The sequence below is a fragment of the Streptomyces sp. DH24 genome, assembly GCF_029813775.1.
In the GTDB taxonomy this organism is placed as follows: domain Bacteria; phylum Actinomycetota; class Actinomycetes; order Streptomycetales; family Streptomycetaceae; genus Streptomyces.
The window spans coordinates 1-55,276 of sequence record NZ_JARVKW010000044.1 but is presented as its reverse complement, the minus strand read 5'-3'; the positions used below and the strand labels follow the sequence as shown (position 1 = coordinate 55,276).

At 72.2% G+C, this 55,276-nt stretch carries 46 protein-coding genes; 35 read left to right on the top strand and 11 right to left on the bottom strand.

The features are described from left to right. The 20 genes from QC282_RS27285 to QC282_RS27190 all read left to right on the top strand — a co-directional run. A partial coding sequence (locus tag QC282_RS27285; RefSeq protein ID WP_279552231.1) for an amino acid adenylation domain-containing protein occupies positions 1 to 2,115 on the top strand: 2,115 nt, incomplete at its 5' end. Positions 2,116 to 2,139: 24 nt separating this feature from the next. Then, positions 2,140 to 3,918: a non-ribosomal peptide synthetase gene (locus tag QC282_RS27280; RefSeq protein ID WP_279552230.1), complete on the top strand. Its 1,779-nt coding sequence runs from the start codon at positions 2,140 to 2,142 to the stop codon at positions 3,916 to 3,918. After that, on the top strand, positions 3,915 to 5,120 hold the full coding sequence (locus QC282_RS27275) for an NAD(P)/FAD-dependent oxidoreductase (RefSeq protein WP_279552229.1): 1,206 nt from the start codon (positions 3,915 to 3,917) through the stop codon (positions 5,118 to 5,120). The genes QC282_RS27280 and QC282_RS27275 overlap by 4 nt, the downstream gene beginning before the upstream one ends. 228 nt (positions 5,121 to 5,348) lie before the next feature. Further along, a complete protein-coding gene (locus tag QC282_RS27270; RefSeq protein WP_279552228.1) occupies positions 5,349 to 6,173 on the top strand; it encodes an alpha/beta hydrolase in 825 nt (274 codons plus the stop codon). Positions 6,174 to 6,189: 16 nt separating this feature from the next. Then, the gene (locus QC282_RS27265) at positions 6,190 to 7,191 is read left to right on the top strand and encodes a thioesterase family protein (RefSeq protein WP_279552227.1); all 1,002 of its coding nucleotides are present in this window, start codon (positions 6,190 to 6,192) and stop codon (positions 7,189 to 7,191) included. A gap of 28 nt (positions 7,192 to 7,219) precedes the next feature. Continuing rightward, on the top strand, positions 7,220 to 7,978 hold the full coding sequence (locus QC282_RS27260) for a 2-hydroxychromene-2-carboxylate isomerase (RefSeq protein WP_279552226.1): 759 nt from the start codon (positions 7,220 to 7,222) through the stop codon (positions 7,976 to 7,978). An 82-nt stretch (positions 7,979 to 8,060) separates the two neighbouring features. After that, positions 8,061 to 9,785 carry an NAD(P)/FAD-dependent oxidoreductase gene (locus tag QC282_RS27255; RefSeq protein ID WP_279552225.1) on the top strand — a complete coding sequence of 575 codons (1,725 nt, stop codon included), beginning with the start codon at positions 8,061 to 8,063 and terminating at the stop codon, positions 9,783 to 9,785. A 147-nt stretch (positions 9,786 to 9,932) separates the two neighbouring features. After that, on the top strand, positions 9,933 to 10,190 hold the full coding sequence (locus QC282_RS27250) for an acyl carrier protein (RefSeq protein WP_279552224.1): 258 nt from the start codon (positions 9,933 to 9,935) through the stop codon (positions 10,188 to 10,190). A 135-nt stretch (positions 10,191 to 10,325) separates the two neighbouring features. Then, entirely contained in the window at positions 10,326 to 11,582 is a 1,257-nt protein-coding gene (locus QC282_RS27245; RefSeq protein WP_279552223.1) for a beta-ketoacyl-[acyl-carrier-protein] synthase family protein, read from the top strand. Then, entirely contained in the window at positions 11,579 to 12,718 is a 1,140-nt protein-coding gene (locus tag QC282_RS27240) for a beta-ketoacyl synthase N-terminal-like domain-containing protein (protein ID WP_279552222.1), read from the top strand. Before QC282_RS27245 ends, QC282_RS27240 begins: the two co-directional genes overlap by 4 nt. Next, a complete protein-coding gene (locus QC282_RS27235; RefSeq protein WP_279552221.1) occupies positions 12,715 to 13,662 on the top strand; it encodes a beta-ketoacyl synthase N-terminal-like domain-containing protein in 948 nt (315 codons plus the stop codon). Before QC282_RS27240 ends, QC282_RS27235 begins: the two co-directional genes overlap by 4 nt. A gap of 55 nt (positions 13,663 to 13,717) precedes the next feature. Further along, positions 13,718 to 14,833 carry a beta-ketoacyl synthase N-terminal-like domain-containing protein gene (locus QC282_RS27230; RefSeq protein ID WP_279552220.1) on the top strand — a complete coding sequence of 372 codons (1,116 nt, stop codon included), beginning with the start codon at positions 13,718 to 13,720 and terminating at the stop codon, positions 14,831 to 14,833. A gap of 39 nt (positions 14,834 to 14,872) precedes the next feature. Then, entirely contained in the window at positions 14,873 to 15,136 is a 264-nt protein-coding gene (locus QC282_RS27225; protein WP_279552219.1) for an acyl carrier protein, read from the top strand. Further along, positions 15,133 to 15,534, top strand: a complete 402-nt coding sequence (locus QC282_RS27220) for a hypothetical protein (RefSeq protein ID WP_279552218.1) — start codon at positions 15,133 to 15,135, stop codon at positions 15,532 to 15,534. Before QC282_RS27225 ends, QC282_RS27220 begins: the two co-directional genes overlap by 4 nt. Next, the gene (locus QC282_RS27215) at positions 15,528 to 16,022 is read left to right on the top strand and encodes a beta-hydroxyacyl-ACP dehydratase (protein WP_279552217.1); all 495 of its coding nucleotides are present in this window, start codon (positions 15,528 to 15,530) and stop codon (positions 16,020 to 16,022) included. The genes QC282_RS27220 and QC282_RS27215 overlap by 7 nt, the downstream gene beginning before the upstream one ends. Positions 16,023 to 16,071: 49 nt before the next feature. Continuing rightward, a complete protein-coding gene (fabG, locus tag QC282_RS27210; RefSeq protein ID WP_279552216.1) occupies positions 16,072 to 16,818 on the top strand; it encodes a 3-oxoacyl-[acyl-carrier-protein] reductase in 747 nt (248 codons plus the stop codon). Positions 16,819 to 16,834: 16 nt separating this feature from the next. After that, positions 16,835 to 17,368 (top strand): YbaK/EbsC family protein, encoded by a 534-nt coding sequence (locus QC282_RS27205; protein WP_279552215.1) that lies wholly within the window; start codon positions 16,835 to 16,837, stop codon positions 17,366 to 17,368. A 183-nt stretch (positions 17,369 to 17,551) separates the two neighbouring features. Further along, the gene (locus tag QC282_RS27200) at positions 17,552 to 18,493 is read left to right on the top strand and encodes an ATP-binding cassette domain-containing protein (RefSeq protein ID WP_279552214.1); all 942 of its coding nucleotides are present in this window, start codon (positions 17,552 to 17,554) and stop codon (positions 18,491 to 18,493) included. A gap of 37 nt (positions 18,494 to 18,530) precedes the next feature. After that, positions 18,531 to 19,382: an ABC transporter permease gene (locus QC282_RS27195; RefSeq protein ID WP_279552213.1), complete on the top strand. Its 852-nt coding sequence runs from the start codon at positions 18,531 to 18,533 to the stop codon at positions 19,380 to 19,382. A gap of 327 nt (positions 19,383 to 19,709) precedes the next feature. Next, entirely contained in the window at positions 19,710 to 20,558 is an 849-nt protein-coding gene (locus QC282_RS27190) for a helix-turn-helix transcriptional regulator (RefSeq protein WP_279552212.1), read from the top strand. A gap of 490 nt (positions 20,559 to 21,048) precedes the next feature. Here QC282_RS27190 and QC282_RS27185 read toward each other — a convergent pair whose 3' ends face one another. Both QC282_RS27185 and QC282_RS27180 read right to left on the bottom strand, forming a co-directional pair. Next, positions 21,049 to 21,222 carry a hypothetical protein gene (locus QC282_RS27185; protein ID WP_279552211.1) on the bottom strand — a complete coding sequence of 58 codons (174 nt, stop codon included), beginning with the start codon at positions 21,220 to 21,222 and terminating at the stop codon, positions 21,049 to 21,051. Between the two features lie 223 nt (positions 21,223 to 21,445). After that, complete coding sequence (locus tag QC282_RS27180) at positions 21,446 to 22,510, bottom strand: polyprenyl synthetase family protein (protein WP_279552210.1); 1,065 nt, start codon at positions 22,508 to 22,510, stop codon at positions 21,446 to 21,448. A gap of 324 nt (positions 22,511 to 22,834) precedes the next feature. Here QC282_RS27180 and QC282_RS27175 point away from each other — a divergent pair, with 324 nt between their 5' ends. Both QC282_RS27175 and QC282_RS27170 read left to right on the top strand, forming a co-directional pair. Then, positions 22,835 to 24,991, top strand: coding sequence for an MMPL family transporter (locus tag QC282_RS27175; protein ID WP_279552209.1), 2,157 nt, complete (start codon positions 22,835 to 22,837; stop codon positions 24,989 to 24,991). A gap of 70 nt (positions 24,992 to 25,061) precedes the next feature. Further along, positions 25,062 to 27,077 carry an AarF/ABC1/UbiB kinase family protein gene (locus QC282_RS27170; RefSeq protein WP_279552208.1) on the top strand — a complete coding sequence of 672 codons (2,016 nt, stop codon included), beginning with the start codon at positions 25,062 to 25,064 and terminating at the stop codon, positions 27,075 to 27,077. A 43-nt stretch (positions 27,078 to 27,120) separates the two neighbouring features. On the opposite strand, the gene QC282_RS27165 is transcribed toward QC282_RS27170, so the two are convergent. From QC282_RS27165 to QC282_RS27150, 4 genes are all read right to left on the bottom strand, one after another. Continuing rightward, the gene (locus QC282_RS27165) at positions 27,121 to 27,900 is read right to left on the bottom strand and encodes an IclR family transcriptional regulator (RefSeq protein WP_279552207.1); all 780 of its coding nucleotides are present in this window, start codon (positions 27,898 to 27,900) and stop codon (positions 27,121 to 27,123) included. A 160-nt stretch (positions 27,901 to 28,060) separates the two neighbouring features. After that, positions 28,061 to 28,984, bottom strand: a complete 924-nt coding sequence (locus QC282_RS27160) for an ACP S-malonyltransferase (RefSeq protein ID WP_279552206.1) — start codon at positions 28,982 to 28,984, stop codon at positions 28,061 to 28,063. Positions 28,985 to 29,191: 207 nt separating this feature from the next. Next, positions 29,192 to 29,932, bottom strand: coding sequence for a LuxR family transcriptional regulator (locus QC282_RS27155; RefSeq protein WP_279552205.1), 741 nt, complete (start codon positions 29,930 to 29,932; stop codon positions 29,192 to 29,194). A gap of 128 nt (positions 29,933 to 30,060) precedes the next feature. After that, positions 30,061 to 30,840, bottom strand: coding sequence for a DNA-binding response regulator (locus QC282_RS27150; protein WP_279552204.1), 780 nt, complete (start codon positions 30,838 to 30,840; stop codon positions 30,061 to 30,063). A 1,174-nt stretch (positions 30,841 to 32,014) separates the two neighbouring features. Here QC282_RS27150 and QC282_RS27145 point away from each other — a divergent pair. Together QC282_RS27145 and QC282_RS27140 are read left to right on the top strand one after the other, a co-directional pair. After that, positions 32,015 to 33,322, top strand: a complete 1,308-nt coding sequence (locus QC282_RS27145) for an aminotransferase class III-fold pyridoxal phosphate-dependent enzyme (protein WP_279552232.1) — start codon at positions 32,015 to 32,017, stop codon at positions 33,320 to 33,322. Between the two features lie 464 nt (positions 33,323 to 33,786). Beyond that, on the top strand, positions 33,787 to 35,769 hold the full coding sequence (locus QC282_RS27140) for an ATP-dependent DNA helicase (protein WP_279552203.1): 1,983 nt from the start codon (positions 33,787 to 33,789) through the stop codon (positions 35,767 to 35,769). A gap of 145 nt (positions 35,770 to 35,914) precedes the next feature. Here the strand turns inward: QC282_RS27140 and lexA are convergent, their stop codons facing one another. Beyond that, positions 35,915 to 36,694, bottom strand: coding sequence for a transcriptional repressor LexA (gene lexA / locus QC282_RS27135; RefSeq protein ID WP_210589133.1), 780 nt, complete (start codon positions 36,692 to 36,694; stop codon positions 35,915 to 35,917). Positions 36,695 to 37,214: 520 nt separating this feature from the next. On the opposite strand from lexA, the gene nrdR reads away from it, so the two are divergent. Beyond that, positions 37,215 to 37,775, top strand: coding sequence for a transcriptional regulator NrdR (gene nrdR, locus QC282_RS27130; RefSeq protein WP_279552202.1), 561 nt, complete (start codon positions 37,215 to 37,217; stop codon positions 37,773 to 37,775). A 165-nt stretch (positions 37,776 to 37,940) separates the two neighbouring features. Next, positions 37,941 to 40,862: a vitamin B12-dependent ribonucleotide reductase gene (locus tag QC282_RS27125; protein ID WP_279552201.1), complete on the top strand. Its 2,922-nt coding sequence runs from the start codon at positions 37,941 to 37,943 to the stop codon at positions 40,860 to 40,862. 82 nt (positions 40,863 to 40,944) lie between these two features. Here the strand turns inward: QC282_RS27125 and QC282_RS27120 are convergent, their stop codons facing one another. After that, a complete protein-coding gene (locus tag QC282_RS27120) occupies positions 40,945 to 41,475 on the bottom strand; it encodes a TerD family protein (RefSeq protein ID WP_279552200.1) in 531 nt (176 codons plus the stop codon). A 158-nt stretch (positions 41,476 to 41,633) separates the two neighbouring features. Here QC282_RS27120 and QC282_RS27115 point away from each other — a divergent pair, with 158 nt between their 5' ends. The 3 genes from QC282_RS27115 (at position 41,634) to QC282_RS27105 (ending at position 43,947) form a co-directional block, all read left to right on the top strand. Then, a complete protein-coding gene (locus QC282_RS27115) occupies positions 41,634 to 42,239 on the top strand; it encodes a YdbC family protein (protein ID WP_279552199.1) in 606 nt (201 codons plus the stop codon). Between the two features lie 118 nt (positions 42,240 to 42,357). After that, entirely contained in the window at positions 42,358 to 43,017 is a 660-nt protein-coding gene (locus tag QC282_RS27110) for a histidine phosphatase family protein (protein ID WP_279552198.1), read from the top strand. A 12-nt stretch (positions 43,018 to 43,029) separates the two neighbouring features. Beyond that, on the top strand, positions 43,030 to 43,947 hold the full coding sequence (locus tag QC282_RS27105; protein ID WP_279552197.1) for an ADP-ribosylglycohydrolase family protein: 918 nt from the start codon (positions 43,030 to 43,032) through the stop codon (positions 43,945 to 43,947). A gap of 136 nt (positions 43,948 to 44,083) precedes the next feature. On the opposite strand, the gene QC282_RS27100 is transcribed toward QC282_RS27105, so the two are convergent. Then, the gene (locus QC282_RS27100) at positions 44,084 to 45,628 is read right to left on the bottom strand and encodes an MFS transporter (RefSeq protein ID WP_279552196.1); all 1,545 of its coding nucleotides are present in this window, start codon (positions 45,626 to 45,628) and stop codon (positions 44,084 to 44,086) included. 180 nt (positions 45,629 to 45,808) lie between these two features. On the opposite strand from QC282_RS27100, the gene QC282_RS27095 reads away from it, so the two are divergent. The 3 genes from QC282_RS27095 (at position 45,809) to QC282_RS27085 (ending at position 47,909) form a co-directional block, all read left to right on the top strand. Beyond that, a complete protein-coding gene (locus QC282_RS27095) occupies positions 45,809 to 46,432 on the top strand; it encodes a TetR/AcrR family transcriptional regulator (RefSeq protein WP_279552195.1) in 624 nt (207 codons plus the stop codon). Positions 46,433 to 46,513: 81 nt separating this feature from the next. Beyond that, the gene (locus QC282_RS27090; protein ID WP_279552194.1) at positions 46,514 to 47,215 is read left to right on the top strand and encodes a ribonuclease HII; all 702 of its coding nucleotides are present in this window, start codon (positions 46,514 to 46,516) and stop codon (positions 47,213 to 47,215) included. A 67-nt stretch (positions 47,216 to 47,282) separates the two neighbouring features. Further along, the gene (locus tag QC282_RS27085) at positions 47,283 to 47,909 is read left to right on the top strand and encodes a hypothetical protein (protein WP_279552193.1); all 627 of its coding nucleotides are present in this window, start codon (positions 47,283 to 47,285) and stop codon (positions 47,907 to 47,909) included. A 206-nt stretch (positions 47,910 to 48,115) separates the two neighbouring features. Here the strand turns inward: QC282_RS27085 and QC282_RS27080 are convergent, their stop codons facing one another. Together QC282_RS27080 and QC282_RS27075 are read right to left on the bottom strand one after the other, a co-directional pair. After that, positions 48,116 to 48,730: a hypothetical protein gene (locus QC282_RS27080; RefSeq protein WP_279552192.1), complete on the bottom strand. Its 615-nt coding sequence runs from the start codon at positions 48,728 to 48,730 to the stop codon at positions 48,116 to 48,118. A gap of 342 nt (positions 48,731 to 49,072) precedes the next feature. Continuing rightward, positions 49,073 to 51,238 (bottom strand): RecQ family ATP-dependent DNA helicase, encoded by a 2,166-nt coding sequence (locus tag QC282_RS27075; protein ID WP_279552191.1) that lies wholly within the window; start codon positions 51,236 to 51,238, stop codon positions 49,073 to 49,075. A 142-nt stretch (positions 51,239 to 51,380) separates the two neighbouring features. On the opposite strand from QC282_RS27075, the gene QC282_RS27070 reads away from it, so the two are divergent. The 3 genes from QC282_RS27070 to QC282_RS27060 form a co-directional block, all read left to right on the top strand. After that, positions 51,381 to 52,847 carry a DUF4192 domain-containing protein gene (locus QC282_RS27070; protein ID WP_279552190.1) on the top strand — a complete coding sequence of 489 codons (1,467 nt, stop codon included), beginning with the start codon at positions 51,381 to 51,383 and terminating at the stop codon, positions 52,845 to 52,847. Between the two features lie 197 nt (positions 52,848 to 53,044). Further along, the gene (locus tag QC282_RS27065; protein WP_279552189.1) at positions 53,045 to 53,803 is read left to right on the top strand and encodes an NUDIX hydrolase; all 759 of its coding nucleotides are present in this window, start codon (positions 53,045 to 53,047) and stop codon (positions 53,801 to 53,803) included. Between the two features lie 192 nt (positions 53,804 to 53,995). Beyond that, positions 53,996 to 55,276: ATP-binding cassette domain-containing protein (locus tag QC282_RS27060; protein WP_279552188.1), on the top strand; the 1,281-nt coding region annotated here is incomplete at its 3' end.

Genomic DNA, 55,276 nt, shown 5'->3' with positions numbered 1-55,276 from the left:
GCCGACCGGGACCCGGCCGCCGGGCTGCCCGGCCCCGTGGACGCCGAGTACCGGCCGTTCCAGCTCCCGCCGTTCCCCGTGACCGTCACCGTGGTCCGCGACACCGCCGGGAACCGGGCACTGCGCTGCGACTTCTCCCCGCGGACGCTGACGCCCGGCATCGCCGACCAGCTCCTGCGGCACGTGTCCCGGGCCCACCGGACGCTGCTGGAGGCGCCGGACACCCTGGTCGCGGACGTACGGCTGTGGGACGAGGCGGAGACCGAACGCCTCGCCGCCCTCGGCCGGCCCGGCCCCGTGCCGTCCGTCCAGCGGCGGCGCATCGACAGCGCGATCACCGCCGTCGCCGCCGAACGGCCCGACGCCGTCGCGGTGTGCTTCGAGGACACCCGCCTGACCTACGGCGAACTCGACCGGCGGGCCGACCGGTTCGCGCACGCCCTGCGCGCCCTGGGCGTGACCGACCGCGACCGGGTCGGGGTGTGCCTGGAGCGCTCCGCCGACCTGATCGTCGCCCTGCTCGCGGTCCTCAAGGCGGGCGCCACCTACGTGCCGATGGACCCGGCCTACCCCGCGGACCGGCTCGCCTACACGACGTCCGACGCCGGACTCACCACCGTGATCACCGAGCTGGCGGACTTCCCCGGCGGCGACACCGCCCGCGTCGTCACCATGGCGGGCCTGGCGGAACTGGCACCCGCCGAGTGCGACGGACCGCCCGCCTCGGCGACCGGCGCCGACGACCCGGCGTACGTCATCTACACCTCCGGCTCCACCGGCCGCCCCAAGGGCTGCGTCATCCCGCACGTCAACGTGCTCAGTCTGATGGCCGCCACCACCGGCGACTTCGGGCTCGGCGCGGACGACACCTGGACGCTGTTCCACTCCAGCGCGTTCGACTTCTCGGTGTGGGAGATCTGGGGCTGCCTGCTCACCGGCGGCCGTCTCGTCGTGGTGCCCTACTGGGTGTCGCGCTCCCCGGAGGACTTCCACGCGCTGCTGCTGCGGGAGCGGGTCTCGGTGCTCAGCCAGACCCCGTCCGCCTTCGCCCACCTCGTGGAGGTCGAACGCGACGGCGCGGACCCCGCCCCCGTCCGGCTGGTGATCTTCGGCGGCGAGGGACTCGAACCGCGCATGCTGCTGCCCTGGTTCGACCGCCACCCGGAGACCGCGTGCCGGGTCGTCAACATGTACGGCATCACCGAGACCACGGTCCACGTCACCGCGCAGACCGTCACCCGCGCCGAGGCGCTCGCCGGGTCCAGGTCCGTCGGCCACGCCCTGCCCGGCTGGTGGGTGCGCGTCTGCGACCCCGGGGGCCGCACCCTGCCGGTCGGCGTCGCGGGCGAGATCTACGTCGGCGGCGCCGGCGTCGCCGCGCACTACCTCAACAAGCCCGAGCTGACCGGGCAGCGGTTCCTCACCGACCCGCGCACCGGCGAGCGCATGTACCGCAGCGGCGACAAGGGACGGCTGCTGCCCGACGGCCGTCTTGAGCACCTCGGCCGCCTCGACAGCCAGGTCAAGCTGCGCGGCTTCCGCATCGAGCTGGACGAGATCCGCGCCGTGCTGCTGGACGACCCGCAGGTCACCGCCGCCGCCGTGGTCCTCAACCGGGCCGACCCGGACGACGCGGCGACCGCCCAGCTCGACGCGTACGTGGTGATGGACGGCGACGACACCGCCTCCGTGCGGCAGCGCGCGACGCGGTTCCTGCCCGAGTACATGGTGCCGTCCACGGTCACCGCGCTGGAGCGGATGCCGCTGACCACCAACGGCAAGCTCGACACCCGCAAGCTGCCGAAGCCCGCCCCGGCGGCGGCCCCGGCCGCCGTCGAGGCCCCCGAGGCGCGGGACACCCCGGCCCGGGAGCCGGGTGCGGCGGACACCGCCGAACCGGCCGGCACCTTCCAGGACTCGCTCCTGGAGGTCTGGCGTGAGGTGCTCGGCGTGCCCGTCGGGCCCGACGACAACTTCTTCGACCTCGGCGGCAATTCGCTGCTGGCCATGCGCGTCGGCGCGGCGCTGCGCCGACGCGGCGGCCCCACGGTGGCCATGCGCGACCTGTACCTGCGTCCGACGATCCGCCAACTCGCCGCGGACCACGCCGGATGACTCCGACAGCAAGAGGAACACACCATGGCTGAACCGTCCCTGCCCGGCCTCTTCCAGGCGCAGGTGGCCCGCACCCCGCACGCCGCCGCCGTCCACCGCGACGGCCGGGAACTGGACTACGCCGAGCTCAACCGCCGGGCCAACCTGCTGGCGCACCACCTCATCGCGCGCGGCGTCGGACCCGAGCAGGTCGTCGGCGTCCGCATCCCCAGGTCCGCCGACCTGGTCGTGGCGCTGCTCGCCGTCCTCAAGGCCGGTGCCGCCTACGTCCCGATCGACAGCGACTGCCCGGCCGAGCGCCTGGACTTCATCGTCGAGGACACCGGCCTGCGGCTGATGCTCGTCCAGGACGCCGGGGACGCCGGGGACGCCGGTGACGGCCCGAGCACCGTCGCGGTCCCCGCCGTGGTCGCCGCCGCCGAAGCGGCCGGCGGCCCCGCGCACGACCCGACCGACGCCGACCGGTCGGCGCCGCTCACCGCGCACAACCTGGCGTACGTCATCTACACCTCCGGCTCCACCGGCCGCCCCAAGGGCGTGACCGTGCAGCACGACACCCTCGTGCGCTACCTGGAGTTCGCCTGCGCCGCCTACCCGGGCCTGGCGCGGGAGGCGCTGCTGCACTCGCCGGTCGCCTTCGACCTCACGGTCACCGCGCTGTACGGGCCGCTCCTGCTGGGCGGCTGCGTCCGGGTGTCCTCCCTGGACGGGGAACCCGCCGAGCAGGGGGGAGCGGCCGGACGGCCGGGCTTCGTCAAGGCCACCCCGTCCCACCTGCCGCTGCTGACCGCGCTGCCCAGCAGCCTGTCCCCGACCGGGGAACTCGTCGTCGGCGGCGAGATGCTGATCGGCGACGTCGTGGAACGCTGGCGCAGCACCCACCCGGGCGCCACGGTCGTCAACGAGTACGGCCCGACCGAGGCGACCGTCGGCTGCTGCGTGTTCCACATCCGGCCCGACGACGCCGTCGAGCCCGGCGCCACCCCCATCGGCCACCCGACGCCCGGCACCGAGCTGTACGTCCTGGACGAGCGGCTCCGGCCCGTCCCGGCGGGCACCGAGGGCGAGTTGTACATCGCGGGCTGCCAGGTCGCCCGCGGCTACCTGGGCCGGCCGGGACTGACCGCCGAGCGGTTCGTGGCCGCCGCCGGCGGCCGGCGGATGTACCGCACCGGCGACATCGCGCGGATGCGGCCCGACGGCGTCCTGGAGTACCTGGGCCGCACCGACGACCAGGTCAAGATCCGCGGCTACCGCATCGAACTCGGCGAGGTCACCTCCGTGGTCGCCGCCCAGCGCGGAGTGCGGCAGGCCGCCGTCGTCGCGCGCGAGGACAGCTCAGGCGACCGGTACCTGGCGGGCTACGTGGTCCCCGAGGACGGCGCCGCCCTTGACCTCACGGAACTGCGCGAGGCCGTCGCGCGGACCCTGCCCTCCTACATGGTGCCCTCGGCGTTCATGACGATCGCCGAACTCCCGCTGACCTCCAACGGCAAGCTCGACACCCGCGCCCTGCCCGAGCCGCCCGCCGAGGACGGCCCCGTGGGCGCCGCGCCCCGCACCGAGGCCGAGACGCGGCTGTGCGCCCTGTTCGCCGAGATCCTCGGCGTGCCCGCCGTCTACCTCGACGACGACTTCTTCGGCCGGGGCGGCGACAGCCTGCGCGCCGCCCGACTGGCCAACAAGGCCCGCAAGTCCGGGTGGACCTTCGGCCTGCGCGACGTGCTGGAGCTGCGCACCCCGCGCGCCCTGGCCGGGCACGCCGGCGGCACCGGCCCGGTGGCCGAGGGAGCGGTGTCGTGACCGGCCGCGGTGTGGTGATCGTCGGCGCCTCGGTCGGCGGCAGCCGCGTGGCGGCGGCGCTGCGGGAGGCCGGCCACCCGGGCCCCGTCACCCTGGTCGACCCCGACCCGGACGCGCCCTACGACCGGCCCCCGCTGTCCAAGCAGATCCTCGCCGGCGACTGGGACGCCGAACGCGCCTCGCTCGGCGACCCCGCGCAGTGGGGAGCCACCCGGCACGTCGCCGCGGCGGCCGGCCTGGACACCGCGGAGCGCGTGCTGCGCCTCGACGACGGCACCCGGCTCGGCTACGACCGGCTGGTCCTGGCCTGCGGCGCGGCGCCCCGCCCGCTGCCCGGCATGCCGCGCGGGGGAGTGCACGTGCTGCGCACCCTCGCCGACTGCCACGGGCTGCGGGCCGACCTCGACCGCATCGGCGACGACGGCCGCCTGGTCGTCGTCGGCGGCGGCTTCGTCGGCGCCGAGGTCGCCTCGACGGCCCGCGCCCGCGGCATCGACGTGACCGTGGTGGAGGCCCTGCCCGCGCCGCTGTCCGGACTGCTCGGCGAGGAGGTCGCGGCCGAACTCGCCCTGCTGCACCGGGACAACGGCGTACGGCTGCTGTGCGGCACCTCCGTCGCCGGGCTCGTCGGCGGTCCGGCGGTCACCGGTGTGAGGCTCGGCGACGGCAGCACCCTGCCCGCCGACGCCGTCGTGGTGGGCATCGGCGTCCGGCCCAACACGGGCTGGCTGGCCGGTTCCGGCATCGCGCTGGACACCGACGGCGGCGTGCTGTGCGACGAGTACGGCGCTGCCGACGCCGACCGCACCGTGTACGCCGTCGGTGACGTCGCCCGCTGCCACGACCCGCTGCTCGGCCGGCACCTGCGCGTCGAGCACTGGACGAACGCCGTGGAACAGGCCGAGGCCGTGGCCCGCACCCTCGCCGGGCCCGAACCGGTCGCGCACCGGCACGAGTTCTTCGTCTGGTCCGACCAGTACGGCGTCAAGATCACCCTGCTGGGCCGGCCGGACCCGGGCGACGAGACCGACGTGGTGCGGGCCGACGGTCCGCGCCGCCGGTTCGCGGTCGCCTACCGGCGCGGCGCGCGCCTGACAGCCGTCCTGACCGTGAACTGGCCGAAGGCCCTCGTCGTGGCCCGGCGTTCGCTGGCCGGGCAGCGCGACGCCGACGAGGTCGTCGGCACCTGGAAAAATTTGTAGTCGCAGCTTGCTGAAACGCCTCTTTCGGCGGGCCGCAATTCCTGGATGATTTGAGTGTGCGGCACGTCAATAGACGTGTCAGTGCGGCGGATTGCATATCGCTGCAAAATCCCCGGTCGACTCTCTGTCGGCCCGGACAAGGTTGCTAGCGTGGCGGAAGTTTGCCGAGCTGAATTCTGGCCCCGGCAATACCCGTTGCTGCCCGCATTTCTTCGAAAGGGATATCCGGTGCTCCAGGAAGCCCATGTCGAGCCGCTTGTGCTCCGGCAGCGGTGCGCGTCCGCCGAGGCGGACACGCGTGCCCTGCTGCTGCACGGCCTCGGCAGCAGCGAGAGCTCCTGGGACGCCTTTGTCGAGCACCGGCCGCCGGGACTCGAACTGTGGAGCGCCGGCCTGCCCTGGCGGGCCGGCGGCACCTTCTCGGTCGCCGAACGCGACGACGCCGCCTGGATCACCGAGGCGATCGCGCGCATTCCCGGCGGCGTGGACGTGGTGATCGCGCATTCCTTCGCGACGCTCCTGCTGCTCACCCTGCTCGCCGACACCGCGGCGGCCGGCCTGGACCCGCGCGAGGAACTCGGCATACGCGCCGCCGTCCTCGTCTCGCCGTTCCACCGGCAGCGGCCCGAGGACTTCAGCTGGGGCGAACTGCCCGAGTTCCTCGACCTGTTGCGGCTCGGCGCCGAGGACGGCATCCAGGCCCGGTCCCGCAAGCCCATCGAACCCGGCCTGCGGGCCGAGATGGCCGAGCGCTCCCTGGACGCGCTCGGCCCGCACTGGGTGGTCCGCCACCTGCACGCCTATCTGCGCACCCCCTTCCTGCCGGTCGGCCTGGTGGACCTGCCCGTCCACGTCGTCGTCGGCGCCGAGGACCCGATCGCGCCACCGGCCGAGGGCACGGGCCTCGCGGCCCTGCTCGGCAACGCCTCGCTCGACCGGATCGACGGCTGCGGTCACACCCCGATGGCCGAGCGCCCGGAGCGGTTCTCGCTCGCTGTCCAGCAATTCCTCACCACCGTGTCGGCGGGTCACCCCCCGACGGCGGTCAACTGAGTACGGGAGTACATCGATGGCCACCCTGTCCGATGTCGAGATCAAGAAGCTGCTGACCGAGCCGAGTTCGGTGACCATGCGTCCCCCCTACGAGGGCGGCAACATCAACACCGCGATCGGCTTCAAGTGCGACAACTACATGCTCGAAGCCGCGGTGCTCGACCACTTCCGGGCCGTCGGCCTCGGCGCCACCGAGCTGTACCTGGTGCACGGCGTCAACTTCGACGTCGTCGGCGTCGACACCCGCCTGCACACCGTGCTCACCCTCGACGACGACGTGCGGATCGAGGTCACCCCGAAGACCAAGGACACCGACCGCGAGATGGTCTTCGCGGTGGCCGCCATCGTCGAGCGCGACGGCGCCCCGAAGAAGGCCGTCACCTCCAAGCTGCGCGTGCTGCTGCGCCGCGACCCGGCCATCCCCGACCCGGCGCCGCTCCCCGCCGAGCTGGAGCGGTTCGTCGTGGACCGGCTCGCCACCGCCGAGCCCACCGAGCTGGCCAGCACCCCGAGCGACGACCTCAACGGCGCCTTCCACCGCGGCGAGGACGCCGACACCGACCCGGTGCTCGCCGAGATCATCGGCGACGACAACGCCGTCGGCTGGAAGTGGCGGGTGCCGTACTACTACTGCCACTTCACCGAGCGCATGCAGATGTCCGGCTACCTGCGCCAGATGGAGGAGGCCAAGCACCTCTTCGTCGCCTCCCGCGGCATCAGCATCAAGCGACTGCTCGACGAGCGCGGCTGGATCCCCGTCGTGACGTCGAACAAGCTGCACTTCACCGACGAGACGATCATGGAAGAGGACCTGTACACGGTCTACACCGTGGAGTCCGTCTTCAAGGACATGCTCTACACCTCCCGCATGGACTTCTACGTCGTGCGGGACGGCAAGCTCGTCAAGACCGCCACCGGCGAGATCACCCACGGCTACTGCCACAAGGAGACCCCCGACTCGGAGTGGCAGATGGCCGTCTTCGACGACGAGGTGCTGCGCGCGATTCGCGGCGAGTGACCACCGACCACACAGCCCGGAGGACCTTATGGCTTCCCGTCGCCGGCCGCGCTGGTACTTCTCCCTGCGCAGCCCGTATTCCTGGCTCGCCTACCGCGACCTGATGGACACCCACCCCGAGGTGCTCGACGCCATCGAGTGGCTGCCGTTCTGGGAGCCCGACGAGGAGACCACGCGCCTCCTCGCCGAAGAGGGCGTCACCCTGCCGATCGTCGCCATGAGCCGGGCGAAGAACTTCTACATCCTGCAGGACACCCGGCGCCTGACCACCGAGCGCGGCCTGACCGACATCACCTGGCCGATCGACCGCGACCCGTGCTGGGAGGTCTCCCACCTGGCGTGGATCGCCGCCGAGGACGAGGGCCGCGGCAAGGACTTCGTGGCCGCCGCCCACCGCGCCCGCTGGCAGGAGGGCAAGAACATCTCCGAGCCCGAGGTCATCGCCGCCATCGCGACCGACCTCGGCCTGGACGCCGAGCGGCTGTCCACGGCGCACCAGGACCCCGAGCTGCGCAAGCGCGGCGCGGCCTACCTCGCCGAGTCCGCCCACGACGGCCTGTTCGGCGTGCCGTTCTTCATCAACGGCCGCGACAAGTACTGGGGCGTCGACCGCGTCGCCGCCTTCGTCAAGGCCTTCCACGCGAGCGAGGAGGCGGACCGGGCCAAGGCGGAGGCCAAGGCCGCCAAGGACCGGGCCGAGGCCGCCGTCGAGGCGCCCGACCCGGCCACCCACGCCGACCTGTTCGCCGCCGGCGGCGACCAGGGCCACGCCGGCGGCTGCGGCTGACAGCCGCGTGACGGACACCACCCCCGGCCCGGACCGCGCGGTCCGGGCACCCCACCCTGCGGCGAACGACGAGGAGACGACTGTGGACAGCGACGCGCGCGGCACCGGGCGCGGCACCGACTGGGATGCCGTCGTGGTCGGCGCCGGTCTCGGCGGGCTGACCGCCGCGGCCTATCTGGCCGCGGCCGGCAAGCGCGTCCTGGTACTGGAGCAGTTCACGATCGTGGGCGGCAACAGCCACGTGTTCCGGCGGCGCCGCGCCTACGAGTTCGACGTGGGCGTCCACTACCTGGGCGACTGCGCGCCCGGGGGAGTCATCCCGAGCATTCTGTCCGGGGTGGGGCTGGCCGACCGGGTCGAGTTCCTGGAGATGGACCAGAGCGGCTTCGACCTGATCAGGGTGCCCGGGGTGGCCGTCGACATGCCCGCCGGATGGGAGCAGTACCGGCGGCGCCTGACGGCGGCGATGCCCGAGGAGGCGGCCGGGCTCGACACGTTCGTCGACGTCTGCTCGGCCCTCGGCGAGGAGCAGCGCGCCGCGCTGTTCGAGGCCCACCAGTGGGCACCGCAGGACATCGCCGCCCGCACCACCACCATCCGGCAGTGGGGCAGGCGCACGCTGGACGACCTGTTCCGGCACTGCGGCCTGTCCCCGCGGGCCCGCACGGTGCTCGCCGCGCAGGCCCCCAACTACGGCCTCACCCCCAAGCAGGCCACCGTGGCGCGGCACACCAGCGTCACGGACCACTACCTGCGCGGGGCGTACTTCCCGGCCGGCGGCGGGCAGGTGCTCTCGGCGGGTCTGGTCGAGGTCATCGAGGCGCACGGCGGAGAGGTCCGCACCCGCAGCCGGGTGCGCCGCATCCTCGTCGACAACGGCAGAGCCACCGGCGTCCACCTGGACAGCGGCGAGATCGTCGCCGCGGACCTGGTGGTGTCCAACGCGGACTACCCCCGGACCGTGCTCGAACTGGTCGGCCGGGAACACTTCCAGAAGTCGCTGGTCACCCGCACCGAGCGGGCCCGGATGGGCATGCCGTGGCTGGTGCTCTACCTCGGCCTCGACACCGACCTGCGGGACCGGCCCAACGCCAACCTGTGGTGGTACGACACCGACGACATCGACGGCTACTTCGACGCCGTGAGCACCGGCGGCACGAGCGAAGTCCCCTTCCTCTTCTGCTCGTTCGCCTCGCTCAAGGACCCGGAGAACCGCGCCATGTGCCCGCCGGGACACGCCAACCTCCAGGTCATGACGCTGTGCCCGCCCGACTACGCCTGGTGGGGCGTCACCGAGGGACCGGCCGACGGCGGCGACTACCGGCGCAACCCGATCTACCTGCGCCGCAAGCGTGAACTCACCGAGGCCACGCTGAACGCCGCCGAGAAGGCCCTCGGTCCGCTGCGCCCGCACATCACGCACCTGGAGGCGGCGACCCCGCTGACCCACGAGCGGTACACCTTCTCGACCGGCGGCACCCCCTTCGGCATGGCGGAGTGGGGCGGCACCGCCCGCCCCGGCACCGCCACCGCCATCGCCGGACTCCACGTCGTCGGCGCCAGCACCCAGGCCGGCAACGGCATCGCGGGCGTCATGCTCGGCGGGATCAGCTGCGCCGCCGACATCCTCGGCGAGCCGCTGCTCGCCAAGTCCCGCGCCGGGACCGTGTACGGCGACCCCGACCTCCTGCCCGACCGGCCGGACGACTGGGACCCGAGGGAGGTGTGCCGGGGAAGCGCCCGGCGCACCTCGCCGAAACGGCCCTTCAGGCTCCGGCCCGACAGCCTCTCCGGTCCGCGCCAGTGAACCTGCGCACGGCCCGCGAGTGAACCCGCGCGCGACGCGAACGCACCCGCGCGCCCGAAGACGTGCGGCCCGGCCGGCCCCGGCCGCCGGCCGTCACGAACCACCCTTCCCTGCACTGGGGACCACGGAAAGAACAGAGGGAATCACATGACCACCACCATCGACGCCGCCCAGCAGACCCGGATCAAGGAGATCGTCTGCGACGTCCTGGAGCTCGAAGAGGACGAGGTGACCGACAGCAGCCTCTTCAAGGAGGACCACGGCGCGGACTCGCTGCGTGCCATCGAGATCCTCGCGGGCCTCGAGAAGGAGTTCAAGGTCACCATCGAGCAGACCGAGCTGGAGCGCATGGTCAACCTCGACGGTGTCTACGCCGTGGTCGGCGAGGCCATCGCCGCCAAGTAACACCCGGGAAGCCGAGCGACCGGAGGGCTGCGCGACCCGTCGGCCCTCCGCTGCTCGGCCGCCGTTCCGGCAACCGCCTGCCGGTCCTTCACGCACGTCCTCATCCAGGCGACCACGCCGTACCGAGGGAGATTGATGTCAGTGAACGTTTCCGACGCGACGCGTGACGACGCGGCCACCCGGGTGGTGCTGACCGGGTTCGGCGTGTTCTCCAGCATCGGTGTGGGCGCCGATGAGTTCGCCGAAGGGCTGCGGGCCGGCCGCAGCGGCGCCAAGCCGATCACCCTGTTCGACACCGAGGGTTTCGCGCACGCCAACGGCTGCGAGATCACCGGCGCCGAGCCGGAGCGGTGGATCAAGAACCTGCCCACCGAGACCCTGGGCCGCGCCACGCAGTTCTCCGTGGCCGCCGCCCGCATGGCCGTCGAGGCCGCCGGCGTGGACCTGGAGGCGCTGCGCGCCCAGCGCGGCATGATCTCCATAGGCACCACCGACGGCGAGTCGTACGAGCTCGACCACCTCGTCGAGACCGAGGTCAACTCCGGTCCCGCCGCCATGGACCCGACCGTGACCCGCCGCGTCCACCCCAACCGGCTGTCCATCGCCGCCGCCCAGGAACTCGGCCTGTCCAACGTCGAGGCCGTCACCATCGCCACCGCCTGCTCGGCCGGCAACTACGCCATCGGCCAGGGCTTCGACGCCATCCGCAGCGGCGAGGTCGACTACGCGCTGTGCGGCGGCGCCGACGCCATGTGCCGCAAGACCTTCACCGGCTTCTACCGGCTCGGCACCATCGCCCCCGACGTGTGCCGCCCCTTCGACGTCGACCGCAAGGGCATCCTCACCGGCGAGGGCGCGGGCGTGCTGATGCTGGAGAGCCTCGCCTCCGCGCGGGCCCGCGGCGCCCGCATCTACGCCGAGGTCCTCGGCTACGGCATGAACTGCGACGCCTACCACCAGGTCGCGCCGAACCAGGACAGCGTCGCGCGCTGCATGGAGATCGCCCTGGAGAACGCCGGCGTCAAGTCCTCGGAGGTCGACCTGATCTCCGCGCACGGCACCGGCACCAAGGCCAATGACGTCACCGAGTCGCGGGCCATCCACGACGTGTTCGGCGAGACCGTGCCGCGCACCGTGTCGCTGAAGTCGATGCTCGGCCACACCATGGGCGCCGCGAGCGCGCTGGCCGCCATCGCGTGCGCCCTGTCCATCCACCACGGCTTCATCCCGCCGACCATCAACCACCGCGAGACCGACCCCGAGTGCGAGATCGACTGCGTGCCCAACCAGTCGGTCGAGGCGGACCTGCGGATCGTGCAGAACAACGGCCTGGCCTTCGGCGGCAACAACGCCATCGTGATCCTCGGCAAGTACCTGGACGATGTCCGATGAGGGTCCCCATCACCGGCGTCGGCGCCGTCGCGAGCGTCGGCCGGGACGCCGACGAGATCTTCGCCAACCTGTGCGCCGGGCGCGGCGGACTCGGCCCCCTGCGCGGCTTCGACGGCGACCTCTACAACGGCAAGCAGCTGTTCGAGATCGACGACCGGCCCGAGCCGGGCGCCGACCGCCCGCTGCGCGCCACCGAGTTCCTGCTGGACGCCGTCGGCCAGGCCGCCGCGGACGCCGGGCTCGGCGACGACCTCTCCGGCATCCCCGTACTGGTGGGCACCGGCCTGCGCGAGCTGCGCTCGGCCGAGCTGTGGTGGCGCGACGGCGCCGACTTCGGCGCCGACCGGCTGCACTTCGGCACCGCGCTGCGCGAGCGGTTCGGCACCGCCGACACCCTCACCGTCTCCAACGCGTGCTCCGCGTCCCTGTACACCCTCGCCCTCGGTGCCGACCTGCTGGCGCTGGGCGAGGCGGACACCGTCATCGTCGCGGGCGTCGACGCGATCACCGAGAGCATGCACGGGCTGGCCGACCGGGTCCAGCCGAACCCGCCGACCGCGCTGCGCACCCTCGACGTCAACCGCCGGGGCACCATCCTCGGCGACGGCGCCGCCGCCGTCGTCCTGCGCGGCGAACACGTCGGATGGCCCGGCGGCCGACTGTGGGGCAGGCTGCGCGGCGTCGGCATGACCTGCGACGCCAAGCACCCCACCGCGCCCGACGCGGAGCAGGTCGCCGAGGCGATGCGCCAGGCGCACCGGCTGGCCGGCACCCGCGTCGAGGACGTCGACATGGTGATGCTGCACGGCACCGGCACCCCGCTCAACGACCTGGTCGAGATCACCGCGTACGGCGAGGTCTTCGGCGCGGCGGCCGACGGCCCGGTGGTGACCGGCATCAAGCCGATGACGGGTCACACCAGCGGTTCCGCCGGCCTCATGAGCCTCGTCACCACCCTGCAGACGATGGCCACCGGCAAGGTGCCGCCGCTCGTCAACCTGGAGGAGCCGATCGAGGAGGCCGCCGGGCTGCGCCTGGTGCGCGGCCAGGAGGCCAAGCACGAGGTGGCGCTGGCACAGGTGCACGGGTTCGGGTTCGGCGGCGTCAACGCCGTAGCGATTGTCGAGGGAGCATGATGATTACCGTCACGGGAGTCGGTGTCGCCCTGCCGGGAGCCGACTCCGCGACCGCCCTGGCGGCGGCCACGGGCCCGGAGGGCACCGTCGAACCGGCGGCCGTCCTGGGCAAGAAGGGCCTGCGCTACAAGGACCGCGCGACCCAGCTCGGGCTGTGCGCCGCGCTGCGCGTGCTCACCGACTCCGGACTGCACGTCGACGGCGAACTCACCGTCGACGGGACCAGGACGGCCGTGCTGGTCAGCTCCAACCTGGGCAACGTGGACACCGTCTGCCGCGTCGTGAAGACCATCGCCGACGAGGGCACCCACGGCGTCAGCCCGATGGACACCCCGAACGCCTCCAGCAACATCGTCGCCTCCGAGATCGCCATCAGGTGGGGTCTGAAGGGCCCGAACCTGATGCTGTGCAACGGACCCGCCTCCGGGCTCGACGCGGTCCGCTGGGGCACCGCCCTGCTGCGCTCGGGCCGCGCCGACCACGTCGTCGTGGTGGGCGTCGAGCCGGACAACGAGATCGCGCGCGGCCTGGTCGGCGCCCCGCTCGCGGACGGCGCCGCCGCGCTGCTGCTGGAGACCGACGAGGTCGCCGCGGCGCGCGGGGCCACCGTCCGGGCCGTGGTCGGCGCGCACACCAGGGGACCGGACGTGGCGGCCACCGTCGCGGAACTGGCCGAGGTCGAGCCCGAACCCACCGCCTGGTTCGCCGCCGGGGTCGCCGCACCGGCACTGCCGAAGGGGCTGCCCGTGCACGACCTCGCCGCCGTGTGGGGCGAGTTGTCCGGGGCGCTCGGCGTCGTGCAGTGCGCGGCGGCCGTCGGTGGCTTCGACGCGGGGGCCGACGGCCCGATGTGGCTGGTGGCGGGCACCGACTCCGACGACGGCGTCGCCACGCTGGTGCTGCGCCCGCCGGCAGCGGTGCCCGCCGAGCCGGCCGCCGTCTGAGCGGCACCGCCACCTTGAGCACACGAGCACAACCGAGCAGAACGGAATGGTGACCATGACCCTTACGGCGAGCGCGCCGGCGACGGCGACCCGGCCGGTGATCACCGCGTGGTCCGCGGTGTCGCCGTTCGGCATCGGCAAGGACAGCTTCGTGGCCGGCATGCTGGCCGGACAGGACGCCGCGTCCCCGCTGGACGCCGAGAAGTGGGCGGCCCCGGACGGGCAGGCCTGCCTGATCCCGGGCTTCGAACTGCGCGAGGTCCTCGGCAAGAAGGGCACCCGGTCGATGGACCGGGTGACCGGCCTGGCCGTGACCGCGGTCCGCGACCTGCTGCGCGACTCCGGCGACCGGCGCACCGGCTCCGACGAGGAGACCGCCCTGGTGCTGGGCACCACCACCGGCAGCGCCCAGAGCATGATGGACTTCACCCGTGCCTCGCTGGAGGGCGACAAGCCCTTCTACGTCGACCCGTCGCTGATGCCGAACGCGGTGATGAACTGCGCCGCCGGCCAGTGCGCCATCTGGCACAACCTCAAGGGCCCGAACACCACGATCGCCGGCGGCCGCGTCGCCGGGCTCTCGGCGCTGAGCTACGCCGCCGGGCTGCTCGCCTCCGGCCGCGCCACCACGGTGCTGTCCGGTGCCGCCGAGGAGTTCTCCAACGCGCGCGCCTGGCTGGACCACCACCGGCGCGGCGAGGACGGCGCGGGCGCCCTGCTCGGCGAGGGCTGCGCCATGTTCATGCTGGAGTCCGCCGACGCCGTGGGCGCCGCGGACCGCGCCCTGGCCGAGGTCCTGGCCGTTCAGTCGCGGGTCTACTTCGACGACGACCCGTCCCAGGCCCTCGACGCCTGCCTCGACGACGTGCTGCGGCGCGGCGGCATCGAGGCGTCGGACGTGTGGGCGGTCTCCGCCTCCGCGCTCGCGGGCTCCGTCGGCGCGCGCGAACGCGAGGTGCTCACGGCCCGCTTCGGGACCGAGGCCCTCGACCGGGCCCCGGGCATGACCGCCGTCGGCGACACCGCCGCGGCCTCCGCGGCCTTCCAGATCGGCGCGCTGCTCGGCGCCGCCGAGCAGTCGGAGTTCCCCGCGGGCGCCGTCGCCCTCGTCTCCTCCGTCGACGACAACGGCGTCGTCGCCTGCGCCGCGCTGCGCATGTCGGCGAACTGACCGACGACCACCCGTTTTCACGAAGTAAGGAAGACAGACATGTCGATCGACGCGCTCGCCGGGCTCGACCGGGAAGAACTGCGCCGGCTGCTCGCCGAGACCATCGACGCGGACACGGCCGACGTCCAGGACGACACCGACTTCGTCGAGACCCTGGGAGTCGACTCCCTGATGGCTCTCGAAGTGGTCGTCGTACTGGAGCGGAAGTACGGCGTCAAGTTCGCCGAGACGGAGATGCGCTCGGTCCGGACGCTCGGCAGTGCCTACGACCTGGTGCGCGCCAAGCTGGCGGAGCGTTCGTGACCAGCACCGTCCTTGCCACCGCGCGGCCGGTGCGCGAGCCCGCCCGGGACGAGAAGTCCGGGGCCTGGGCGGCCGGCTTCGCGGTGGCGGTCACCGAGCACGAGCCCGTGTTCACGGGGCACTACCCGGACTTCCCGATCTTTCCCGGCGTCTGCGTGATGGAGTGCGTGCGCCGCGCCGCCGAGTCCGCGCCGCCGCCGGAGGCGGGTGAACTGCGGCTCGCCGCGGTGGAGTCCACGCGGTTCCTGGCCGCCGTCCACCCCGGCGACGACCTGACGATCGAGGTGACGTGGTCGCAGCGCGCCGAGGGCTGGCGGTGCGCCGCCAAGGTGGCCACGGCACACGGCCAGGTCGCCACCCTCCGGCTGGGCTACCGGCAGGAGGTGCCGGCGTGTTGACCCCGGCCGACGTGCGCGCCACGCTGCCGCACCGCTATCCCATGCTGCTGGTCGACCGCGTGCTGGAGATCGCGGACGACCACATCCGGTCCGTCAAGGCCGTGACCCTCAACGAGCCCTGGTACGCGCGGCTCGGGGAGCCGGCCGGCCAGGACGACCTGGCCTACCCGGACTTCCTGCTGGTCGAGTCCTGGACGCAGACGGCGGGCATCCTCGCCAAACGCCTGGCGGGCCACACGGCCGACGGGCAGGTCATGCTGTTCGGCTCGATGAGCGGCATCGAGTTCCACCGCAGGGCGCTGCCCGGCGAACTCGTCGAACACCACGCCCGGCTGGGCGTCGCCGTGAACGACACGATGATCTTCGAGGGGGAGAGCACGGTCGGCGGCGAACCGCTGCTGACCGTCGGCCGGATCACCATGGCCTTCCGCCCCGGCGAGGCGCTCGCCCCGCCCGCGCCACAGCCCGCCCCGCAGCTCACGCCCTGAACGACCCGGCCCGGTCAGGTCCGGGCCGGCCGACAACCTACGGAGTGTCATGACGGAGAACGCAGCGCCGGTCGCCCTGGTGAGCGGAGGATCACGCGGGATCGGCCGCGCCGTGGTCCTGCGGCTCGCCGCCGAGGGATACGACGTCACCTTCTGCTACCAGTCCAACGAACAGGCCGCGCTCGAACTGGAGAAGGAGGCGAGTGAACTCGGCCGCCGCGCCCTCGCGGTCCGGGCCGACGTCACCGACGCCGCCTCGGTACGGGACTGGGTCGCCCGCGCGGAGGGCGAACTGGGCCCGATCGACGTGGCGGTCAGCTCGGCCGGCATCACCCGCGACAACCCGCTCGTCCTGATGTCCGACGAGGACTGGCACAAGGTCATCGACACCAACCTGGACGGCGTCTACCACGTGTGCCGCGCGGTCATATTCGAAATGATGAAGCGCAAGTCCGGCACCATCATCAACATTTCCTCGATCGCCGGTGTCTACGGAAACGCCACCCAGTCGAACTATTCCGCCTCCAAGGCCGGAATCATCGGCTTTTCCAAGGCACTTGCCAAGGAAGTCGGCCGCTACAACATCAGGGCGAACGTGGTGGCGCCCGGATACATCGAGACCGATATGACGGCCGAACTCTCGGACAAGGTCAAGAAGGACGCGGCAAAGCAAATCCCGCTGCGCCGGTTCGGCCAGGCCGAGGAAGTCGCGGATCTCGTCGCCTACCTGGCGAGCGAGCGCGCCGCCTACATCACCGGCTCGGTCTTCCAGATCGACGGCGGTCTGACGGTCTGATGTCCGGGGAGACGAGATGACCCACGCCGGGCAGCCCTCCGGCGCCCTGCTGGACGACGACCTGTCGACCTATCTGCGACTGCGCGAGCTGGCCGACCGGCACGACGCCGCCTACCGCCTCATCGAGCACGAGCCCGAGGGCCGCACCGAGGTCGTCAGCGCCATGCGCGGGCACGCTCTCGCACAGAGCGCCAAGTGCCTGGTGGTGGCGGTGCGGCCGACCAAGCGCACCTGCCGGTACGTGCTGGCCGTCATCCCGGGCGACCGGCGCCTCGACCTCCAGCGGGTCGCGGAATGCGCCGGCGGACGCAAGGCCGGATTCGCCGACCGGGAAACCGCCGAGCGGCTCGCCGGCTCGGTCAGCGGCTCGATCATTCCCTTCTCCTTCCATCCCGACCTCGAACTCGTCGTCGAGGAGGACCTGCTCCGCCACGACGTGCTGTTCTTCAACGCCGCCCGGCTGGACCTGTCCATGGCCCTCGCCACCGAGGATTACCTGCGCATGGCCCGGCCGCGCACGGCCCGAATCACCGAATCGAACGACACGTGACGGACGGAACACCCCGCGACTTGTCAACTGCCCGAGTTCAGCAACCTGCAGACACGCCGCCTCCGTTCTGATACCGCCCTAGCATCACGAAGCAGCGGTAGAGGAATTCCCCTTCATATCCGAACCATGGCCTGCCACCGGGCCGCCGGAGAGAGCAACGGAGGCCAGCACGTGGCCAAACCTATGATTGAGGCAATCGACGTAACGAAGTCCTTCGGCGACGTCGTCGCACTGGACGGTGTGAACGTCTCGGTTCCCGAGGGTTCGATCCACGGCTTGCTCGGGCACAACGGCGCCGGCAAGACCACCCTCGTCCACATCCTGTCCACGCTGCTGGAACCGACCTCCGGCACGGCCCGCATCTGCGGCCTCGACGTGAACGCCGACGCGCAGGAGGTCCGCCGGCGCATCGGCCTGACCGGCCAGTTCGCCTCGGTGGACGAGCAGTTGTCGGGGCGGGAGAACCTGATGCTGATCGCGCGGCTGCTCGGCGCGACCCGCCGCCAGGCCGCGGTCCGCTCGGAGGAGTTGCTCGAGCTGTTCGACCTGTCCGAGGCCGCCAAGCGCCCGGCCTCGACGTACTCGGGCGGTATGCGCAGGCGGCTCGACATCGCGGCCAGCCTGGTCGGCGCCCCGCAGGTCATCTTCCTCGACGAACCGACCACCGGCCTCGACCCCACCTCCCGTATCGGCGTGTGGGAGATCATCAAGCGGCTCGCCAAGGACGGTGTCTCGGTGCTGCTCACCACGCAGTACCTGGAAGAGGCCGACCAGCTCTGCGAGCGGATCACCCTGCTGTCCAAGGGCTCCGTGGTGGCCGGTGGAACGCCCGCGGAACTCAAGGCGGCCGTCGGGCAGCGCATGGTCACCGTGACGCTGTCGTCCGAGTCGGAGGTCCCCGCCGCGGTGCGGGCGCTCGACGCGGCCGGGTTCCGGGCCGCGCCGCAGGAGTCCGGTGCCGTCGTCGGCGTCCCGGTCGCCGCCTCCGCCGACCTGGCCGTCGTCGTGCGCACGCTCAACGAGGCGCAGACCGAGATCGCCGAACTCGGCTTCTCCGAGCCGACCCTGGACGACGTCTACCTGCGCCTGACCCGCGAGAACGCCGGAACCCCGGTGCCCGCGTGACCGTCCCGGCCATCCCCACCGAAGAAGGAGTACTCAGATGACGGTCGTCCAGGCCGAGGCCGACGCGCGGCAGACGCCGCCGAAACGGCGGGACACGGACACCCCGGGCGAACACTGGGGCAACAGCAACCTGTTCACGCAGACCATGGCCCTGACCAACCGGTCGATCCGGCCCTATCTGCAGGTCGGCGTCGTCATCGTGACGTTCGTCGAACCCCTCGTCATGCTGCTGATGTTCGCCGGTGTGCTGAAGACGCTGGGCGACGTGCCCGGCATGTCCGGCGACATGGAGTACATCGACAACCTGGCCCCGGCCATCATGATCATCACCGCGGTCGCGGCCGGCGCCCAGGCGGGCAACGGCCTCATCAACGACCTGCGCAACGACGTGATCACGCGCTTCCACACGCTGCCCATCCACCGGTTCAGCGTGCTGCTGGCGCGCAGCTTCGCCGACGCGGCCCGCTCGCTCTACCAGCTGATCGCCGTCGCCGTCCTGGCCGCGCTGATCTTCGGCTTCGCGCCTCCCGGAGGCTTCCTCGGCGTGATCGGCGCGATCCTCATGAGCGCCCTCGTCGGCTGGTCCATGAGCTGGATCTTCATCATGATGGCCGCGCTGCTGCGCAACGGCGACGTGCTGCGCATGATCACCACCCTGCTCACGTTCCCGCTGCTGTTCGCCTCCAACGCCTTCGTGCCGCCGGAGTCGATGCCGACCGGGCTCCGCGTCATCGCCGAGGGCAACCCCATCTCGTACGCCAACGACGCCGTGCGCAGCATGGTGGCCGGGAGCGCCAGCGTGAGCGAGCTGCTGACCACCGTCGCGGTGTGCCTTGCCCTGGTCTGCGTGTGCGCCCCGATCTCGAAGCGCTCGTTCCGGGTGATGTGACCCGCGGCCGGCCGGCGGTTCCCCGGAAAAACCGGTTGACCGGTAGTGCCCTCTTCCCGCCCACTGCCCCAGCGCAGTGGGCGGGATTTCCCGTTCCGGTGGCACCAAGTTGTCGAACCACTGACCGAACACTCCAAGCCGTCTCGAGCGTGTCTAGGTTGACCGTGTGAGTGGGCAGGACCTGCCCCCTGGAAAGACATTTTCCGAGAGGTTGACGTGGCGCAATCCGGAATCGGTCTCGACGAACGTACGGAGCTTCTCTACCGAAGGTTGCTCCGGCGGACGAACTGGCAAACACAGGAGCTGGCGCAGGCCATGAAGTGGCCAGTGCATGAAGTTGCACAAGCAATCGAGATGCTGCGGGCCGAGGGCCTCGCCAGCGTCGCGGCGGACGACCCCACGGCCTTCCGCGCCGTGGAGCCGTGCATCGCCCTCCCGGCCCTGCTGGCCCGGTCGATGTACGAGGGGCGCTCGCCGCAGCCCCGCCCGGTCGAGGTCGACCGTTTCATCGCCCTGCACGAGCGGGCGGCCGAGCGGATCGAGGAGTCCCCCGGCGGGAGCGGCCACCGCACCGACGCGTCCACCGTGATCGAGCGGATGGTCGCCAAGGCGGAGAGCGACGTGGTGTTCCTCGTCCCGGGCCACGTCGAGGGCGGGTTCGCCTTCTCCAGGCCCATAGTGGACATGAGTCTGCGGCGCGGCATGCGCCTGCGGGCCGTGTGGTCGGCCTCGGTCTTCCACGCCCACGGCGCCACGGTCCACGCGCAGTGGCTGGCCCAGCAGGACGTCCCGCCGCGCATGGTCGACACGGTGCCGCTGTGCGCCATGATCATGGACAACGCGGCGGCCGTGGTGGTCGACGACTCCCAGGAACCCCGAGTGGTGCGTTCCGCCGCGGAGTTGGACTCCCTGTGCGCCCTGGCGGAGCGCCTGTGGGAGCGCGGCACGGCCGTGCGCCAGCTCAGACGCACGCCGGGCACCCCCGCCACCCGCAGACCCCGCACGGAGATCGTCCTGCGGCTGCTGGCCGAGGGCCTCACGGACGACGCCATCGCCCGCCGGCTGGGCTGCAGTGTCCGCACGGTGCGCAACGACGTCGCGGCCGCCATGGTGGCACTGGACGCCCGGAGCCGGTTCCAGGCGGGAGCCCGGGCCATGCAGGTCGGGCTCATCTGAGGAACGCGCAGGAGAGGGCACGCCGCGGGGGTGCGCCCGTCTCGCGTGGCCGGACCGCCACCTGCGGTCCGGCCGATCGGTGAGAACCCGTCCGGGTGGTCGGTGAGACCTGTCTCGGACGGTCGGTGGGAACCCGTCCGGGTGGTCGGTGAGACCGGCTCCGACGGTCGGTGAGATCCCGTCCGGGGTGGTCGGTGAGACCGGCTCCGACGGTTCAGTGGGAACCCGTCCGGGGTGGTTGGTGAGAGGCTCCGACGGTTCAGTGGGAACCCGTCTGGGGTGGTCGGTGAGACCCGGCTCGGACGGTCAGCGAGGACCGTCGCCGACGGTCGTCGACAACCCGTCCGGGACGGTTGGCCATGACCGGCCCGGACGGTCAGTGGGAACTCGCGACGGGCCGTCGAACTGGCGACGGGCCCGTCGGCGGGATCACGCCTCGGCGGTCCGTGGGAACGCGCGTCGGAGGGTCGGCGGGATCGCGCCTCGGACGTCAGCGGGAACGCGCTTCGCAGAGTCGGCGGGAACGCGCCTCGGGCGGTCGTCGGACGGCCGACGAGGCGACCAGGAGGGCGGCGACGGCCGCGACCTCCTCCGGCCCCGGGACCCGGCCGATCACCTTCAACAGCGCAGGGCCCAGCGGCCCTTGGAACACGGTCGCGGACATGAGGTCTCCTCACAGCGGCGATGGGACACGACGGCGTCGGCACACAGCGGCGTCGGACGCTGCGGCCACATGGGGCCCGGCCAGGAGGCACACGGCCCCGGAGGGGCGCCCGCTGCCAGACCGGCGCCCGGCCAAACCGGCTCCGCGAGACGCTCACGGCGAGGCGGCTCAGGGCGAGGCGGCCCACGGCGAGGCGGCGTCGGCCGCCCCGAGGTACGGCGGGTCAGCCCGTGCGCCGGGCCACGAAGTCGCACAGCGCGTCGAGCGCGTCACGCGCGGGCAGCGGCGGCAGCGCGTCGAGCGCCGTCCTCGCCAGGGCCAGCCGCTGGTGCATGATCGTCCGCGTGCGGACCGCGGCCTGCGACACCGCGAAGAGGTCGAGGGCGCGACGGTGCCGGCCGGCGCCCGCGACGGGCCCCGCCGCCAGCAGCTCACGCAGCTCGGCGTCCCGCGGGTCGGTGCTCTCCCGGGCCAGCAGCACCGGCAGGCTCGGCACGCCGATCAGCAGGTCCTTGCCCTGCTCCTTGCCGCTGGACGCCGCGGGGGAGAACAGGTCGAGCAGGTCGTCGGCGATCTGGAAGACGATGCCGAGCTGCTCCCCGTACTCGATGAGGGCGTCCGCGACGTCCGGGGACGTGCCGGACTGGTGGGCGCCGACCCCCAGCGACATGGCCAGCAGCGCGGCGGTCTTGCCGGCCGTGACCCGGAAGTAGTGGGTGACGGGGTCCTCGCCCGGCACCGGCCCCACGAGTTCGCGCATCTGGCCGGCGACGATGCGGCTCGCCGTACGGGAGTTGAGGGCGAGCGCCTCGGGCACCAGGTCCGCGGAGAGCCGCGCCGCCCGGGCCAGCAGCCAGTCGCCGCCCAGGATCGCCGGCCGGTTGCCCCACAGGGCGTTGGCGCTGGGGGCGCCGTGCCGGGTGGCCGCCCGGTCCACCACGTCGTCGTGGTAGAGCGAGGCGAGGTGGACGAGTTCGGCGACGACGGCCGCCTGGGCGACGCCCTCCCTGGCCGGGTCCCCGAACTCCGCGGCCAGCAGCACCAGCAGGGGCCGCATGCGCTTGCCGCCCGTGGCGGCGAGGTGCCCGGTGAGCGCCGCGACCCGGGGGTCGGCCGCGTCCCGCGTGCACGCGCGCAGCAGACTCTCGACGTGGTCCAGGGCCTCGCCCACACGCGCCTGGAACTTCGGCTCGTCGGGTCCGAGCCGCCTCAGGAGTTCGGCGGCGTGCGCGCGGCCACCGTCCGGCGCGGCATGGGTCGGAGCCTCGTACAGCTGGTCTGCGGTCACGAGGTAACTCATCCTGTCGGGAGCGCGGGAACGGAGCCTCTGAATGAGCGTCTTCCGCTGTTTCCGGTTGCAACCCTCGCAGTTCACTCAGATGGCGACAACGGACCTGGCATGAAGGTGCCAGGGCGGCCCTGGAAGTGAGTCGCCCGACGCTCCGGGCGAATACGCCCGGAAATCGGAGAAACAGCGGAACGTCATACGCGTCGGGTATTTCGCGACGGACGCGGCAGCTTGATGCCAGCTTTTCTCCGGGAACCGGCAGGGGGGAACGCGCGCGGTGAGAATCGGTGCGCCCTTGCAACCCCTGAGAAGGAGCCTCCCCCCATGTTCGGACGGGTCGGACGGTCCGCCGTCAAACACCCATGGCTGACCATATTGGCGTGGGTGATCGCGGCGATCGGCGTGGCCTCCCTGGCCCCGCCTCTGAAGCCGGTCAGTGATCAGGCCGAATTCCTGCCCTCCCACTACGAATCGGTGCAGGCCGGGGAGCTCCAGAAGAAGGCCTTTCCGCAGCAGGAGCAGCCCGCTTCGGTGATCGTCTTCCGCCGTGACGACAACGGCAGGCTGACCGAGGGCGACCTGGCGGACGTGGCGAAGGTCGCCGCCGGTCTGGAGAAGGCGGGCCTGGAGAAGATCGGCAAGGTGGAGACGGGCCCGCAGGCCGTGTCCGCCAACGGCGAGATCGCCCTGGCGAGCATCCTCGCGACCACCGACAACCCCTACGACGAAACCCTGATGGAGTCGGTGGGTGAGATGCGGGAGGAGGCCAAACCCCTCCTCAAGGGCACCTCACTGCACATGGGCATCACCGGGTCGGCGGCGACGGCGTTCGACACCAAGGAGTCGTCCGGCGACACCGACGCCATGATCATGATGGCGACGCTGGTCCTGCTCATCGTGCTGCTGGCCGCGATCTTCCGCAGCCCGCTCATCGCGATCCTGCCGGTCCTCGTCATCGGCCTGGTCTTCGTCGTCGCCACCGGCCTGATCTCCATGGCCTCCGCGGCCGGCGGGTTCGAGGCGGACGCCTCCATCGGGTCGATCCTGATCGTGGTGCTGTTCGGCGTCGGCACCGACTACATCCTGTTCCTCCTGTTCCGCTACCGGGAGTTCCTGCGCCGCGGCCAGGCGCCCAAGGAGGCCATGGCCGACGCGGTCACCCGGGTCGGCGAGACCATCGCCTCGGCCGCCGGCGCCGTGATCGTCGCCTTCCTCGCCCTGCTGCTGTCCAGCCTGGGCATGCTGAAGGCGATGGGCCCGGCACTCGCGATCTCCGTCGGCGTCACCCTCGTGGCCGCGCTGACGCTCGTCCCGGCGGTCTTCTCGCTGCTGGGCACCAAGGCGTTCTGGCCGTCCAAGGCGTGGAGCAAGGAACCGAAGCACACGCTCGCCGGCCGCGCCGGCTCGCTCACCGGGCGCCGTCCCGGCCTCGTCGCCGCGGTCTCCGGCGGCCTGCTCGCCGTGCTCGCCGCGGGCGTCCTCAGCCTCAACACCGTGTTCGACAGCAGCAGTTCGCTGCCGAAGGACCTGGAGTCGGTGCAGGCGGCGAAGGAACTGGAGCGCGGCTTCGCGGCCGGCCAGACCGACCCGACCTGGGTGTTCCTGGAGGCGAAGGACGGCGGCAAGCTGGCCCAGGGCCAGGTCGACGCCTACGCCAAGGAGCTGGCCGCGGCCGACTTCGGGCGCGTCATGCCCGGCGTGCTCGCGCCCAAGGGCGACATCGCCAAGTTCGGCGTCGTCCTCAAGCACAAGCCGGACAGCGACAAGGCCGTCGAACTGCTCGGCGGACCCCTGCGGGACACGGCCCACGACGCGGCACCGGAGGGCACCCGCGCCCTCGTCGGCGGCACCTCGGCCGTGCTCGCCGACATCCAGGACGCCACCAACCGCGACTACTCCGTGGTCTTCCCGGCGGCCGGCCTGGCCATCATGCTGATCCTCGGCCTGCTGCTGCGCAGCGTCGTCGCGCCGCTGTACCTGATGGTCGCGGTCGGACTGGGCTTCGCCGCGACGCTGGGCTCCACCGTGTGGCTGTTCCAGAACATCGCGGGCGAGGCGGGCCTGCCCTTCACCCTGCCGGTGATCGTCTACCTCTTCGTGGTGGCGATCGGCACCGACTACAACATCCTGATGGTGGCCCGGCTGCGCGAGGAGGTCGGGCGCGGCAGCACCCCGAGGGAAGCCGTCCGCCTGGCCATCACGCACTCCACCTCCACCATCGGCACGGCCGCCGTCATCCTCGCGGGCACCTTCGGTGTCCTGCTGCTGGCGCAGAACTCCATGCTCCGGCAGATGGGCTTCGCCGTCGCGTTCGGCATCCTGCTCACCGCCTTCGTGATGGCGGTGCTGCTGGTGCCCGCGGTGACGACGCTGCTCGGCGAGCGGACGTGGTGGCCCGGCCGTGTCCGGGTGGAACCGCGGCCGGAGTCGGACGAGGCCCAGGCGTCGGCGCCGGAACCCGTCACCGCCGACCGGTCCTGACCGGAGGGGAATCGGGCTCCTGACAGATCATGTGACCGGGCAGAGCATGACAGCGCCTACGCTCGGCGAGGTGAATGCAGTCGACGTTCTCCTGATCGCAGGCGCCACGGCCCTGCTCGGCCCCGTGATCATGGCCGTACTGGCCCGCAGAGTGCTCGGACTGCGCATCGGCGCGGTCCGGGCACTTCTCACCGTCGTGGCCGGGCTGCTGGCCGCCGGCGTGGTCGGCACGCCGATGGGCCCCGAGGCCAGCCGCACCCCGCTGGTGACCGTGCAGTTGGGCGCGGCCCTGCTCGGCGCGATGCTCTTCCTCGTCCTGTCCGAGGCGCCCGCGTCCAACGGCTCCGTGCGCGGCATGGTGCGCTGGCCCGGCGCCCTGCGCCGCCGCCTGGCCCGCAGCCGGCGCTACACCCAGCTCAGCAGGATCGCCGTACGGCACGGGCTGCGCCGCTTCCTCACCGGCCGGTCCCGGCGCGGCACCGCGAGCCTGCAGGACCAGGCCGCGCTGGCCAGGTCCCTGCGGCTGGCGCTGGAGGAGGCCGGGGCCACCTTCGTCAAGCTGGGCCAGGTGCTGTCCTCCCGCTACGACCTGCTGCCCGACGTGTTCGTCGACGAGCTGAGCTCACTGCAGCACGAGGTCGCCCCGGAACCGTGGCCCGACATCGAACGCGTCCTCGCCGAGGAGCTGAAGGCCCCGCCGGAGAAGGTGTTCGCGGAGTTCATCCCCGAACCCCTCGCGGCCGGCTCCATGGCCCAGGTGCACCGCGCCCGGCTGCGCGACGGCCGTGCCGTGGCCGTCAAGGTCCAGCGGCCCGGCGCCCGGCAGATCGTCGAGCAGGACCTCGACATCCTCTTCCGGATCAGCCAGATCCTGGACCGGAACACCACCTGGGGCCGGACGGTCGGCTCCCGCGAACTCGTGCAGGGCTTCGCGGACTCGCTCCACGAGGAGCTGGACTTCCGTACCGAGGCCCGCAACACCGCGGTGGTCGCCGCCAACACCGACCGGATGGCGGGCGGCTCCGGCGAGGAGAGCGACGGCGGAGCGAAGGGCACCGGCCCGGACGGTTCCGGCCCCGGAGCGAAGGTCCGCCTGCCCCAGGTCCACCAGGACCTGTGCACGGAACGGGTGCTGGTCGTCGAGTGGCTCGACGGCGTCACGCTGAACCGGGCCGACACCGTCATCGACGCGCAGGGCCTGGACCGCGAGCAGCTCGCCCGCGACCTGTTCGGCTGCCTGCTGGGCCAGATCATGATCGGGGGCGTCTTCCACGCCGACCCGCACTCCGGGAACGTCCTCGTCCTGGACGACGGCCGGCTCGGACTGGTCGACTTCGGCTCGGTCGGCCGGATCGACCAGATGCTGCGCTCCAGCCTGCGCGACCTGCTCATGGCCATCGACCGCAACGACCCGCAGGCGCTGTCCGACGCCCTGCTGGAGCTGGTCGAGCGTCCCGACGAGATCGACGAGGAACGCTTCACCCGCGCCCTGGGCCGGTTCACGGCCCGGCACCTCGCCTCCTCCGGGCCCCCCGGCCGCGAGATGTTCACCGACCTGTTCCTGCTCGTCGCCCAGTACGGCCTGACCGTCCCGCCCGAAGTGGCCGCCGCCTTCCGGGCCCTGGCCACCGTCGAGGGCGCGCTGAACCGGCTCGTGCCGGGATTCGACCTCGTGGAGGAGGCGCGGACCTTCGCCTCCACCGAACTGGCCCGCAGACTCTCCCCGCGGCAGCTGACCCGGTCCGTCTTCGACGAGGCCGCCGCCGTGCTCCCCATGCTGCTCCGGCTGCCGCGCCGGGCCGAACGCATCAGCAGCGCCCTGGAGCAGGGCAGGCTCAGCGTCAACGTGCGGATACTCGCGGACGAACGGGACCGGCGCTTCATACGGGGCATCGTCCGTGACGTGCTGCTCGCCTTCCTCGGCGCGCTGACCGGCCTCCTGGGAATCCTGCTGCTGTCCACCCAGGGCGGTCCGCGGGTCGCCGGGTCGCTGCGGCTGTTCGACGTCTTCGGCTACAACATGCTGCTCATCAGCTCGGTCCTGGTGCTGCGGGTGCTGTTCACCATCACCAAGACACAACGCTGAGCGGGCCGGCGGAACCCGCCGCGGCGGGGCGTCGCCGGCCCGCTCAGGTCCCTGCGGCCGCCCTGCCCCGCTGGGACGGCACGGCGTGGGCGCGCCGCAGCGCGTCGGCCAGATCGGCGGCGGCGTCGAACACGGTCGCGGCGAGCCACCGGCCCGGCAGCGAGTCCATCCGCCTCGGCGGCCCCGACACCGACAGCGCGCCGACCACCCGGTCGCCGGTGTCCTGCACGGGCACGGCGAACGCGACGGCGCCCGGCTGCATCACGTCGGGCCCGCGGGCCCAGCCCCGGCGGCGCACCTGGGCGAGGTGGGCCGCCGTGAACCGGGCGCCGTGCAGACCCTCGTGGATCTCCTCGGGCTCCTCCCACGCCAGCAGCACCAGCGCGACCGCGCCGGCGAGGGCGGGCCGGGACATGCCGACCGGCACCCGCTCGGAGCCGTCGGGTCCAGGAGCACCGCCCGCGCAGGCCGCGACGCAGGTCTGCAGCCTGCCGCGGCGCCGCAGGATCCGGGCGTCGAGTCCGGTACGGGCGTGCAGTTCGGCCAGCACCGGAGTCGCCGCCTGCGCCAGCCGGTCGTAGCGTGCCTCGACCGACATGCTGCCGAGCCGGGGCCCGAGGACGAAGCGGCCGTGGAAGTCCCGGCTGAGCAGTCCGAGCCGTTCCAGCGCCACCGCGATCCGGTGCACGGTGGGCCGGGTCAGGCCACTGCGGGAGACCAGCTCGCTCAGCGGAGTCGGGGCCTGCTCCACGATCGCCAGCAGGGTGGAGGCCTTGTCGAGCACCCCGACACCGCTGACCCACTCCTGGGGAACCGTCGTCATCGTCGGGTCACCTGCCGTGCCAAGGCGCCGCGGCCGGCGGCGTGCGAGAGGCACCCGGGCCGCGCCGCCCGTGGCGACGCTGCCGTGCGGCGGCGGGGCCGCGTGCCGTCGGGAACAGATGCCATGGTGTCCGGCTCTCTTCTGCTCGCGCGGTTCGTCGTCAGTCCAGGGCGGCCGGGCTGTCCACGGACACCACCTCGACGTCCGGGACGATCCGGCGGATCAGCCCCGCCAGGGTGCGCCCGGGCCCGAGTTCGACCAGCCGGCCGCAGCCGAGGGTGCCGGTGAGCGTGCGGACGCTCTCCTCCCACAGCACCGGCGAGGTGAGCTGGCGGGTGCCGAGCTCGGTCCAGCCGCAGTCGCCGTCGTAGGGCCGCGCGTCGACGTTGGCCACCACCGGCAGGTGCCGCGGCGCGGCCGGCGTCTCCTTCAGGGCGGTGGCGAGGGCCTCCGCGGCAGGCGCCATGTACGGGCTGTGGAAGGCGCCGCCGACCTGGAGGCGGATGAACTTGGCGCCGATCGAGGGCGCTTCGTCCGCGACCCGGCCGACCCCGTCGACGGCCCCGGAGACCACGGTCTGCCCGGGGGCGTTGACGTTGGCGACCCACACGTCCGCGCCCTTGTCCCGCACGGTGGCCACCAGTTGCTCCACGTCCTCCAGCGGGGCCGCGACCAGGACGCCCATGGTGCCCTCGCGGGCACCGGAGGCCTCCCGCATGGCCCGGCCGCGCGCCGCGACGAGGGCCGCGGCGGCGCCGACGGTGAAGGCGCCGGCCGCGGTCAGGGCGGCGTACTCGCCCAGGCTGTGACCGGCGCAGGCGACCACGGGCCCGTCGAACGCCTCCCGGCGTACCGCCTCGGCGTGGGCGATCATCGCGACCGAGAACACGGACAGCTGGGCCAGGTCGGTGCGCCGCAGCTGTTCCGTCGACGCGTTGAGCAGCAGGTCGGCGATGTCCTCGCCGGTGGCCTCGGAGATCTCCGCGGTGATCTCCCAGGACGGCGTGTCCCGCCACGGGGCGCCCATTGCCTGACGCTGCGTTCCCTGACCGGGAAACACCAGACCGATCGGCCGCTGATCCATGGACCCACCTTCCGCACGGACGTCGTCGAGGGCACGGGGACCCGCACCGGTCAGGCCGGTACGGGCCGCCGCGGACCGGCGGCTACGGGGAGAACCGCCGGAGACGGGGAACCACCCTGAAGATGAATCCCGATTCCCTGCGAGTCCATCCAACTGCCCCCTCCGGCACGGGGCAACGCGCGTTTCAGGAACCTGCGCCCGGCCTCTTCACGAGCGGCCGGCGCCGTCCTGCCAGGGGTTGTCGCCGCGCGGCAGCAGCCCCAGCTCCGCCGCCCGGACCCCCGCCTGGAAGCGGGACGTGGCGCCGAGCAGGGTCATGATCTCCGCGACGTAACGCCGGTAGGTCCGCACCGAGACGGTCAGTTCACGGGCGGCCACCTCGTCGGTGACACCGGCCCGCATGGCGCTCAGTATCTGGCGCGCCAGTATCGCCCGGTCACGGTCGCCGAAGACGACGTCCTCGTTCGGCGGCACCGCGCTGCTCCAGATGCTCTCGAACAGCGTCTCCAGGGCCTCCAGCACCTCGGGCACCCGGATCAGGGAGGCCCGGCGCTCGGCGGGCGGGCCGACGACCACCAGGGCGGTGGCACCGTCGGCCATGAGGACCTGCAGGGGCGGCAGCCGCGCCACCCGGATCGCCAACCTCCCCTGGTGCTCGGGGGGCAGCCGCTTCCAGAAGGACTCCCCGACCAGGTCGGGGCTGGCGAGCAGCCGCACCGCCACCGAGTCCCGGGGGAAGTGCAGCAGGTCGGACTCCAGCCGCCCGATCTTCTCCAGCCGCTTGCCGGGGGCGGGCACCCGGGAGCGCAGGATGTCGACGGTCCTGGTGGCCTGCTGGATCAGCTCACGCGTGACGCCGATGAGTTTGCCGTAGCCCCCGGGGAGCGCCGTGATGAGCTGCTCCCGCCGACTGCGGTCCCGGTGGATGATCATGGTCGATTCGATCAACTCTCTGAGCTGCAGGAGGGCATGCTCCAACTCGTCCCCCGATTGGCTGCACACGGTGTGCCCCCACTTCTCGTCGGATGTTCCGTTCCTCGGTCCTCATGACCCCGGGCGGCGTCCCGCCCGGGCGGTCACGGAGCCTTGGGCAGCAGCCCGATCTCGACGGCGCGCACGCCGGCCTGGAAACGGGACGACGCGTTCAACTCGCGCATGATCTCGGCGACATGCCGCCGGTAGGTGCGCAGGGACACCTGCAACTCGCGCGCGGCGGTGGCGTCGGTGCGTCCGGAGCGCAGTTGCTCCAGGATGCGGCGGGTGAGGTCGGAGCGCAGACGGGGGCTCAGCTCGGGGTGGTCGACGAGCTTGCGGCCGCGCGACCAGACGCCGGCGTACAGCAACTGGAGGGTGCTGACCGCGGCGCAGTCGGTGACCACCGCCGCCCTGCCGTCCTCCGCGCCCTTGGCGCCCAGCCGCAGGAACGCGGACGTGCCGTCGACCACGACGATGCCGCACAGCTCGTGCGGGAACACCCGGACGGCCGGGAGGCTGCGCAGCCGGGCGGGCGCCACGTCGGCGGCGGCCGGGCTGCACAGGACCCGTACGGTCACCCCGCTCGGCACCTGTACCAGGGCCCGCAGCACAGCTTCCACCAAGGCGACCGAGCCGGTGAGCGCCACGTTCACCGACCTGCGTGCCCTGAGCACGAGTTCTTCGAGGGTCTCGGCAGTCACTTCGGCGTCCATGTGCGTCAGGCCGGACGCCGTCGCCGGGCGGCGGCGGTGCAGGGAGACCGTGTACTCGATGAGACCCCGGGCCTGCAGCAGCGTCTGCTCCAGGCGAGCGGCATGGCCCTGGGGGGCGTTTTCCTCAAGCTCGCCGACCGTTGGAAGTTCGAACAAAGTGCCAGCCACGCGTGCGCCCCCATGTTGTTCCACATTGCGTCGCCGCGCGTGTACCGGCTCAGGATGGCCCCCGCTGAGTGGCGCACAGCACCACCGCCGGCCCCCGCTCGGCGCATTGTTTAAACCAAAAGTTAATTTCGCCCAACCGTGACGCATTGCCTGCAGGGCAATGAAACGCAAGCTGTGGATCGGTCGTGGGCTTTGTGCTCACGGTGCGGCCGAAATCAGGTGTAGGTAATCACGACTTCCCGACGATATCCAGTTCTTGCGGTGCTGTCAGTGACAGCAAGCTGCAACGAGGTCGGCGGGAACCCGTAGTGTTGCTTCCGCTTTGGGTGCTATGGGGACGGTTACTCGCGCGTATCCGGCCTGCGCTGACCCCAAGTTGCCAACTTTGCCTGGTGTGCCGCCGTTGTACCCCGGGGCTGCTGTGGTAGCCGTCGCGCCACCGGAGGAGATGCCAACCAAACGGTCAATCGGAATGAATCCACCTATTCAGAAATTATGGGCCAGTAGGTGTTCAGTCCCGCAGGCGCCTGTTTGAGCAACGTTCAACGCGGTCAGTGGTGTTGGCAACGAACCGGACGATCGCCGTTCACCGGTTGCCGCGTTCCGGCCGGGAACGCCGGCTCGCCCGTCCGGGCTTCCGTACGCCGGACAACCCGGTGTCGGTCCGGTGTCGGCAGGATATCGGGCTCTGTTCTTCCGTGATCTATACCAATGGCAATTCGTGGAGGGAAGATGAGCAACGGTCTCCTTTGCCACGGCAGGAATGCATGCATGACGCTTTGCACTCCGTCCGGCGGCCGCATTGCGGGAGCCGGGGCCGGACACGGCCGACCGCGGCGCCAGGAACCGCGACCGGCCCGTAACCCCGCGAGCGGTCCGGGGTTGGTAGCGCAGGAGGGCCGCCGTCGGTGCGCGGCCCTCCCTGGAAAGCGGGAGGCGGAAAGCCGTGGTGGATACCGCGCGCCGGGAGCGTGGGGGCGACGGGACGTACGGCGGGCGGTTCGCCGGGGGCGGGAGCCGGGCCGGGGGAGGGCGGTCGGCCGGCGGCGAGGGCCCGGACGGCACCGGTGACCGGCCGGCCGGCGATCGGACGCGTGCCGGGCAGGAGGCCGGGCCGCGGCGCCAGTCGGCACGCGAGGCGGCGGCACGCACGTACGCGCGCGCCCTGCCGATCGTGCCGGTACGCGCGCGTGGCCTGACCATCGAGGACGCCGACGGCCGCCGCTACCTGGACTGCCTCTCCGGCGCCGGGACACTCGCCCTCGGGCACAACCACCCCGTCGTCCTGGAGGCGATCCGCAAGGTCCTCGACTCCGGCGCCCCGCTCCACGTCCCCGACCTCGCGACACCCGTCAAGGACGCCTTCCTCACCGAACTGTTCCAGACGCTGCCGCCCGAACTCGCCGCCCACGCACGCGTGCGGTTCTGCGGAGCGGCGAGCGGCGACGCCGTGCGGGCCGCCTTCCGGCTCGTCCGCGCCGCGACCGGACGGACCGGCCTGGTCGCCTTCGCGGACGCCCACCGGGGCCCGTCCACCGCGGCACTCGACGCGCCCGGCGACCCGCTCGACGCGCGGGTCGCGTGCCTGCCCCACCCGCAGGACTACCGCTGCCCGTTCGGCGTCGGCGGCAGCCGCGGCGCCGAACTCGCCGCCCGCTGGACCGAGTCCGTTCTCGACGGCGCCCGGCCGGACGTGCCGCCGCCCGCCGGGATGATCCTCGAACCCGTGCGGGGCGAGGGCGGGGTGCTGCCCGCCCCCGACGCGTGGCTGCGGCGCATGCGGCACATCACGGCCGCGCGGGACATCCCGCTGATCGTGGACGAGACCCAGACGGGAGTCGGACGGACCGGCACGTTCTGGGGAGTTGAGCACAGCGGCGCGACCCCCGACGTCATGATCCTGTCCAAGGCCATCGGCGGCAGCCTGCCGCTCGCCGTGCTGGTCCACCGCGAGGACCTCGACGCCGGACAACCGGGCACACCCGCCGGCCCGTTCCGCGGCAACCAGCTCGCCATGGCCGCCGGCACGGCCACGCTCGCCCACGTCCGCGAGAACCGGCTCGCCGAGCGCGCGGCCCGGCTCGGCGCACGCATGCTGACCCAGCTCGGCGATCTCGCCCGTGCGTTTGCCTGCGTCGGCGAGGTACGGGGCCGGGGACTGATGATCGGCATCGAACTGGTGAGACCGGAGGACGCGACGCACGTCACGCCCGAACCGTCCGTTGACCCAGGTCTGGTGGCGTCCGGCACCCGGCCGCCGACCGGTCGCCCGCCTCGCCCGGCCGCGCCCGAACTCGCCGCGGCCGTCCAGCGGGAGTGTCTGAGGCGGGGCCTGATCGTCGACCTCGGCGGCCCGCACTCGAACGTCGTACGACTGCTGCCGCCCCTGACGATCACCGACGAGCAGGCCGCCGCCGTACTCGACCGCCTGACCGACGCGGTAGGGGTCGCGGCCGGGCGCGGGGAGGGGCACACGGAGTGACACGCACGCGCACGGAGTGACGTGCACGCGCACGCGGTGACGCGCACGCCCACGGAGGTGAGATGCACGCGCGCGTGCCGGTCGCGTCCCGTCGGCCGCCGCGTCCCGCCCGGAACCGCCGCCCGCCCCGCCCACCGGACGGGCAGCGGCCGGAACCGGTCGCACCCCCGCTCCGGCCACGGCCGCCCCGGTCGGCATCGCAGCACCGCGTGTCGTCAGGCATCGCAGTACCCGGGTGCCGTCAGGCATCGCAGTACCCGCGTGTCGTCCCGCACCGCGGCACCCGGGTGTCGCCCCGGTGCGCGCGACCCCGCCCGGCTCCCGGCCTCCGCACCGGACGGCACGCCCGTGACCGGCCTCGACGTGGCCGTCCGGACGCGGCCGTCGGCGGGGACCCCACGAACGAGGGGCTCCTCCGCCGTGATCGCCCGTTTGTCAGTGCCGGGCCGTAGGGTAGTCGGGCTATGACGAAGCCCTCACTCCCCGAACTCCTGCACGCCGCCGTCACCGCCGTCGGCGGTACGGAGCGCCCCGGCCAGGTGGCCATGGCCGAAGCCGTCTCCCAGGCGATCGACGACGGTTCGCATCTGCTGGTCCAGGCCGGCACCGGCACCGGAAAGTCGCTCGGTTACCTGGTGCCCGCGCTCGCGCAGGGGGAGAGGGTCGTGGTCGCCACCGCCACGCTGGCCCTGCAGCGCCAGCTGGTGGAGCGGGACCTGCCGCGCACGGTGGAGGCGCTGCACCCGCTGCTGCGCCGCCGCCCGGAGTTCGCCATGCTGAAGGGCCGGTCGAACTACCTGTGCCTGCACCGCCTGCACGAGGGCGTCCCGCAGGACGAGGAGGAGGGCCTCTTCGACCAGTTCGAGGCCGCCGCGCCCACCAGCAAACTGGGCCAGGACCTGCTGCGGCTGCGCGACTGGGCCGACGAGACCGAGACCGGCGACCGCGACGACATGACGCCGGGCGTCTCCGACCGGGCCTGGTCCCAGGTGTCGGTGTCGTCCCGCGAGTGCCTGGGCGCCACCAAGTGCGCGTACGGCGCCGAGTGCTTCGCCGAGACGGCCCGCGAGCGTGCCAAGCTCGCCGAGGTCGTCGTCACCAACCACGCGCTGCTCGCGATCGACGCCATCGAGGGCGCCCCGGTCCTCCCGCAGCACGAGGTGCTGATCGTCGACGAGGCGCACGAGCTGGTCTCCCGCGTCACCGGCGTCGCCACCGGCGAACTCACCCCCGGCCAGGTCAACCGGGCGGTGCGGCGTGCGGCGAAGCTCGTCAACGAGAAGGCCGCCGACCAGCTCCAGACCGCCGCCGAGGGCTTCGAGCGGCTGATGGAGCTGGCGTTGCCGGGCCGCCTGGAGGAGATCCCGGAGGACCTCGGCTACGCGCTGATGGCCCTGCGCGACGCGTGCCGCACGGTGATCTCCGCGCTCGGCACGACCCGCGACAAGTCCGTCCAGGACGAGGACGCGGTCCGCAAGCAGGCGCTGGCCAGCGTGGAGAACGTCCACGACGTGGCCGAGCGCATCACCCACGGCCACGAGTGGGACGTCGTCTGGTACGAGCGGCACGACCGCTTCGGCGCTTCCCTGCGCGTGGCCCCCATGTCCGTGTCGGGCCTGCTGCGGGAGAAACTGTTCGCGGACCGCTCCGTGGTGCTGACCTCCGCGACCCTGAAGCTGGGCGGCGACTTCAACGGCGTCGGTGCCTCCCTGGGCCTGGCCCCCGAGGGCACCGAGGGCGAGGACCAGCCGCAGTGGAAGGGCGTCGACGTCGGCTCGCCCTTCGACTACCCCCGGCAGGGCATCCTCTACGTCGCCAAACACCTGGCCCGCCCCGCGCGGGACGGTGACCGGGCCGACATGCTGGAGGAGCTGACCGAGCTGATCCAGGCGGCCGGTGGCCGCACCCTCGGGCTGTTCTCGTCGATGCGGGGCGCCCAGCTCGCCGCCGAGGAACTGCGCTCCCGGATTCCCGAGTACCCGATCCTGCTCCAGGGCGAGGAGACGCTCGGCGAGCTGATCAAGAACTTCGCCGCCGACCCGAAGACCTGCCTGTTCGGCACGCTGTCGCTGTGGCAGGGCGTCGACGTGCCGGGGCCGAGCTGCCAGCTCGTCGTCATGGACAAGATCCCGTTCCCGCGCCCGGACGACCCGCTGATGAGCGCCCGCCAGAAGGCCGTGGAGGACGCCGGGGGCAACGGCTTCATGGCGGTTGCCGCCACGCACGCGGCGCTGCTCATGGCCCAGGGCGCCGGCCGTCTCGTCCGGGCCTCGGGGGACCGCGGCGTGGTCGCCGTACTGGACCCGCGGCTGGCGACGGCCCGCTACGGCAGTTACCTCAAGGCGTCACTGCCCGACTTCTGGTACACCACGGACCGCAACCAGGTGCGGAAGTCCCTCGCCGCGATCGACGCGGCGGCCCAGCAGGTGGAGACGCAGCAGGCCTAGACCGGTTCCGCGAGGCGCGCCGTCGCGCGGCAGGCGCCACCTCGTGGACTGGCTCAGGCGCGCAGCACAGGGCCCCGGAACCGGCGCAGGGGTTCCGGGGCCCGGTCAGGGAGCGGGCGGCGGCGTGGCCCGCCCGCCACGGAGCTCACACGCGGCGGAGTACGGCGACCACCTTGCCCAGGATGGTCGCGTCGTCGCCGGGGATCGGCTCGTAGGCGGAGTTGTGGGGGAGCAGCCAGACGTGGCCGTCCTCGCGCTTGAAGCGCTTGACGGTGGCTTCCCCGTCGAGCATGGCGGCCACGATGTCGCCGTTCTCGGCGACGGGCTGGCGGCGGACCGTGACCCAGTCGCCGTCGCAGATGGCGGCCTCGATCATCGAGTCGCCGACGACCTTCAGGACGAACAGCTCACCGTCGCCGACGAGCTGACGAGGGAGGGGGAAGACGTCCTCGACCGACTCCTCGGCGAGGATCGGGCCACCGGCGGCGATGCGGCCCACCAGCGGAACGTACGACGCGGCGGGCTTGCCGGCGGTGTCCGTGGGCTGCACGGAGGCGGCCTGGTCGCTGCCGCGCACCTCGTAGGCCCGGGGGCGGTGCGGGTCGCGGCGCAGGAAGCCCTTCCGCTCGAGTGCCATCAGCTGGTGCGCGACCGAAGACGTGCTGGACAGGCCCACCGCCTGGCCGATCTCCCGCATCGACGGCGGGTAACCGCGACGCTGCACGGAGTCCCTGATGACCTCGATCACCCGGCGCTGCCGGTCGGTGAGCCCGGAACTGTCCGCCCGGATGCCTGGAGGTCGCCCGGGCAGGGAGCGCTTGTGCCCCTCGGGATTCGTGGCTTCGTTCATCGCGTGCACCGGCTCGAGTCGGCCCTGGGAACGGTCCTGGGCAGTGATGGTTGCACTGTCTGCGGTCGTGGTCACGTCGTCGGCCCCTCTCGATGGTCTCCCTGCTGCACAACGGTAGTTGCTTTCGAAAGGTTGCGCCAAACACACGTTCGAGTGAAAAATCGCGATTCGCTCGACGCGATCATGTGTCCAGGTGTATTGCTTCCGTGCTGCCGAGGTAGGCAAAAGGCGGGCAAAAGGGCCCATTGTTGTACTCTTCACCGCCGGGACGGCAGCCCCGCGGGGCGTCGCCCAGTCTGCCATCCGGCCTTCCGCCGGTCCGGGCCGCACCTCCGTCTGTGCGGGAGTCGCACGTCCCCTCCGTGCGGCGCCCACGGTATCTCCGCATCCTCCGCGGCGACCCGGCTGCGACACGCGCGTACGGCGTATGTATGAGCCAAGTCCCACATCTAGTGGTTGGATTGCATCAGCAGCCCAGAAGTTGTGGTCCCCCGGGTCTTCGGGTCCGCGGAGATCGCCTATGCTTGGGGCTGCTTCGTGGGGCTCATGTGGCCCGGCGAGGTCAATGAGTCTGCTGTGAGGAGGGTTGGGAACCATGCACTGCCCCTTCTGCAGGCACCCCGACAGCCGCGTCGTCGACAGCCGTACGACCGACGACGGCACGTCGATCCGCAGGCGCCGCCAGTGTCCGGACTGCTCCCGTCGTTTCACGACCGTGGAGACGTGTTCGCTCATGGTGGTCAAGCGGTCCGGAGTCACCGAGCCCTTCAGTCGTACCAAGGTCATCAACGGTGTGCGCAAGGCATGCCAGGGGCGACCTGTCACCGAGGACGCGCTCGCCCAGCTCGGCCAGCGGGTCGAGGAGGCGGTGCGGGCCACCGGGAGCGCCGAGCTGACCACCCACGACGTGGGGCTGGCCATACTCGGCCCGTTGCAGGAGCTCGACCTCGTCGCCTACCTGCGATTCGCCTCCGTCTACCGGGCGTTCGACTCGCTGGAGGACTTCGAGGCCGCGATCGCGGAGCTGAGGCAGCAGACGGGACGCACCGCCGCGGTCGACGGAGACCGCGAGGGCGCGGGTGCGGGGAGCCAGGAAGGCGACCGCGGGCCGACGGGAACCGGGCAGGTCCCCGAACCCGCGGGCGCCGCCGACTGACCGGCGGGCCGGACCCGGACCACGAGACCGGGGCCGGCCGTGCGGCGGCGATGGAGAAGACCTGTTGCGGGCGGCGTTCGAGATGCCCGCAACACCAGACAGAACACCGTGCCACGGGAACAATCGGGGCACTTCAGGGCGTTTTCGCCCGTACAGGGAGGCGGCATGACAGAGACGGCGAGCGGTCCGGCACGGAGTTCCCGAGCCAAGAGCACCAAGGGCGGGAAGGGACTGCGGATCGAGCGCATCCACACCACCCCTGGGGTCCACCCCTACGACGAGGTGGAGTGGGAGCGTCGTGACGTCGTCATGACCAACTGGCGCGACGGCTCGGTCAACTTCGAGCAGCGCGGCGTCGAGTTCCCCGGCTTCTGGTCGGTGAACGCGGTCAACATCGTCACCAGCAAGTACTTCCGCGGTGCCGTCGGCACCCCGCAGCGCGAGACCAGCCTCAGGCAGCTGATCGACCGCATCGTGAAGACGTACCGGAAGGCCGGCGAGGACCACAAGTACTTCGCCTCGCCCGCCGACGCCGAGATCTTCGAGCACGAGCTGGCGTACGCCCTCCTGCACCAGATCTTCAGCTTCAACAGCCCTGTCTGGTTCAACGTCGGGACCAAGCAGCCCCAGCAGGTCTCGGCCTGCTTCATCCTGTCCGTCGACGACTCCATGGAGTCGATCCTCGACTGGTACAAGGAAGAGGGCATGATCTTCAAGGGCGGTTCCGGCGCGGGCCTGAACCTGTCCCGCATCCGTTCCTCCAAGGAACTGCTGTCCTCCGGCGGCAACGCCTCCGGCCCGGTCTCCTTCATGCGTGGCGCCGACGCCTCCGCCGGCACCATCAAGTCCGGTGGCGCCACCCGCCGCGCCGCCAAGATGGTCGTCCTCGACGTCGATCACCCGGACATCGAGGACTTCATCGAGACCAAGGTCAAGGAAGAGGAGAAGATCCGCGTCCTGCGCGACGCGGGCTTCGACATGGACCTGGGCGGCGACGACATCACGTCCGTCCAGTACCAGAACGCCAACAACTCGGTCCGCGTGAACGACGAGTTCATGAAGGCGGTCGAGGACGGCGGCAAGTTCGGCCTGCGCGCCCGCATGACCGGCGAGGTCATCGAGGAGGTCGACGCCAAGCAGCTGTTCCGCAAGATCGCCGAGGCCGCCTGGGCCTGCGCCGACCCCGGTATCCAGTACGACGACACCATCAACACCTGGCACACCTGCCCCGAGTCCGGCCGGATCACCGCGTCGAACCCGTGCAGCGAGTACATGCACCTGGACAACACGTCCTGCAACCTGGCCTCGCTGAACCTGATGAAGTTCCTGAAGGACGACGGCAAGGGCAACCAGTCCTTCGAGGCCGACCGCTTCCAGAAGGTCGTCGAGCTGGTCATCACCGCGATGGACATCTCGATCTGCTTCGCGGACTTCCCGACCCAGAAGATCGGTGAGAACACCCGCGCCTTCCGCCAGCTCGGCATCGGCTACGCCAACCTCGGCGCCCTGCTGATGGCCACCGGCCACGCCTACGACTCCGACGGCGGCCGTTCCCTCGCCGGAGCCATCACCTCCCTGATGACGGGCACCGCCTACCGGCGCTCCGCCGAGCTCGCCGCGGTCGTCGGCCCGTACGACGGCTACGCCCGCAACGCCGACGCCCACAAGCGCGTCATGAAGCAGCACGCCGACGCCAACGCCAAGGCCGTCCGCATGGACGACCTGGACACCCCGGTGTGGGCCGCCGCCACCGAGGCCTGGCAGGACGTCGTCCGCCTCGGCGACAAGAACGGCTTCCGCAACTCCCAGGCCTCCGTGCTCGCCCCGACCGGCACCATCGGCCTCGCGATGTCCTGCGACACCACCGGTGTCGAGCCCGACCTCGCGCTGGTCAAGTTCAAGAAGCTGGTCGGCGGCGGCTCGATGCAGATCGTCAACGGCACCGTCCCGCAGGCCCTGCGCCGCCTGGGCTACCAGGAGGAGCAGATCGAGGCGATCGTCGCCCACATCGCCGACCACGGCAACGTGATCGACGCCCCCGGCCTCAAGCCCGAGCACTACGAGGTCTTCGACTGCGCCATGGGCGAGCGCGCCATCTCCCCGATGGGCCACGTCCGCATGATGGCCGCGATCCAGCCGTGGATCTCCGGCGCCATCTCCAAGACGGTCAACATGCCGGAGACGGCGACCGTCGAGGAGGTCGAGGAGATCTACTACGAGGCGTGGAAGCTGGGCGTCAAGGCGCTCGCCATCTACCGCGACAACTGCAAGGTCGGCCAGCCGCTCTCCGCGAAGACCAAGGACAGCAAGGACACCACGGCCGCCAAGGACGCGGAGAAGGCCGAGATCACCGAGAAGGCCGAGGAGACGATCCGCACCGCGGTCGAGAAGGTGGTCGAGTACCGGCCGGTCCGCAAGCGTCTCCCGAAGGGCCGCCCCGGCATCACCACGTCCTTCACCGTCGGCGGCGCCGAGGGCTACATGACCGCCAACTCCTACCCGGACGACGGTCTCGGCGAGGTCTTCCTGAAGATGTCCAAGCAGGGCTCGACCCTCGCGGGCATGATGGACGCCTTCTCCATCGCGGTCTCCGTCGGCCTCCAGTACGGCGTGCCGCTGGAGACGTACGTCTCGAAGTTCACCAACATGCGCTTCGAGCCGGCCGGCATGACGGACGACCCGGACGTGCGGATGGCGCAGTCGATCGTCGACTACATCTTCCGCCGCCTGGCGCTGGACTTCCTGCCCTTCGAGACGCGCTCCGCACTCGGCATCCACTCCGCCGAGGAGCGTCAGCGCCACCTGGAGACCGGCTCCTACGAGCCGTCGGACGACGAGGTCGACGTCGAGGGCCTGGCCCAGTCGGCGCCGCGCGCCCAGGAGCTGAAGGCCGTCGCCACGCCGAAGGCCGAGGTGGAGGCCGCCAAGCCGGCCCCGCAGCAGGCCCACACCAGCGCCGAACTGGTGGAGATGCAACTGGGCATCCAGGCGGACGCCCCGCTCTGCTTCTCCTGCGGCACGAAGATGCAGCGGGCGGGCTCCTGCTACATCTGCGAGGGCTGCGGCTCGACGAGCGGCTGCAGCTGACCGCGAGCTGAGCGCCGAGCGCTGAGACGACGAAGGGGACCGGCCCGCTGGCCGGTCCCCTTCCCCCTGTCCCCGCGGGCGTTCAGCGGCGCGCCGCGCCCATCGTCCTCGTGAACGTGGCCGGGTCGGCGTCGGAGCCGTGCACGCCGGGGCGGAAGTCCCAGGCGCCGGTCTCGTCCCGGACGAACTCGGCCACCGTCGCGGCCGTCGCGCCGAGGACGCCGCCGAAGTCGTCCTCGGCGAGCACCGTGTAGCCCTCGCGGATGCGCAGGCCCACGTTGGCCACGCTACCCAACGTCTTGTCGCTGGAGCGCTGCTGGATGACCACGCCGAGCACCACGCGCCCGTACCGGGCGTCGAGCCGGTCGAGCTCCAGCGTCATGACCTCGTCCCAGCCGAAGCCGATGCCGTCCTTGCTGTCCCGGTTGAGCGTGATCGTGCCGTCGGGGGAGCGGCTGTCGAAGTGCACCAGATACGCGGCGTCGCCGTGCGGATCGCTCGCCGGGTACACGCCGGCGACCAGGTCGAGATCGGCGGGCGACTCTCCCGCCGGACTCGGATCCCACCTCAGCGAGACCTCGACCTTGCGGATTCCCTTGCCCAGACCGTTCACCGGTTTATCCCCTTCCCCGTACCTGTCCCTGCGCGTCCTCCCCAACTGCCGCGCAGTCGGGGCCGATTGTCATCCTCCCACGCAGGCACGTCCCCGCGCCGGGAAGCGGTGGGGCCGAGCGTGACCGGCGCCACGCTCCGTGGCCTTACGATGGCGCGGTGCTGGTCAAGTGGATTCGCTGCACCGTGGTGGACCGTCGCGGGTTCGAGCGGGGACAGCGGAAATGGGCGGGGCTTCTGGGGGAGCCGGGATTTCGCGGACAGGGCGGTGGCTGGAGCCGGGGGCGGCCGGACGTGGCGCACATCTTCGCGTTCTGGGAGAGCCGCGCCTTCTACGACTCCTTCATGGCGCGCTCCCACGACCGGCTCGCGACGGCCCAGTCGGGCACCTTCAAGGACGCCCAGGTGCGGCTGTTCGACTACCGCTTCGACGTGAAGACCGGCTTCGAGCCGCGCTTCACGGACGCCGACCTGCTGCGGGTCGCGCTGTGCCGCGTGCGCGAGGAGCGCGCCGAACACTTCGTCCTGATGCAGGAGAAGGTGTGGAACCCGGCGATGGCCGGCTCGCCCGGCATGATCCGCGGGCTGTTCGGCGAGGCGCCCGGCAACGAGTACCTGATCCTGTCCATGTGGCGCTCGGCGGCCGAGCACGGCAAGTACCGCACCGAACGGGTGGAACGGCTCGCCCTGCGGGCCCAGACCGAGGCCGACATCGCCGCCCTCACGGGGGACGTCGTGGACCTGGAGAGCGCCTGGACGGTTTGATTTCCGGACCTTCCCGACGGGCGGCACGCGCGTGCCGTCGTGCGGGATTGGTGTGACCTACGCCGTATGGGGCCCGTACGGGTGCTAGACGGCCGCCGACCCGATCTAGTGTGCTGGCATGGCACGACCACGGCGCATCGTCCTTGTCCGGCACGGCGAGTCAACGGGCAATGTTGATGACTCCGTCTACGAGCGGGAGCCCGACCACGCTCTCGCCCTCACCGAACGCGGCTGGCGGCAGTCCGAGGAGACGGGCAAGACACTGCGCGACCTGTTCGGCCGCGAGCGGGTCAGCGTGTACGTCTCCCCGTACCGCCGCACGCACGAGACGCTGCGCGCCTTCCACCTCGACCCCGGGCTCATACGCGTGCGTGAGGAGCCCCGGCTGCGCGAGCAGGACTGGGGCAACTGGCAGGACCGCGACGACGTCCGCCTCCAGAAGGCCTACCGGGACGCCTACGGCCACTTCTTCTACCGCTTCGCGCAGGGCGAGTCCGGGGCCGACGTGTACGACCGGGTCGGCGGCTTCCTGGAGAGCCTGTTCCGCAGCTTCGAGGCGCCGGACCACCCGCCGAACGTCCTGATCGTGACGCACGGCCTGGCCATGCGGCTGTTCTGCATGAGGTGGTTCCACTGGACGGTCGCCGAGTTCGAGTCGCTGGCCAACCCGGGGAACGGCGAGCTGCGGATGCTCGTTCTCGGGGACGACGGCAAGTACACGCTTGACCGGCCGTTCGAACGCTGGCGTGATCCGGAGCCGTACGGGATCACTGGATAGAGTGGCAGAGCCATGACCGCTGACTCCTCACCCGAAAGACCCGACGGCCGCCTGGAGCGGGCCCTGGCAGCCCTGCGCGGACTGTCGGTCGGGGACGCGCTGGGCTCACAGTTCTTCGTTCCGGTGAACTACCCGCTGCTCAAGCGGTGCGAGCTGCCCGACGGTCCCTGGCAGTGGACGGACGACACGGAGATGGCCTGCTCCGTCGTCGCCGTCCTCACCGTCCACCACCGCATCGACCAGGACGCGCTGGCGCACTCGTTCGCCGACCACCACGACTTCGACCGCGGCTACGGCCCGGCCGTCAACCGGCTGCTGAGGCTGATCCGCGAGGGCGGCGACTGGCGCGAACTGTCCGCCGCGCTGTTCAACGGACAGGGTTCCTGGGGCAACGGCGCCGCGATGCGGATCGCCCCGCTGGGCGCCTGGTACGCGGACGACCCCGAGCAGGCCACGCACCAGGCGGAGATCTCCGCCTACCCCACGCACCAGCACCGTGAGGCCGTGGTCGGCGCGATGGCCGTCGCCGCTGCCGCCGCGCTGGCCGCGGCTCCGGATGGGCCGCCGAGCGCCGAGGGGCTCCTCGACGGGGTCATCGGGCTGGTGCCGAAGAAGAGCGCGGTCGGCGCGGGCCTGCGGCGGGCTCTCGACATGCTCGACTACGCCGACGCGGGCACCGTCGCCGCCGTCCTGGGCTGCGGACGGCGTACGACGGCGCACGACACGGTGCCCTTCGCCCTGTGGTCGGCCGCGCGGTGCCTCGGTGACTACGAGCAGGCGTTCTGGACGACCGCGCAGGCCGGCGGGGACGTGGACACGACCTGCGCGATCGTGGGCGGCGTGATCGCCTCGGCCAAGGCGGGCACGCCGCCCGCGGAGTGGCTGGCACGGACGGAGAGCCTGCCGGGCTGGATGCCGACGGCGGGCTGAGCGGCGGCGGTCCGAGAGGCGACGGCGCGGTTGGGCGCCGTGGGCGGGCCGGCGCCGGCCGCCGGGACTTCCCCTGCGCCTCGGACGGACGGTCGGCCTTCCCCTCCGCCCCAGGGACTACCGCGCCCTCCACCCCTCAGCCGATCACCGGCCCCGCCCCGGACAGCGCGTCCAGGTCGCTCTTGCGGACCCGGATCACCACACCCGCGGTGATCACGGCGAGTACGGTCATGGCCGCGGCGGCGACGAAGCCCACCGAGATGCCCTGCGCGAGCACATCGTGCCCCCACGGGCCGGGCAGCTGCCGGGTCTGCGCGAACTCCGCCTTCTGCTGCGGCGTCGCGTTGGCCAGGAAGTCCGGCACCTGCTTCTCCGCCTCGGTCCTGCTGGCCGTGCCGAACACCGTCGTCAGGATGGACAGGCCCAGCGAGCCGCCCACCTGCTGCGTGGTGTTGAGCAGCCCGGACGCCGCGCCCGCCTCGTGCAGGGCGACACCGGAGACCGCCGTGATCGTGAGCGTGACGAAGTTGAGCCCCATGCCGAAGCCGAACACGAGCATGGGTCCGAGGACCCCGCCCACGTAGGAGCTGTCGGAGCTGATCAGGGCCTGCCAGGCCAGGCCGAGGAGCGCGAGCACCGAGCCCACGACCATGAACGGTTTGGGGCCGAGCACGGGCAGGAACCGCTGCGACAGACCCGCGCCGAGCGCGATCACGACGGTCACCGGCAGGAAGGCGAGACCGGCCTGGATGGGCGTGTAACCGAGCACGTTCTGCACGAAGAGAACGATGTAGAAGAACATGCCGAACATCGCCGCGGCCAGGCTGAGCATGATCACGTACGTGCCCGAGCGGTTGCGGTCGGCGAACATCCGCAGCGGCGTGATCGGCTCCTTTGCCCGCCTCTCGATGAACACGAACGCCAGCAGCAGCACGACGGCGGCACCGAACGAACCGACGGTCAGGTTGTCCCGCCAGCCCTCGTCCGCGGCCCGGATGAAGCCGTAGACCAGCGACGCCATGCCCGCCGTCGAGGTCACCGCGCCCGCGATGTCGAAGCGGCCGGTGTGCCGCTCGGACTCCGTGATGTAGAGCGGCGTGAGCACGGCGATCAGGATGCCGATCGGCACGTTGACGAACAGCACCCAGCGCCAGTCCAGCCACTCGGTGAGCATGCCGCCGGCGAGCAGGCCGATGGCGCCGCCGCCGGCGGATACGGCGGCGAAGACACCGAAGGCCCGGTTGCGCTCCGGGCCCTCGGGGAACGTGGTGGTGATGAGCGCCAGTGACGTGGGTGAGGCGATCGCGCATCCCACGCCCTGCAGGACACGGGCCGCGAGCAGCTGCCACGGTTCCTGCGCGAGCCCGCCGAGCAGCGAGGCCAGCGTGAACAGGACGATGCCGGTCATGAAGACCCGGCGACGGCCGAGGATGTCACCGGCCCGGCCGCCCAGGAGCAGCAGACCGCCGAAGGTGAGCGTGTACGAGCTGACGACCCAGGTGAGGTCGGTGGTGCTGAACTTGAGGGCTTCTTGAATGTGCGGGAGCGCGATGTTCACAATCGTCGCGTCCAGTACCACCATCAGTTGGCAGGCCGCGATGACGGTGAGCGCGATGCCGGGGTGCCCTTCCCGGCGGGCCGCACCCGGCTTCTGGTCGTGCATCAATGGAGAGGGTGTCACTATGAGTCCCCCACGCGTCGCTTAGTGAACGCTCGCGTTCACTGTTGGGCTCAACGGTAGTGAGCCCCAGTAGTGAACGCAAGCGTTCACTTGACTTACCGCACCTGCGGCGTGTCCCCGACGCCGCCCGGGCGGAGCCCCACCTCCGAAAACCCGCTTCCCTGTTCGCTGGAGACACCGATGGTTACCTCGCGCTGGACGGCCGCCCCCGCTCGGCAGGCCTCCCTTCGCCGGCGCGGCGCCGTGCTCGAACGCGCCATCCTGGACGCCGCGTTGGAGCAGCTCAGCACGGTCGGCTGGAACGGCCTCACCATGGAGGGCGTCGCCGCCGGGGCCCAGACCGGCAAGGCCGCGGTCTACCGGCGCTGGCCCTCCAAGGAGGACCTCGTCGCCGACGCCCTGCAGGCCGGCCTGCCGCGCCTGGAGGAGGCGCCCGACCTCGGCGGCGTACGCGAGGACCTGCTGGCGCTGTGCCTGCGGGCGCGCGACGCGATGTACTCCCGCCCCGGCATCGCACTGCGCTCCGTCATTCACGAATGCGATCCCAGTCAGGCGGAACGCTTCCACGCGGTGATCTTCTCCGGGGTGGTCGAGCCGACCGTGCGTCTGATCAGAGAGATCGTCGTCCGCGGAATCGAGCGCGGAGAGGTCCGCCCGGACGCCGACGACAGCTACGTCCTCGACGTCATCCCGGCGATGATGATGTACCGCTCGAAAATGTGCAGCAGTGAATGGAGCGACCGGGAACTCGAAGAGCTGATCGACCGGCTGATGCTCCCGCTGCTCCGCCCGGCCGGCACCTGACGGCGGGCTCCGGGAGCGCCGAAGTCGCCCGGGGGACCGGGGTGTCGCCGAAGGTTCCGGGCGGCGTACGCTAAGGGCGCCATGCCGTACGTACCGCCTACTCACACCGTCGAGCGCTCCCTCCGCGCCACGACCGGAGCGAAGGTCATTGCCGGTGTCGACGAGGTGGGGCGCGGCGCGTGGGCCGGTCCCGTCACCGTCTGCGCGGCGATCACCGGACTGCGCCGGCCCCCCGAGGGTCTCACCGACTCCAAGCTCCTCACGGTCAAGCGCCGCGAGGAACTCGCCGAGGCGCTGCGGACGTGGGTGACGTCGTACTCCCTGGGGCACGCCTCCCCGGAGGAGATCGACGACCTGGGCATGACGGCCGCGCTGCGGCTCGCCGCGGTGCGCGCCCTGGAAGCCCTGCCGGTCCGCCCCGACGCGGTGATCCTCGACGGGAAGCACGACTACCTCGGCGCCCCCTGGCGGGTCCGGACCGTCATCAAGGGCGACCAGTCGTGCGTGGCGGTCGCGGCGGCCTCGGTGATCGCCAAGGTCCAGCGCGACAAAATGATGGCCGAACTGGGTATCGACCATGCAGACTTCGGTTTTGCGGACAACGCCGGGTATCCGTCGCCCGTGCACAAGGCCGCACTGGAGGAGCGGGGCCCCACCCCGCACCACCGCTTGTCGTGGGCGTATCTTGATGCGCTGCCCAGGTGGCGGCACCTCAAGAAGGTCCGCAGCCTGGTGAACGCGGGCGTGCCGGAGATCGATGGCCAGCTCGGCTTCGATTTCTGACGTTTCGCGTGCACTCAAGGGCCACCCGCCCACGCGAGCCGCACCAGCGTTTGATAAACATCAGCTCATGCCTCTCATTCCCGAGGAGCCTCAGATTCACGAGAGTGCCCAGGGTCCCCGCGCCACCCCGGCCAACGGCCGTACCGCGCCGACCCCTCGCCCCGTACCCGGCCCCCGCCCCGTGGCCCCGCCGCGGCCCGGTCGCCCCGGCCCTCTGCGGGCCACCGCGCCGGCGCAGCGCACCCCGCGCGACGCGGCCGCCAAGCCCGGACCGTCGGCACCGGCCGCGCCCGCCGGTTCGGCCGGCCCGCAGATCCAGCTGATCCCGGCGTCGGTCGAGGGTGCCCTCGACGCCGCCGAGGAAGCCGTGGACCTGCTCCTGGACTCGGGTCGCGCGCCCGGCGACATCCTGGTGGTCACCACCGGCGACCCGCACCCGTGGGCCGCCCACGAACTGTCCTTCGGCGAAGAGTCCTACTGGGCTCAGCACGACGCGGGCGACGACGTGTTCTACGCGGACGCCGCCGTCGTGGCCCGCGCGGCCGAGCGTCCCGTGGTCGTCGTCGCCGTCAACGGCGGCTCGGAAACGGCCGCCGCCGCGGCCCTGGCCACGGCCCACTCGCGGGCCGGTGCCCTGCTGATCGTCTGCGGCGACCCGCAGCGCATCAACTCGGTGCTGGGCGCGGGCGTCTGAGCCGTCACCGCGCGTCCGGAGGGACGCCGGGTCGTCAAGCGGCGTTGGAACTCCCGTTCCGCTCCTGCGGACCTTCGGCGTACGCGGAACCCCGCCGTGCTCGGGGGAGCGTGGCGAACACCGTCGTGTCATGCGTGCGTGCGCGGCAGGTTGGCGCGGCGGAACGTTCCGTCCGGGTTCCCCGAGTGCTCAGGAGCCCGGCGGGCTCAGCGGGCCGCCACGCGGCGCAGCACGTCCGAGGGGACACCGCCGGTCCTCGGCGGCGGTGGCGGCGCCTCCGACGTGGCGAACGGCTCCGGCGTCGACTCCGCACTGGGCCGGCGCCCACCGCGCCCCTCGCCGAGTACCTGCCAGCCGTCCCGGGTCAGCGTGATGTACGCCCCGCAGCGCAGCCCGTGCAGCGTGCAGGCGTCCCGCAGCCCCCACATCCACGCGCCGTCTTCCTCCGTCCAGCGCGCGTCGCCCTCACGGCAGTACAGCAGCACGGCGGTGCGCACCGGCGTGCGGCGGCGCAGATCGTGCGGGATGACCCGGCGCAACTGGGCGAGCAGGGCGTTGCGGCACATCCAGCCGTCGGCCTGCGCCTGGCGGCGCGTGAACGAGGCGCTCGCCCGCAGCCGGTCGTCCGGGTCGAGCACGGCCACGACGGCCGTTTCGGGTCTCGGGCGGTGCCGGGTGTGCAGTCCGCTGACGACCTCGCGGGGATTGCGCAGCAGCGGGATCCCGGCGGCGGCCCATTCCGCGGGCTCGAGCAGACGATTGGCAGAGGTGGCGGACGTCGACAAAGAGGCCGCCGAGGACGGAGCGAATCCGAAGGTCACGTTCCTCCCTTCGGCTACGCGCCCACACTGCGGGCGGGGTCGGATTCGGGGGACCGCGCACCGCAGTTGAGCCCTGCCTGATCACGGACGAGCCGTGCGGGGAGCGGACCTCAATTCTTCCTCTCGAACTGGGATGCGGCAACGAGCAATTGGGGCCACCGACCGTTATCGAGCGGTACGCCGTTTATATCCCTCCTCTATGGATGCCCACCACACCACCCGGTGACGCCTGGGAGTTCGCCGGAACTCGTTCGACGCGTCCAGGGGTCGCGTGTGTGGGCATGGGTGTCGGAGGTGTGGCCGCGCGCACCGCCTCACTCCGGGTACCCGCCCGGCTCGGCATCAGCCCTGTACGGCGAGGACCAGCGGCATCACCCCCTGGGCGCCCGCCCGGCGGAGCATCCGGGCCGCGACCGCCAGGGTCCAGCCGGTCTCGGTGAAGTCGTCCACGAGCAGCACCGGGCCGCGCGCCTCGGCGAGCGTGGCCGCGAGCGCCGGCGGCACGGTCAGCGCCCCGTCGAGCGCCTTCAGCCGCTGGGCGCTGTTGCTCCGGGAGGACGGCGGAGCCTCACCGGTGTACTCGACCGAGCCCAGTAGCGGCAGCCGGCCGACCTCCGCGATGTGCGCCCCGAGGGAGTTGATCAGCTGGGGCCGGGTCCGCGAGGCGACGGTGACCACGCCGACGGGGCGCGGCGGAGCGTCCTCGGCCCCCGAGGCCCAGCCGCCGGGGCCCTTGGCCCAGTCCGCGAGCACACCCACCACGGCCTTCGCGACATCGTCGGGCACGGGGCCGTCGGAGGCTTGCGGGGAAAACATCGGCCGCAGTCGGTTGCCCCAGCCGATGTCCGACAGCCGTCCCAAGGCCCGCCCGGGCGCGGCCTGTTCACCGGCCGGAATGCGCCCCTTCAGGTCCACGCCGATCGCCGGAAGGCCGGTCGGCCACATGCGCCGCGGCTCCACCTCGACGCCTGCCCGGCCCAGATCGGCCCGGGCCGCACCGACCGCGTCGGCCGACGCGTCCGCCTTGAAGCGCGGCCCCGCGCAGTTGTCGCAGCGGCCGCAGGGCTTGGCGCCCTCGTCGTCCAGCTGCCGCTGCAGGAACTCCATCCGGCACTGGGCCGTCGCCGCGTACGCGCGCATGGCGTCCTGCTCGGCCCTGCGCTGCCGCGCGACCCAGTCGTACCGCTCCGTGTCGTACGTCCACGGCTGACCGGTCGCGATCCAGCCGCCCTTGACCCGCTTGACCGCCCCGTCCACGTCGAGAACCTTCAGCATGGTCTCCAGACGCGAGCGGCGCAGCTCCACCAGCGGCTCCAGGGCGGGCAGCGACAGCGGCCGGTCCGCGTGCGCGAGGATGTCGAGGGTACGGCGCACCAGGTCCTCCGGCGGGAACGCCAGCGACGCGAAGTACTGCCAGATCGCCTCGTCCTCCTTGCCCGGCAGGAGCAGCACCTCGGCGTGCTCGACGCCGCGGCCCGCGCGGCCGACCTGCTGGTAGTAGGCGATGGGGGAAGACGGCGAGCCCAGGTGCACCACGAAGCCGAGGTCCGGCTTGTCGAAGCCCATGCCCAGCGCGGAGGTTGCGACCAGCGCCTTGACCCGGTTGGCGAGCAGGTCCTCCTCGGCCTGCTGCCGGTCGGCGTTCTCCGTCTTCCCGGTATACGAGGCGACGGTGTGGCCGCGCTGCCGCAGGAACGCCGTGACCTCCTCGGCGGCGGCCACCGTGAGCGTGTAGACGATGCCGGAGCCCGGCAGCTCGTCGAGGTGGTCGGCGAGCCACGCCAGCCGGTGGGCCGCGTCCGGCAGCCGCAGCACGTGCAGGCTCAGGCTCTGCCGGTCCAGCGGGCCGCGCAGCACCAGCGCGTCCGAGGAGCCGCCGGTGCCGAGCTGCTCGGCGACGTCGGCGGTCACGCGCGCGTTGGCGGTCGCCGTGGTCGCGAGCACCGGAACGCCGGGCGGCAGATCGGCCAGCATGGTCCGCAGCCGCCGGTAGTCCGGCCGGAAGTCGTGACCCCAGTCCGAGATGCAGTGCGCCTCGTCCACCACGAGGAGCCCGGTGGCGGCGGCCAGCTTCGGAAGCACCTGGTCACGGAAGTCCGGATTGTTGAGCCGCTCCGGGCTGACCAGCAGCACGTCGACCTCGCCGGCGGCGATCTCGGCCTGGACCGTGTCCCACTCCTCCGTGTTCGACGAGTTGATCGTCCGGGCGTGAATGCCCGCCCGGGCCGCCGCCTCGACCTGGTTGCGCATCAGCGCCAGCAGCGGGGACACGATCACCGTGGGACCGGCGCCTTGCGAGCGCAGCAGCGCCGTCGCCACGAAGTAGACCGCGGACTTGCCCCACCCCGTGCGCTGCACCACCAGGGCCCGGCGCCGCTCGGCGACCAGTGCCTCGATGGCCCGCCACTGGTCCTCGCGCAGCCGGGCCGCGCCCGTGGCGTCCCCGACGAGACGGGCGAGGACGGTGTCGGCGGCGGTCCGGAGTTCCGCGTTGCTCGTGTGCTCCATGCGTTCCATACAACAGGACGGGACCGACAGCCCGCCTGCCGCTGTGGACGACGAACGGGCCCGGGGCCCGCCGTGACGTGTCCCTGATCGGACTTGTCCACAGGTTCAAGCGGACCCTCGCAATCCGCGAGATCGTCGCCGCATGACGAATCACAGCGAAACGACCGGCCCCTCCGAGAACGGCGACATCACCGCGGACACGGGGGACATCTCCCTCGGGAGCCCGGCCTTCGACGACCACCAGGTCACCCTGCGCACCCCGGCCGAACTCGCCGACGCCCTGCCGTATCTCCTCGGCTACCGGCCGGAGGACAGCATCGTCCTGGTCGCCCTGACCGACCAGGACGGCCGCGGCAGGTTCGGCGGCCGGGCCAGGCTCGGCATCCCCGCGAACGCCGACGACTGGCCGTCCGCCGCCCGCCAACTGGTCCACGGCCTGGTGACGGGCAGCGAACGCCGGGGCGCCCGACCCGGCCAGATGGTCGCCTACCTCTGCCAGGAACCGCCGGCCGGCGCATCGGGACGGCAGGTCATGGAGCGGTTGCGGCCCCTCGCCCACCAGGTCCGCGTCGAATGCGGCAACCTCGACGTGCCGGTGGTCGAGGCGCTGTGCATCTCCGACGGCCGCTTCTGGTCCTACTGCTGCGACAACGAGGCGTGCTGCCCCGCGGAGGGAGTCGCCATGGGCCTGCCCGGCACCTCCGTGGTCGCCGCCGCGGCCACCTACGCCGGCATCCAGGTGCGCGGCACCCTGCGCGAACTGCGCGCCCGGCTCCTCCCCAGGGAGAACTCCGCCGCGCTCGAACAGGAAGTCGCCCTCGACACCGCCAGCATGGCCCTGGTCTCCCGCATCCTCGACGACGCCAGCCGCGCCGACGTCGCCGAGGAGACCATCCACCTCGCCGAACGGATCATGAGCCGCTTCGCCGAGGCCCCAGCCGCGACCGGCACCCTCACCGCCGACCTCCGCGACGACGAACTGCTCGGAGCCGACGAGGCGGCGACCCTCATCCTCGGCCTCCAGGACCGCGCCACACGCGACCGCGCCGCCGAGTGGATGGAGGGCGACGAGGCCGGCCCCGCCCTCCGCCTCTGGCGAGCCCTGGCCCGGCGCTGCGCCGGCCCGTACGGCGAACACGCCGCCGCGCCGCTCACCCTCGCCGGCTGGGTCGCCTGGTCCACCGGCGACGAACTGGAGGCCAGGGAGGCCTTCGCCATGGCCCTCGGCGCGGACCCCGACTACCTCTTCGCCCGCCTGCTGCACCAGGCCTGCAACCAGGGCCTGGACCCGGAGTCGGTCCGCCGCTGCCTGCGCGCGGAACGCGCCGAGCGCGGACGGCGGCAGGAGAACGGCACCGGTCCCGGCCCGGACCCCGACAAGGCGACGGAAAGCCCGGCCACCACCGAACCCGACCCGGCCCCGGAACCCACCCGCCGCCGACCGCGACCGCGCGTCACGAGCACCGCCAAGAACCGGCACCGCACCACCCACGGGACCCGGCCCCGGAGCACCCGTCCACGTCCCGCCGCGAAGGACGGCGGACAGCGCCGCGCCTCCCGCGCCGGAGGCGTGCGCCCGGCACGCGGCACGACCGAGGGGGAGGAGTGAGCGACCGGCACCTGCCCTGACCCACGAGCCACCCCCGGACGGTGACGGGCCCGCGTCCGGGGCCACGACCTGGCACAACGCACCACCACGCCCCACACCGGCCCCGCGCGACGCCCCGCGCGGACCGAAGTGGATCAACCGGCGACGAGACCGACGAAGGGAGTGTTTATCGTCAGGCAGACGACTATGATCGCCGCATGCCCTACGACCCGTCAGCCTTTCCGCCTTTCGCCGTCACCGTGGACCTGGTCGTGCTGACCGTGCGCCGCCATTCCCTGTGCGCGCTGGCGGTACGCAGGGGCGAACCCCCGTTCCAGGGACGCTGGGCCCTGCCCGGCGGCTTCGTGCGGGACGACGAGGACCTGGCGCAGGCGGCAGCACGCGAACTCGCCGAGGAAACCGGGCTGCGCGTCCACGACCCCGCCGTCCCCGCCCAGGACAACGGCGCCCACCTGGAACAGCTCGCGACCTACGGCGACCCCAAGCGGGACCCCAGGATGCGCGTCGTCAGCGTCGCCCACCTCGCCCTCGCCCCCGACCTCCCGGCACCCCGGGCCGGCGGCGACGCCAGCAACGCACGCTGGGCACCGGTCGAGGAACTGCTGCAGCAGGGCGGCCACGGCCGCGACGGCGAACCGCTGGCACCGCTCGCCTTCGACCACGCCCAGATCCTGGCCGACGGGGTCGAGCGCGCCCGATCCAAGATCGAGTACTCCTCGCTCGCCACCGCGTTCTGCCCGCCCGAGTTCACCGTCGGCGAGCTGCGCCGCGTCTACGAGGCCGTGTGGGGCGTCGCGCTCGACCCGCGCAACTTCCACCGCAAGGTCACGGGCACGCCCGGCTTCCTCGTCCCCACCGGCGGCACCACTACACGCCAGGGCGGCCGCCCGGCCCAGCTCTTCCGCGCGGGCGGCGCCACCCTCCTCAACCCGCCGATGCTGCGCCCCGAGGTCTGACCGTCCGCCGAGGGCCGACCGTCAACGGCCGCGTACGGCACGGTCGACGGCGACGCAGACAGGGGCGGTCGGTACCGGCCCCACCGGCCCCGGCACGAACGGCGAACACGGGTCCGACAAGCCGCATCCCTGCCCTGCGAGCACCCCGCATGGTGTCCGGAAAACCGGACATAGCACGCTATCTTGCTGCGGGTGATCCAGGCCATCGGACTGACCAGCAAGCCCCGCAAAGAGCTTCCGCCCGCCGTCGACGACGTCTCCTTCGAGGCACACGCCGGCCGCGTCACCGCGCTGCTCGGAGCACCGGGCGCGGGCAAGACGACGGCACTCAGACTCATGCTCGAACTTCAACCGGGCCGGGGAATCACCTACTTCAGAGGCCGCCCCCTGCACCGCATCACCCACCCGTCACGTGAAGTCGGCGTCCTGCTGGGCGAAGTACCGGGACACCCGTCCCGCACGGTACGCGGCCATCTGCGCATGCTCTGCGCCGCCGCGGGCGTCCCCGTACGACGTGCCGACGAAGTCCTCGAAGCCGTCGGCCTCGTCAGCCTGCGCGACGAACGCCTCGGCACCCTCTCACGCGGCATGGACCGCCGCCTCGGACTGGCCGGCGCGCTCCTGGCCGACCCCCACACACTCGTCCTCGACGACCCGGCCGGCGAACTCTCCGCCCGCGAGAGCCGCTGGCTGCACGGCCTGCTGCGCGCCTACGCCGACCAGGGCGGCACGGTCCTGCTCACCACCGCCGACCCCAAGGAGGCCGCCCGCACCGCCGACCACGTCATCACCCTCGACGACGGCCGAGTCGTCGCCGACCAGAAGGCCACCGACTTCGCCCGCACCCGGCTGCGCCCCCGCGTCGCCGTCCGCACCCCGCACGCCGCCCGCCTGGCCGCGCTCCTCGCCAAGGACGCCCGTACCGCGCAACGCTCCGTCGAGGTCGCACAGGAGGACGGCAACCGCCTCTCCGTGTACGGCAGCAGTTGCGCCGAGGTCGGCGAGGTCGCCTTCCGGCACGGCATCGTCGTCCACCAACTCGCCGACGAGATCGGCGACATGGGGCCCGGCGCGGGCGCCTACGGCTCGCAGGGCGCGCAGGGTCCACAGGATGCACACGGCCCGCGGGACGCACAGCGCTCACAGGGTCCACAGAGCCCGCAGAACGCACAGGACCCACGGGGATCGGAGCGTCCGCGGGCCGTGCTGACGGGCTCACGCGCCGACGGCGACCGGCCCCCGGCCGGAGCGGCCCGCACGCCAGGGCCGGACGCCGGTCGGGACGCGGACGCGGGCCAGGGCTCCGACGCCGCTCAGAGCTCCGACGCTCGTCATGAGCCGCAGGGTGAGCAGGGGCAGAGGCAGGGGCAGGAGTCAGAGCCGGAATCGCAGTCGGGATCGCAGTCCGAGTCGGAGTCGGCCCAGGCTCCGCAGGCCGTCACCGTGCCCCGCACTCTCGATGCCCCGTCCCCC

Excerpts from the sequence above, each read along its gene's own strand:
- QC282_RS27280 (WP_279552230.1), top strand. The coding sequence starts at position 2,140 with ATGGCTGAACCGTCCCTGCCCGGCCTCTTCCAGGCGCAGGTGGCCCGC.
- QC282_RS27265 (WP_279552227.1), top strand. The coding sequence starts at position 6,190 with ATGGCCACCCTGTCCGATGTCGAGATCAAGAAGCTGCTGACCGAGCCG.
- QC282_RS27260 (WP_279552226.1), top strand. The coding sequence starts at position 7,220 with ATGGCTTCCCGTCGCCGGCCGCGCTGGTACTTCTCCCTGCGCAGCCCG.
- QC282_RS27250 (WP_279552224.1), top strand. The coding sequence starts at position 9,933 with ATGACCACCACCATCGACGCCGCCCAGCAGACCCGGATCAAGGAGATC.
- QC282_RS27245 (WP_279552223.1), top strand. The coding sequence starts at position 10,326 with ATGTCAGTGAACGTTTCCGACGCGACGCGTGACGACGCGGCCACCCGG.
- QC282_RS27240 (WP_279552222.1), top strand. The coding sequence starts at position 11,579 with ATGAGGGTCCCCATCACCGGCGTCGGCGCCGTCGCGAGCGTCGGCCGG.
- QC282_RS27235 (WP_279552221.1), top strand. The coding sequence starts at position 12,715 with ATGATGATTACCGTCACGGGAGTCGGTGTCGCCCTGCCGGGAGCCGAC.
- QC282_RS27230 (WP_279552220.1), top strand. The coding sequence starts at position 13,718 with ATGACCCTTACGGCGAGCGCGCCGGCGACGGCGACCCGGCCGGTGATC.
- QC282_RS27225 (WP_279552219.1), top strand. The coding sequence starts at position 14,873 with ATGTCGATCGACGCGCTCGCCGGGCTCGACCGGGAAGAACTGCGCCGG.
- fabG (WP_279552216.1), top strand. The coding sequence starts at position 16,072 with ATGACGGAGAACGCAGCGCCGGTCGCCCTGGTGAGCGGAGGATCACGC.
- QC282_RS27205 (WP_279552215.1), top strand. The coding sequence starts at position 16,835 with ATGACCCACGCCGGGCAGCCCTCCGGCGCCCTGCTGGACGACGACCTG.
- QC282_RS27200 (WP_279552214.1), top strand. The coding sequence starts at position 17,552 with ATGATTGAGGCAATCGACGTAACGAAGTCCTTCGGCGACGTCGTCGCA.
- QC282_RS27195 (WP_279552213.1), top strand. The coding sequence starts at position 18,531 with ATGACGGTCGTCCAGGCCGAGGCCGACGCGCGGCAGACGCCGCCGAAA.
- QC282_RS27185 (WP_279552211.1), bottom strand. The coding sequence starts at position 21,222 with ATGTCCGCGACCGTGTTCCAAGGGCCGCTGGGCCCTGCGCTGTTGAAG.
- QC282_RS27175 (WP_279552209.1), top strand. The coding sequence starts at position 22,835 with ATGTTCGGACGGGTCGGACGGTCCGCCGTCAAACACCCATGGCTGACC.
- QC282_RS27165 (WP_279552207.1), bottom strand. The coding sequence starts at position 27,900 with ATGACGACGGTTCCCCAGGAGTGGGTCAGCGGTGTCGGGGTGCTCGAC.
- QC282_RS27160 (WP_279552206.1), bottom strand. The coding sequence starts at position 28,984 with ATGGATCAGCGGCCGATCGGTCTGGTGTTTCCCGGTCAGGGAACGCAG.
- QC282_RS27140 (WP_279552203.1), top strand. The coding sequence starts at position 33,787 with ATGACGAAGCCCTCACTCCCCGAACTCCTGCACGCCGCCGTCACCGCC.
- nrdR (WP_279552202.1), top strand. The coding sequence starts at position 37,215 with ATGCACTGCCCCTTCTGCAGGCACCCCGACAGCCGCGTCGTCGACAGC.
- QC282_RS27125 (WP_279552201.1), top strand. The coding sequence starts at position 37,941 with ATGACAGAGACGGCGAGCGGTCCGGCACGGAGTTCCCGAGCCAAGAGC.
- QC282_RS27110 (WP_279552198.1), top strand. The coding sequence starts at position 42,358 with ATGGCACGACCACGGCGCATCGTCCTTGTCCGGCACGGCGAGTCAACG.
- QC282_RS27105 (WP_279552197.1), top strand. The coding sequence starts at position 43,030 with ATGACCGCTGACTCCTCACCCGAAAGACCCGACGGCCGCCTGGAGCGG.
- QC282_RS27095 (WP_279552195.1), top strand. The coding sequence starts at position 45,809 with ATGGTTACCTCGCGCTGGACGGCCGCCCCCGCTCGGCAGGCCTCCCTT.
- QC282_RS27090 (WP_279552194.1), top strand. The coding sequence starts at position 46,514 with ATGCCGTACGTACCGCCTACTCACACCGTCGAGCGCTCCCTCCGCGCC.
- QC282_RS27085 (WP_279552193.1), top strand. The coding sequence starts at position 47,283 with ATGCCTCTCATTCCCGAGGAGCCTCAGATTCACGAGAGTGCCCAGGGT.
- QC282_RS27075 (WP_279552191.1), bottom strand. The coding sequence starts at position 51,238 with ATGGAGCACACGAGCAACGCGGAACTCCGGACCGCCGCCGACACCGTC.
- QC282_RS27070 (WP_279552190.1), top strand. The coding sequence starts at position 51,381 with ATGACGAATCACAGCGAAACGACCGGCCCCTCCGAGAACGGCGACATC.
- QC282_RS27065 (WP_279552189.1), top strand. The coding sequence starts at position 53,045 with ATGCCCTACGACCCGTCAGCCTTTCCGCCTTTCGCCGTCACCGTGGAC.